We start from the raw sequence: 47,396 nt of genomic DNA, 5'->3' as shown, positions 1-47,396 counted from the left end.
GATCGATGCACGGGGCGTCTTCGTCCACTGCCAGGGTGGCATCGACCAGTGCCGTCAGCGCCTGCGCCAGGTGCGAATCGGCGATCTCATATCGTGTCCGACGACCCTCGGGCTCGAAGACGACGATCCCGCAATCGCGCAGGCATGCCAGGTGGTTGGACACGTTCGGGCGTGTCAGGTCCAGATCTCGGGCCAGTTCCGCCGGGTAAGCGGGATGGTCGAGCAGGGTCAAGATGATCCGGGATCGAGTGGGGTCGGCCAGTGCACGACCCAGGCGGTTCATCACGTCGAGACGCGAAGCAATAGTCAGCATGGACTGAACTATACAGCGCGCGCTGAACACTCGGTCACAGGCGTCAGCCCAGATCGCATGCCCGTAAGGGGAACCCCCACCGGACACACCCGCCACTGGCCAGGCCACACGCACTCACGGAGTGGGCAGCGTCCCGCATGACCCGCCCGGTGAACCGTTCCAGCGACGGGGGCCATACGGTCCGCCCTTAAGGAGCTCAGCGCCTACCCGAGTCGGGCCACGGTCTGCGTCAACGCACGTGGGGGTTCTGGACATTTCCGTCTACTCCACACGATGTCACCGAACAGATCTGACGGTGGGTATACCCGATTTCACACTTGAGGTCCTGACGTCAGATTGCCGTCAGAGCGGGTTGCGAATCGGTCATTGAACGGTCGTGTTGAACCGGGCTTAGAGGTGGTTTGTCAGGGTCGCGTCTCCGTGCAGTCGTATGTGTCGACACGATCCACAGTGTCTCTCAACCTATGGGTTACAAGACGTCTCGTGGTTCCCTCCGTGAACGCATGACGAGGGCGCGGATTTGCGGGCTTGCGCCCCACGAAAAAGTCTCGCAACTATGTATCGGAAGTCGGCGGCTGTAACCGTGTACTCAACGTTGGTTGCGAGTCACTCAGCCCGTCACCGGCGTGGCCACCCTCGATGGTGGCCTTCCCGATAGATGCGCTCATGCCCGGGCAGCATTTGACAGACTGTGAGTCTCCAAGGGACTTGTCAAATGTCAGCGCGCTGTGCGAGGAACTGGGCATCACCCGCCAGACCCTTTACCGCCACGTCTCGCCCACCGGTGAACTGCGCGAGGCCGGCAACAAGGTGTTGGCCCAGCGCCGATGACTACCGCGGAACGCAGGCCAGAGACCTGTCCAAGGCTGCCCCGTATGGCGCCCGTCGCGGTACGGGCCACCGGACGGCTCCTACGGGATCATGCCCGAGGCGTGCTTGAGTGTGCCCAGGTCAAACGAGAGTGCGTCCGGTGAGGGTTCCCCATGCGGGACCCTCGGAAGTGTGCCGTCGAGGGACCGTCGCGAGGTGATCGATGGTGATCGGGTCACCGGCGGCGCGCAGCCGCAGCAACGGGACCAGCAGGGCGGTCTCCTCGGACCGGACGAGCCGGTCTGCCAGGTCGGTGGTCTGTCAGGTCGGTGGTGAGGATCGTCTCATTGAGTGCGTCCAGTTCTATTGGGGTGAGTGCGCGGTCAGGCGCAGCAGGACAGCTTCGAGACGTCGGTGGTGAAGGCCTTGGCGACGATGCGGATGCCTTCGGCCATGGTCAGGTATGGGGCCCACGCGTCGGCGACTTCTGCGATGGTCTTGCCGAGGATGTGGACGCCGGCGGCGGCGAGCTCGCCGGCGTCCTTGGCGACAGCGGTGAGACCGAGGATCTCGCCGGTGTCGGCGTTGGCGACCATCTTGATGAACCCACGCATGTCCCGGTTCACCAGCGCACGGGGCACGTACTCCAGTGGCAGGACGCGGCAGTCGCAGCGGATCCCGGCCGCGATGACCTCCTTCTCGGTCATCCCGACCGCGCCGATGGCGGGACCGGTGAACGTCACCCGAGGCATCCGTGTGTAGTCGACCGAAGTGTTGGCGTCGGTGAAGGCGTTCTCGGCGACGATCGTGCCGTGCCGGGCCGCGACATAGACGAACTCGGGGTGCCCGGTGACATCCCCGCCCGCCCAGACGCGGGGGTTGGCGGTCTGCAACTGGTCGGTGACCATGATCTGTCCGGCCTCGCCGGTCTTCACCCCCACGGCCTCGAGGTTGAGCCCCTCGGTGACCGGGCGGCGTCCGAGCGCGACGAGGATCTCGTCGGCACGGAACTCCTGCTCGCCGCCCGAGACCTCGGCCATGACGACGACCTGCCCGGTGACGGTATCGCGGGCAACGCGGGAGGGAACAGCGCGGCGGACCACCCGGATGCCCTCGTCGGCGAAGACTTCCTGCAATGATCTGGAAACCTCCGGCTCCTCCTTCGACGCCAGCCGAGAACGCACCAGCAGGGTCACCTTCGAGCCGAGCCGGGCGAACATCTGGGCCAGCTCCAGCGCCACGTAGCCACCGCCGAGCACCAGCAGCGAGTCGGGGCGCTCGGACAGTTCCATCGCCGACGTCGAGGTCAGGTACTCGACGCCGTCCAGCCCCTGGATGAGCGGGACCCAGGGACGGGTGCCGGTAGCGATCAGGTAATGGGCGGACTCGATGGTTTCCACGGTGCCTTCAGCGGCGGTGACCTCCAGCACAGGCGCATCCGGGGTGCCGGCGAAGGCCGCCTGGCCCTGGCGGACCGGCCAGCCGTAGGCTTCGGCCACGTCGAAGTACTTCTCACCCCGCATCGCCTCGACCAGGTCCTGCTTGCCACCCACCAGCCCGGGCATGTCGACCGCGCCCGCGGTGGCGGCAATCCCCGGGAACCGGGAGCCCGCGTCCGCGGCCACGTGGCGGGCCTCGGCGGCCGCTATCAGCGCCTTGGACGGCACGCACCCGGTGTTCACGCAGGTGCCGCCGAACGTGCCGCGCTCGACCATCACCACCGACTTGCCCAGCGTGGTGGCGCGGATCGCTGCGGCGAACGCCGCGCCACCCGACCCGATAACGGCCAGATCAATCTTCGACTGCATCCCGAACCCTCCCCGGACTGTTGAGAAATCCTCCTGATGCGGCGATACTAAAGCTTCCAGTACAGGGGAAGGTCAAGGGTGAGACCTGTGACACACGAGGGGTGAGGATGCGGATCGGGGAGCTCGCTGAAGCGGCCGGCACGACCACGAAGACTTTGCGGTTCTATGAAGACCAGGGGCTCTTGCCCCCGGCCGAGCGCACGCCCGGCGGCTACCGCGACTACACGACCGAGAGCCTCACCCGGATCGACTTCATCCACCGCGGCCAAGCCGCCGGACTCTCCCTCGCCCAGATCCGGCAGGTCCTCGACATCCGCGACCACGGCCAAGCTCCCTGCGATCACGTACGCGACCTGCTCGACGCACGCCTGACCGACATTGACCTGAAACTCAGACAGCTCCACGACCTGCGCGACACCCTCGCCGGGCTACGCGACCAGGCCGAGCACGTTGAGCCCGACACGTGCAGCTCCGACCAGGTCTGCCGGTACCTGTAGCCAAGCCCGACGCCGCACGGACACGCCATCGAGGGGTGGTGGTCGACCGAGCCCCAGCCGCACAGCTGGAACGTTCCGCCTCGACCTACTGACACGAAAGTGTCAGCGGCGCAGTGGGCATCGGAACTGCGCCCGAGGGACTCACAGCACGTATCGATCCGGGTGGGTCGACAGGGGTGAGGGTCGCCAACCCCGGTAGTCGTATGGGGATGGCCTTACGGACACGCAGGGCATCGCTACCACCCCCTCGCGTGCGAGGGAGTGGAGGCCGCCACTGAGCGTCTGAAAAACCCCGCCAATTAGCGGACAAAGTCACATGCTTGGACTTCCTGCGTGAGGGGGACACGTTGGTGATCCGTGCCTTGGACCGGATCGCCGGCAGTGAGTTGGTGGCCTGGCCTCCCTCTGGCCCTCCGAGTCGCTGAGCGCTGTCCGTCTGCTGATCTTCGGCGGCGAGGCGTGTTCGATGTCCCTGGTTCAGCGCTTGGCGCATCCGGGCCGCGAGGGGTGGAACACGTACGGGCCCACTGAGACGACGGTGATCGCCTCGGGGCAGCTGCTCAGCGTGGAGCCGCCGATCCGGATCGGTCGGCCTGTTCCCGGGTGGCGACTGGCTGTGGTGGATCCGGACGGGGTCCCGGTGCGCTGGGGTGACACCGGAGAGCTGGTGATCGCCGGTGTGGGCCTGGGACGCTACCTGGACCAGGCCAAGGACGCTGAGAAGTTCGCTCCGCTGCCCCGGGAACCCGGTGCGCCATGTCACGCAGGATCAGCTGCGGGACGTGGACGTCAGGCATGCCCGGCATGCCCGGTATCCCCGGCATCGTGCTGGGAGTCGGGCATGAACGCCACGGAGCCGCGGATCCCGGCTCCCATCCCCACCCCCGCCCAGCAGGTTCCCGAGGGAGATCTGCCGCCGGGTGACCGTCCGCGGCCCGGCCGCCGGCCCCCACGCGTCGCGTGGACCGGAGAGGGAGAGCCCACCGGCTCAGAGCAGATCACGACGTCGGCTCCCTTGCGCAGGCGTCGGCGGGCCGGCTGGGGCGGTGGTGCAGTCCTGAACATTCCCACGCGCGATGGCAGCCGGACTCGACGTCGCATCACCGGTGTCGATGCGGCTCGGGGGGGGCTGCGCTGATCGGCATGGTGGCGGCCCACACTCTCCCCGAGGCTGACCCGGTGACCGGAGCTCCCACCTTGTCGTGGCTGCTCTTCGGCGGCCACGCCTCTGCCCTCTTCGCGGTGCTTGCCGGTGTGGCCGTGGCCTTCATGATGGGTGGCCGCCGTCCGAAGACGTGTCGGAGGCTGCTGCTGCGTGCGCGCGTCGGCCTGCTGGTGCGGGCGCTGCTGCTGCTGGTGTGGGGGCTGGGGCTGAACGCGCTTCCTCTGCCTGTCTACGACATCCTCCCGCACCTGGCGTTGCAGACCTTCGGGGCGGCGACGCTGTCGAATCCGACGCTGGTTGACCTCGTCCTGGATCCGGCGGGACTGCTGCTCTCGTTGCTGCTGACGGCCGTGTATCCGGCGGTGACCTGGATGGCCTTCATCCTGCTGGGGATGGCCCTGGGGCGGATGATGCTGCAACGTCGCTCTGTCCAGCTAGGTCTGTTGGGAACCGGCGGACTCCTGATGCTGCTCGGCAACGGGATCTCGTGGCTGGCTGTCCACGCGTGGGGCGGGTCGGGGCGGATCGTCTCGGAGAGTCACGGTGCCACAGCAGACAGTGTCCGGCGGGCCATGCTGTTCGGGGGAGACCCTGCTCTGCCGTCGGATTCCCCGTGGTGGCAGCTGGTGGTCGGACCCCACTCCAACACCACGCTGTCCTGGGCCGCCAGTGCGGGAATGGCGCTGGTGGTCGTGGGCGGGGCCCTGTGGGTCTCGCGCAGTGCAGGCCAGCTGCTCTGGCCCCTGGCCTCTCTGGGCAGCATGACCCTCACCGGCTACACCATCCACTTGGTGGTGCTGGCCTCCGTGCACGTGGACCACCACCCCTGGCTCTGGTTCTGGGGGCAGGTGGTGCTCGGCATCCTGCTGGCCATGGCCTGGCAGCGGGCGGTCGGCCGCGGACCGATCGAGGCTGCCGTCAGCAGGCTGTCTCGGCTGGGGGCAGCAGTACTGGTCCGGCCGGAAGGGCGGCGGTCGAGAAGCTGAGCAGTGGTAGTTTGGTCGTGCCTGTGTGTTCCGCACACGGGACCACACCCACACCGACCACCGAGGGAAGGCACGAACCGATGGCCCAGCAGGGTTCCCCAAGAGTCTCGGACCAGACTCGTTCGAGCTCGTTGACCGATCTCGCCGCAACCGGCGTGCGTCTCGTCCCCAAGCAGCTCAAGGACGAGTTCACCATGGCCAAGGGCCAGCTGACGAAGAAGGGCGTGAAGGTCGGCATCGGAGTCGGCATCGCCGTCGTCGGCCTGGTCTTCCTGTTCGTCATGGTCGTCTCACTGATCGTCGCGCTCATCGGCGGTCTGGCACAGCAGCAGCCGATCTGGTTCTGGGCCCTGATGGTCGCCGCGGCAGCCCTGGTCCTGGCCCTGATCTGCCTGCTCATCGGAGCACTGCGGATCAAGGGCGCGATGCCCCTGGTCCCCGCGGAGACCATCCGTGGCTTCAAGCACGACCTGGGCTACCTCAAGGAGGGCAACGCCTTCAACCCCGCCGAGTTCGACCGGCTGGAGGCCCAGCGCGCTGAGGACAAGAAGGCCGAGCAGGCCCGCCAGGCCGAGCGTCGCAAGCAGGCCGAGCAGGAGAACAAGGAGGCCGTCAAGCGGGGCGAAGCCCCCAAACATCACGAGTCCTCCGAGCCGTCCTATGACGAGCTGCGGCGCCGCACCCAGCTGCGCCGCCAGCACCTGGGTGACATCCGCTCCGGGGTGGAGGAGAAGACCGACGTGAAGGGCCAGCTCCACGCCTTCACCTCTCAGCTGGGACGTCCGCGTCGGTACGGTGCCGTCCAGGCCGGCGACCCCACTGCCCCCACTGCGCCCTACAGCACCGGCGCACGCGCTGGCGAGAAGGCCAACGAGGCCGGAGAGTACGTCAAGGACCGGTGGCAGCCGCTGGCCCTGCTGGGGGCCTCCACCACTGCCCTGGCGGTCTTCGTCCGCCAGCTGGGCAAGAAGTAAGCCAGCAGACGTGTGCGGCGCCTTGGTCACCTGACCAGGGCGCCGCCGTCGTACCTGGACCAGGACGCCGGACAGGAGCCGCAGGATGAGACTGATAGGGGCAGGGCGCCGCGACGACATCGACTATGTCGTCACGGACCGGTTCTGGACGGTCCCCAACATCCTCACGCTCCTTCGGTTCGGTCTGGTCCCGGTGTTCGTGGTGCTGGTGGCCACCCAGCAGCACCTGAGCGCCTTCATCGTGCTCGCCGTGCTCTCCAGCACCGACTGGGTGGACGGATACATCGCTCGACGCTTCAACCAGATCTCCACCACCGGTCAATGGCTGGATCCGCTGGCCGATCGGCTCTCCCTGATGGTGGTCGCCGTGACCCTGGTGGTCACGGGGATCGCCCCGTGGTGGCTGGCGGTCTCGATCATCGTCCCGGACCTGATCCTGGCCGGAACCGCGCTGGCCCTGTTCGGTGGCAGCCCGGAGCTTCAGGTCAGCGTGCTGGGCAAGGTCCGCACCGCCTTCCTGCTGGTCGGTGCCCCCGCCCTGCTGCTGGCCGAGGTCCCGGGATGGGATCGTGACCTGATCACGGTGATCGCCTACGTGCTGCTGGCCGTCGGATGCATCGGGCACCTCGGAGCGACGATCGACTACCTGCGTCAGTGCTTGCTCAAACATCGGACGATGCGCGCCGCCGGCCTGGACCCGCGGGATCGGCAGAGCTGGAGCAGGGAATGAAATGGATCTCCGTGGCCGCGGCCCTGGCCGGTGCGATCTGTCTGGCCCTGGGATCGGAACGGCAGTCGGTGGGCGTACGGGCCCATGCGGCGGAGATCCGCCTGCATCCGAGGGGCCATCTGCGGCTGCTGGGGTCCTGGCCGTGGCTGCTCGGCGGGCTGCTGATGCTGGCCGGAATCACCCTGAACGTCTACGCCCTGGCCACTGCTCCGCTGACCGTGGTGCAGCCGATCGGCGCGCTGGCCGTGGTCATCACCACGCTCCTGCACGCGCGCACCCAGCGGGTGCGTCCCAGCAGCACCACCGTCAAGGCCATCTCGGCCTGTGTGCTCGGATCGGCCGGTTTCGTCCTGGTGGCCATCCTCGCCACCCAGGAGAACCCGGCACCCACCCGGAGTCAAGAGGTGGTGACGGCCTGGATCGCGGCGGCGGCCACCGCCCTGTTCGCCCTGCTGGCTCTGGCGCTGCGGCGCCGTCCCAGTGCGTTCGTCTACATCCTCGGCGCCGGCGTGCTGTTCGGGTTCGTGGCGGTCTGCGTGCGCCTGGCCTCCATCCACATCCTGCGGGGGGACACCGGTGGCGTGCTGGGCCTGGGGGTTCCGTGGTTCGAAGTGGCGATCCTGGTCGCCTCGGGTGGCCTGGGCGTCTACTTCGTGCAGAGTGCCTACCAGCATGGTCCGCCGGATCTGGTGGTGGCCGGACTGACGGTGATCGACCCGATGGTGGGCGTGCTGGTGGGCATCCTGGTCCTGGGCGAGCTGGAGCCGGGGCTGCCGGTCTGGGTGGGTCTGTGCATGGTGGCGGCCGGTGCCGTTGCTACCCTGGGGGTGGTCGCGCTGTCTCGTCACCACCCGGATGTGGTGGCTCGCCGGGAGGCGGCGGCAGCGGCCGCGGGGGGAACCGCAGGAGCGTCTTGATCGATCGCGCAGAGCGATCCGGCGGACGGTCACGTGTGCCGAGCCGGTGTGGGCCGGCCTGACGCCCCCTGATGAACCTGACACGAACCCTGGACAGGAGTCGCCACCTCGTGCCGACACAGACGCAACGCCCGATGACCGTGCTGATCGCGGCCGACACCTACCCGCCGGACGTCAACGGAGCCGCGGTGTTCTGCCACCGTCTGGCTCGAGCGCTGCACCAGCGCGGTCATGACGTCCATGTGGTCGCCGCCCGGAACGACGCTGGTCCGGATTCGGTGGAGCGGACCGAGGAGGCCACCGTCCACCGTCTTCAATCGGTGCCGGCACCCACGCATGAGTACTACCGGCTGGTCTTCCCCTGGCACGCCAACCGCTCGATCGGACGGCTGCTGGATGAGCTGCGGCCGGACGTGGTGCATGTCCAGTGTCACTACATGATCGGCGAGGCCGCCATCAATGAGGCTGAACGGCGGCGCATCCGCACCATCGCCACCAACCACTTCATGCCGGAGAACCTGGAGCCCTTCCTGCCCTTCCCGCAGTGGTTCCGGGACATCGTCTCGAGGACCTCCTGGCGGGACATGGGGCGGCTGATGGGAAAGGCCGCCGCGGTGACCACTCCCACGGGCCTGGCTGCGCGCACCATGTCCGAGCACGCCGGCCTGGACCATGTGCTGCCGATCTCCAACGGCATCGACTCCTCCGCGTACGAACAGGCACCGGGGGAGACCGTGGAGAAGGCCGACCACCCGGTCGTGCTGTTCGTGGGTCGTCTGGCGGTGGAGAAGAACATCGACGTCCTCATCCGTGCGCTGGCGCTGATGGACCCGGCCCTGAACGCCCACCTGGAGATCGTGGGCGACGGCGAACAGCGCACCGTGCTGCGCGAGCTGGTCGCGGAGCTCGGAATGAGTGAGCGGGTAACCTTCCACGGTCACGTCACGGACGAACAGCTGCACCGCCTGTATCTGCACGCCGACCTGTTCTGCCAGCCGGGCACCGCCGAGTTGCAGTCGTTGGTCTCCCTAGAGGCGATGAGCGCGTCCAAGCCCGTGGTGCTGGCCGACGCGCTGGCTCTGCCCCACCTGGTGGAGGACGGGGAGAACGGCTACCTGTTCGCTCCCGGCGACGCACAGGATCTGGCGGAGAAGCTCAGCGCCGTTCTCAGCGCATCTCCAGCAGACCGCGATCGGATGGGCGAGGCCTCCCACGCCCGGGCCGTCCAGCACTCCCAGGAGAAGACGGTCTTCCTGTTCGAACAGCTCTACCGGGGTGCCTCGCCTGAGCAGATCCGTGCCCAGCTCTGACTGACCATCACGGCCATGTCCGTTCCCGACGGCGGCCGGACCAGTAGAGTGGTCAGGCGCAGGTGGGTGCCGGGTCGCCGGTTCCCCCGGCACCGAGATGGGGCGTTAGCTCAGTTGGTCAGAGCAGAGGACTCATAATCCTTGGGTCGCGGGTTCAAGTCCCGCACGCCCTACCCCTGGACGAGGCGAAGCCTCCACCACGACGACGGTCCCCGACCGGGCGAGATGCCTGGTCGGGGACCGTCGTCGTCTGCTTGTTCCCTGTGCGGGAAGGACTCAGTTGTAGCGTGCAGCGGTGCCCAACATGTTGTTGGGGCTGTAGTACAGGTCCGTGATGCGCACACCGGTGGTGGGGTTGCGGGCGTGGGCGATCTTGCCGTTGCCCACGTAGATCGCCACGTGGTGGATCCCGGAGGCGGAGCCGTTGTTGGACCAGAACACCAGGTCGCCGACCTGGATGTTGCTCAGGGAGACGATCTGATCGGCGGAGGTGTACTGGTAACGGCTGGTGCGGGGCAGGGTCTGGCCGCCGGCCTCGAAGGCGGCCTTGGTGAACCCGGAGCAGTCGTAGCCGGTGGGGCCGTTGCCGCCCCAGACGTAGCGAACGTTGGGGTCGTTGGCCTTGTTGATGGCCCAGCTCGCGGCGGTGGCCTTCCACGAGGACGAGGTGGATCCTGTGCGGATGATGGGCGCCGGTGCCGTCGCCGTGGATCCGGTGGTGAGGTAGGCGGTGCTCACCCAGCCGGTGCGGCCGTTGACGGTGATCTGCGTCCAGTAGGCGGTCTTGGTGCCAGTGGTGGACACGGTGGTGCCCTGTGCCAGGACCGAGATCACGGAGTAGGAGGTGCTCGGACCGGTGCGGAAGTTCAGGCCGCTGGTGGTCCGGGCCGTACCGGCCGTTCCCGTGCTCGGTGCGGGCGCGGTCGAGGTGGCGCTGGTCAGGTAGTAGGAGCTGACCCACCCGGTGCGACCGGCTGCGGTGACCTGGACCCAGGACCCGCTGGCGGAGCCGGTTCGAGTGACCGTGGTGCCGGGAGACAACACGGAGATCACCGAGTCGGACATGCTCGGTCCGCTGCGGAAGTTCAGGTAGGTGGTGGTGGAGGCGGTTCCAGTGGGGCTGGCCGTCACGGAGACCGGAGCTGCCACCGCTCCGGTGGAGGTGGCGACGGCACCACCGAAGAGGACTCCGGTGCTCAGGGCTCCGGCGGCCAGGCGCTGCTGCATACGCTTCTTGGCTGCGGTCCGTTCGGCGATACGGCGCTGACGGCGAGTGGTGTAAGACATGGGAAGGCTCTCAGGTGCGGGGACAAGGCGAGGCACACGTCGAGACGAGAACGTCCGGGGGAAGACGAGTGACGAGGTACTGCGAGGATGTGGTGAGGTGCGCGTGGAAGAGTCGTTGAACACTTTCACCGTTATGGAATGTACACCTTCGTTATCGAAACGTCATCTTTTTGTGTGAGTCAGGCCACACTGTGTCGCATGTCGTCAGGCGCGGGAGGGGTCAGAGGTGCTCGATCGAAAGATTGGGCCACCGTGACCGTCATGACCGTACTGTGACGTAGGTTGCCCGGTGTCACGCGGTGGCAACGCTCGACCCGGCCGGGGTGGATCTTGTTCGCGGGGAGGCTCAGGCGGTATGTTACTGAGCAGTAACTCTGGTGCCGATCCACCGCCGGAGCACCGATTCCAGAGTCCTGCCCAGGAGAGCACATGAGCGCACAGCGCACCGCACCCGATCCCGAGAACCCGCCCTACGCCGACGGTGACTTCTACGCCTTCGACCAGCTGCTCACCGACGCCGAGCGGACACGGCTGGAGGAGATCCGTGACTTCTTGGAGGCCGAGGTCCGTCCGGTGGCCACCGACTTCTGGAATCGCGATGAGTTCCCGCATGAACTGGTGCCCAAGCTGGCCCAGCTGGATGTGGTCTCGCCCGTCCGTCGCCAGGGGCACTCGAATCTGTTCGCCGGTCTGGCTCACGCCGCCTTCACGCGCGTGGACACCTCGATCGCCACCTTCATGGGCGTGCATGACGGCATGTTCACCGGAACCATCGAAGAGCTGGCCTCGGAGGAGCAGAAGGCCGAGTGGCTGCCGGACATCTACTCGTTGAAGAAGATCGGTGCGTTCGGCCTGACCGAGCCCCTGGGCGGTTCCGACGTGGCCGGCGGCACGCGCACCACGGCGGAGAAGCAGGGCGACACCTGGGTCCTGAACGGCGCCAAGCGGTGGATCGGCAACGCGACCTGGTCCGACTGGGTGGTCATCTTCGCCCGCGATGTGGCGGACAATCAGGTCAAGTCCTTCCTGGTGGACACCAGGACCCCGGGCTACTCCGCCACCAAGATCGAGAACAAAATCGCCCTGCGGTCCGTCCAGAACGCGGACATCACCCTGGACAACGTGGTCATCGACGACCATTTCCACCTGGCACACGGGAACTCCTTCAAGGACGTCAACAAGGTCCTGAAGGTCACTCGTCTGGCTGTCGCCTGGCAGGCCGTGGGTCAGCAGATGGGGGCCTTCGACGTCGCCCGTCGCTACGCGGTGGAGCGTCAGCAGTTCGGCAAGCCCTTGGCCTCCTTCCAGCTGGTCCAGGAGCAGCTGGTCAAGATGCTGGGCAATGCCGTGGCCAGCACCGGCATGATGGTCCGCCTGGCCCAACTCGAGGACGAGGGGCAGGCCCGGGACGAGCACTCCGCCCTGGCCAAGGCCTACACTACCGAACGCATGCGGGAGACCGTGGCCATGGGCAGGGCCCTGCTCGGCGGCAACGGGATCGTGGCCAGCTCCGACTATGAGGCCGCCAAGATCTTCGCCGACGCCGAAGCCGTCTACTCCTACGAAGGCACCTACGAGATCAACACGCTGGTGACCGGACGAGCCATCACCGGAATCTCCGCGATCGTCTGAGCCGCCCGTCCGCGAAACCGTCCCAGACAGAGCACGACGACGGCGCCGCACCTCCCAGCGCCCCTCGCCGGCCCGGCCGCGCAGTCATTGCCTGCGCAGGCGGGCCGGTAGCGTGTCTGGCATGTCCGATGCCGTTCCCGCCGCCCCTGCACGCCCTGACCGTTCGTCGGTGCAGCGCCGGTCGTCACTGCGGCTGTTCATGGACGCGCGGTACACGCGCACGGACTTCCACGACGGAATCTCACGGTACGGGGCCAGCCTGATCGGGGCAGTGGCCCCGCTGGCCGACGTGACCATGGTGATCTCCGATGAGGCACAGCTGCCGATGCTCCCGCCCGGGATCCCCTGGATCAAGGTCAGTGACCCGACCTCGGCGGCTGAACCGTTCCTGGCGCGGCAGCTCAATCCCCACCACCCGGACGTGGTCTTCAGCCCGATGCAGACCTTCGGCTCCGCGGGCCGGGAGTACGGGCTGATCCTGACCCTGCATGACCTGATCTACTACCAGCACCGCACTCCGCCGCGCGATCTGCCGGAGCCGGTCCGACTCCTCTGGCGGATGTTCCACCTGGCCTACTGGCCACAGCGGCTGGTCCTGGACCGGGCAGATGCCGTGGCCACCGTCTCCCGGACCAGTCAACGCCTGATGCGCCGGCACCGTCTCACCAGTCGCGAGATCCGCGTGGTCGGCAATGCGCCTCAGCCGGTGGACACTCCCCGGGATCCTCAGCAGTCCCCGGATCGCACGCTCGTCTACATGGGCTCGTTCATGGACTACAAGAACGTGGAGGACCTCGTCCGCGGCATGGCAGCCCTGCCGGAGTACACGCTGCACCTGCTCTCGCGGATCACTCCCGTCCGCGAGGCCGAGCTCAGGGACCTGGCCGAGTCCGCCGGGGTGAGGCAGGAGTCCATCGTCTTCCATCGCGGCGTGAGCGATGAGCGCTATGTGGAACTGCTGCGGCGGGCCACCGCACTGGTCACGCTCTCCCGATCTGAGGGTTATGGGCTGCCTGTGGCGGAGGCGATGTCCCAGGGGACGCCCGTGGTGCTGTCCGATCTGGAGATCTTCCGCGAGATCGGCGGGCAGGATGGAGAGGCGGCCCGCTTCGTGGCCCTGGACGGGCAGGCTGCGGTGGCCTGGCCGGCGCGGGTCCGAGAGCTGGAGGACCCGACCGTGTTCGAGGTCGCCTCCCGCGCTGCCGTGTCGCAGGCCGGCACCTTCAGCTGGGAGGCCTCTGCCCGTGCGCTGGTCCGGCTCGCCGAAGAGGTCGCCGCCCGCCGGTCACGCCGACGACGCCGCAGCGGCTGACTCAGCCACTGCCGGGAGGCGAGCCGTCCAGGGGCCAGAGCACTGAGGGGCCGGACCAGCCCAGCAGCAGGGCGGGGTCCACGTAGCGGTCCCGCACGGTCGCACCGACCTGCCAGCCATCGGGGACGCGGACGCCCCAGTGGACGCAGAGGACGTCGCAGTGTGCCACCGAGGGGTCCACGGTCCCCAGCGGTTCACCGGCCCGAATCTGATCGCCGACCTCCAGCTCGGTCTGGACCGGTTCCAGGGAGCTCAGCGTCCCGTCGGGATGGGCCAGGGTCAGGACCGGCCGGCCCACCACCGTGCCCACGAAGCGGACGATCCCCGATGCCGGCGCTCGGACCGTCCCGTCGGACGAGTGCAGGTCAAGGCCCCGGTGGCCGACGGACCATGGCCGCGGGGGAGGGGTGAACGGACGCAGGAGGTCTTCGGGCCCGGTCCCCGCAGGCGGCGCCCATCCGGTGGGAGGGGTTGCATCCTGTTGGGGTGACGCCGCTGCGTGCTCACCCTGCTCAACAGGCGGCCCGAGGGCTGGGGGCGACGGAGCCGTCAGCGGCCAGCCGAGCAGCAGGGCGGTCGCCGCGGAGCGGAGGAGGAGGGGCAGGGGCATGACTCCAGCGTCCGGCACCTGGGCCGCGGAAGGGAACCGGCCGTCGTCGTGATGTGGAACGGGATGGTGGTGCCGGCTCCTGTGCAGGAGTGCAGACCACCATGGGGTAAGATCTCTCCAGCAGGTGTGTGCCTTGAGTCCACGCCTGACTACGCGCATGACTGTGCCGGCTCGCCAGAGCGCGGCAGATCCCCTCCGTCGGTCCCGCTCCGGTCGATCTCTGATCCTGACCGGTCCGGGTTGTGGTGGGGAGGCCGGGTCCGCCCGCAGCCCATGCCAGGGGCCAGTCCGCAAGGACCAGGCCGTCAACCGCCAACCACCATCGGCAGTGGGACAGGGTCGAGCCCGCCACTGCCACAGAAGGAGAGTCATGCCTGTCGTGACCATGCGCCAGCTGCTGGACTCCGGTGTCCACTTCGGCCACCAGACCCGCCGCTGGAACCCCAAGATGAAGCGCTTCATCTTCACCGAGCGCAACGGCATCTACATCATCGATCTGCAGCAGTCGCTGTCGTTCATCGACCGCGCCTACGAGTTCGTCAAGGAGACCGTCGCCCACGGCGGAACCATCCTCTTCGTCGGCACCAAGAAGCAGGCCCAGGAGGCCATCGCCGAGCAGGCCACCCGCGTGGGCATGCCCTACGTGAACCACCGCTGGCTGGGCGGCATGCTGACCAACTTCTCGACCGTCGCCAAGCGCGTGCAGCGCATGAAGGAGCTCGAGGAGATCGACTTCGAGGACGTCGCCGGCTCCAGCCACACCAAGAAGGAGCTGCTGCTGCTGCGTCGCGAGCTGACCAAGCTCGAGTCCAACCTGGGCGGTATCCGCAACATGACCAAGACCCCCTCGGCGGTCTGGATCGTGGACACCAAGAAGGAGCACCTCGCCGTGGACGAGGCCCAGAAGCTGGGCATCCCCGTGGTGGCCATTCTGGACACCAACTGCGATCCCGATGAGGTCACCTACCCGATCCCGGGCAACGACGACGCCATCCGCTCCGTCAACCTGCTGACCCGCGTGGTCGCCGATGCCGTGGCCGAGGGCCTGATGGCACGCAACCAGGGCAAGTCCGGCGGCGCCGCCGCTGAGGAGCCCATGGCCGAGTGGGAGCGCGAGCTGCTCGAGCAGCACAACGCCCAGCAGGCCGAGAAGTCCGAGACCGCTGAGGCCCCCGCCGAGCAGGCCTCCGAGGCAGAGCAGACTGAGGCTCCCGCCGCAGAGGCACCTGCTGCTGAGGCTCCTGTCGCCGAGGCTGACGCCCAGTGACACACCGGTCGGCCGGCCCCCAGCGGGCCGGCCGACCGTCTCACCGGGCCTGAGGGCCCGGCCTGACTGCAACAAGACCACAGCACCACCCGGGACGAACTCCCCACAAGGTAAGGATGTGTACACGTATGGCGAACTACACCGCCGCTGACATCAAGGCCCTGCGCGAGCGCACCGGCGCCGGCATGATGGACGTCAAGAAGGCACTGGACGAGGCCAATGGCGATGCCGACAAGGCCATGGAGATCATCCGCGTCAAGGGCCTCAAGGGCGCCACCAAGCGCGAGGGCCGCTCGGCCGTCGAGGGCCTGGTCGCCGCCTCCGTCAAGGACGGCGTCGGCATCATGGTCGAGGTCAACTGCGAGACCGACTTCGTGGCCAAGGCCGACAAGTTCATCGAACTGGGCAACACCGTGCTCGAGGTCGCCGTGGCCAACGACGTGATCGATCTGGAGACCCTGCTGGCCGCTGAGTACAACGGCCGCACCCTGGGTGACCACGTCACCGAGGAGGGCGCTGTGCTGGGTGAGAAGGTCGTCGTGCGCCGTCTGGCCCGCGTTGAGGGCACCTACGTGGATGCCTACCTGCACCGCACCTCCAAGGACCTGCCCGCCCAGGTGGGCGTGCTGATGGCTGTGGGCTCCGACTCCGAGCAGGCCCAGACCGCCGCGCACGACGTCGCCGTCCACACCGCCGCCTACGCACCCTCCTACCTCACCCGTGACGAGGTGCCGGCCGAGACCGTCGAGAACGAGCGCCGCATCGCCGATGAGACCGCTCGCGCCGAGGGCAAGCCGGAGAAGGCCCTGGAGAAGATCGTCGAGGGACGCCTGACCGGCTTCTTCAAGGAGATCGTCCTCGTGGACCAGCCCTTCGCCAAGGACCCCAAGGTCACCGTGGGCAAGGTCCTCTCCGACGCCGGCACCGAGGTCGTGGGCTTCGCCCGCTTCCGCGTCGGTAACTGATCACACCCATCGGTCCCTCCGGCATCCGCGGGTGCCGGTGACCGGTAGGATCGGACCCGAATGAACCTCGAGTCCGACGAAGGGGGTGGCCACCATCACTGGTGACCACCCCCTTTGCTCTGTCTGCTCCCACTCATCTGCCCCAGGAGGCCGCCTTGTCCACCACTGACTCCACCCACACTCCGGACATCCGCGACGCCCGTTCCTTCCACGAGGCCCAGGACCTGCAGCAGTCGCAGGCCGGCGACACGCACGGCGACACCGGCCGCACCGGCAAGCGGCGCGTGCTCCTGAAGCTCTCCGGCGAGGTCTTCGGCGGCGGAAAGATCGGGGTGGACCCGGACACCGTCCGGGGGATCGGCCAGCAGATCGCCGATGCCCGTGGGCAGGTCGAGATCGCGATCGTGGTGGGCGGCGGCAACTTCTTCCGCGGTGCCGAGCTGTCGGAGAACGGCATGGATCGCCGCCGTGCGGACTACATGGGCATGCTGGGCACCGTGATGAACTGCCTGGCCCTGCAGGACTTCCTGGAGCAGGCCGGCGTCTCCACCCGCGTGCAGTCGGCCATCCACATGGAGCAGGTCGCCGAGCCCTACATCCCGTTGCGCGCCATCCGCCACATGCAGAAGGGGCGCGTGGTCATCTTCGGAGCCGGCACCGGACTGCCCTACTTCTCCACGGACACCGTGGCCGCCCAGCGCGCCCTGGAGATCGGAGCCGATGAGGTCCTGATGGCCAAGTCCGGCGTGGACGGCGTCTACACCGCCGACCCCAAGACCGACCCCACCGCGGAGAAGTACACCGACCTGACCTACGATGAGGCGCTGCTGCGCAACATCCGGGTGATGGACCTGACCGCCATGACCATGTGCAAGGACAACGACCTGCCCATGATGGTGTTCGGGATGGAGGGCGAGGGCAATGTCACGCGCGCCCTGCTCGGCGAACGGATCGGCACCACCGTCACCGCCTGATCGCGGCAGACGGACCGCCGAGGACACCGTCTAGGATTGACAGCAGACACGACCACACCGAGGAGACATTGTGATCCAGGAGACCCTGCAGGCTGCCAGCGAGCAGATGGAGAAGACGATCGAAGCCACCAGCGAGGACTTCGCCTCGGTGCGCACCGGGCGAGCCAACCCCGGACTGTACTCGAAGGTGATGGTGGACTACTACGGCTCGATGACTCCGCTGCAGCAGCTGGCCTCATTCACCACCACGGACGCCCGCACCCTGCTGATCACCCCGTTCGACGTCTCCGCGCTGCGGAACATCGAGAAGGCCCTGTCCGACTCGGAGATCGGTGCCAACCCGTCCAACGACGGCAAGGTCATCCGTGTGGTCACCCCGGAGCTGACCGCCGAGCGCCGCAAGGAGTACGTCAAGCTGGTCAAGTCCAAGGCCGAGGACCACAAGGTCTCCCTGCGCAACGCCCGCCGCAAGGCCAAGGAGGCCATCGACAAGATGGTCAAGGACGGCGAGACCGGTGAGGACGAGGGCATGCGCGCAGAGAAGGAACTGGACGCGATGACCCGCAAGCACAGCGAGACCATCGAGGAGATGGCCAAGCGCAAGGAAGCAGAGCTGCTCGAGGTCTGAGCCTTCGGATCGATGTCTGAACCCACTGACTTGACTGTCGGCCCGGCCGCGGCTCCCAGCCCGGCCGGGCCGTCGTCGTCCCCTCAGATGCCCTCCGACGCCAGCGAGGTCCCCGCCTCGCGCCGGGAACGGCAGGAGGCCGAAGCCACCACTGCCCGGGCATCCCGGGCCGGGCGCAACCTGCCGGCCGCCATCACGGTCGGCGTCCTGCTGCTCGGCGGAGCACTGGTGGGGCTTCTCTGGGCGCCGATCGTGCTCGCCGCCCTGGTGATCGCCCTGCTGTTGCTGGGCGTCTATGAGACCGCCCACGCGCTGTCCAGCCGCGGTGTGCTGGTCCCCGTGGTGCCCCTGTGGATCGGAGCCGTGCTGATGCCGCTCGGAGCGTACTTCGGGGGCATCGAGGCACTCGTGCTGGCCCTGGCCGTGACCATCCTGATCATCCTGGGGTGGGGAGTGAGCCGCGGAGCGGGCGGCCGAGGCGAGTCGGTCATGGGATCGGTGTTCGTGGCCGTCTGGGTCCCGTTCTTCCTCTCCTTCGCGGTCGCGCTGCTGCGCCTGGAGGACGGGAACCTGATGGTGGCCTGCATGCTGCTGATGGTCGTCTCCAACGACACCTTCGGCTACCTGGTGGGGGCACGCTTCGGACGGCACCCGATGGCCCCGAAGATCAGCCCGAAGAAGTCGTGGGAGGGGTTCCTGGGCTCCACCGTGGGCTCGGTGCTGGTCGGATCGGTCGCTGTGGCGCTGCTGCTGGACCACCCCTGGTGGATCGGTGCCCTGCTGGGGGCGTTGACCGTCGCCTCGGCCACCGCCGGTGACTTCTCCGAGTCCATGGTCAAACGTGAGCTCAACCTCAAGGACATGGGTTCGATGCTTCCCGGGCACGGGGGCGCGATGGACCGATTGGACTCCCTCGTCTTCTCGGCCCCCGTGGCCTACATGGTGTTCGCCCTGCCCTTCACCTGACTGGCTAGCATGGTCTCTGTCCGAGGCAGGGCCTCTGGACCCGTCAGCACCCTCATCTAGGAGCACTCGATGGCGTTCTCATCCCGGTCTCAGCCGGCCCCCTCCGGGGACAGCGCAGGCCCGTCCCAGGTTCCGGACCCCGTGGAACCCGGTAGTTCAGAGCTGCCGTTCGGCCGCGTCTCCGGCAAGGACTACGGGTACCACAGCGGCCAGGTCGAGGAGTTCATGGCCCGTGCCCGCCAGGCCTACGAGCAGGGGATCGGACTGACCGCGCGGGAGGTCCGTCATGCTGTGTTCGACGCCGTCCGGGGTGGGTACTCGGCTGAGGCCGTGGACGAGGCTCTGGATCGGCTCGAGGACACGCTGGCCCAGGCCGAGCGTGACGAGCGCATCGCCGCCGAGGGCATCCAAGCCTGGGCTGAGTCCCGACGCGCCGAACGCGAGGTGCTTCTGGGGCGGCTGAACCGGCCAGCCGGGGAGCGCTTCCGACGCCCGACTGCGGTCAGGGCCGCCAGCTACGACCAGCGAGAGGTCGATGCCCTGTGCGAGCGCATCGGCCTGACCCTGGGTGCCGACCCTGCGCCGGCCGTGGGCGGAGTCCAGCGTGGCCCGCGCCGCCCCGTGTCCGTGGATGATGTGCGCCGGTGCACCTTCGAGGCCGCGGAGGGCGAGCCCGGCTATGACGAGGCCCAGGTGGATGCGTTCCTGGATGCCGTGATCGAGTACCTCTCCGGTGAAGACCGCAGCCTGACCCGCTGAGCACCTCGGTCAGCGTCCGCCGCCAGATCCGTCCTCCAGGAGCGACTCCACCAGGGGCACCGTCCGCCAGGGGACCAGCTCGGCCATCGCCAGGGAGGTGTCCGCACGCTCCACACCCTCGATGTCCAGGATCCTGGTGTGGATGCGGAACAGGTCCTCGGCGTCACGGGCGGCCACACGAGCCAGCACATCGGCTGATCCGGTCAGCCCGTGTGCCTCCACGACCTCCGGGATGGTGGCGATCTCCTGGATGATCTGACCCAGGTGCTGCTGGCGCACATGCACCTGGACGAAGGCCGTCAACGGATGTCCCAGGCTGTGCAGACTGATCCGGCGTTCGAAGGGCAGGACGGCCCCGTCTCGGTCCAGGGCCGCCAGTCTGGCCTGCACGGTGTTGCGGGACAGGTTCAACCGAGTGGCCAGGGCCACCGTGGTGGCATCGGGGTCGGCTGCCAGAGCCGCCAGAATCCTCAGGGCGGTGGTGTCCAAGGTGCTCATGATGCCCTTCTTGTTCGGTGTGTCGTGCGCGGCGAGTGAGCAACATGCTGAATCTCGCTCCCACACATTGTGCATCACTCTCACTGTGACTAGCATCACAGGAACTGCGGACCAGACCCCGGACCGCGTGGACCCAGGACAGGACGCCGCACCCAGCGACCTGCCGGACCGAGGAGGATGCCATGGGCTCCGTCACCCTGAACACCCCGCCGACCGGACTTCCGCAGCTGCCGGAGCCGGACCTGTTGCAGCTGCTCTCCCCGGAGGGCACGCTGAGCACCGAGCATGACCTCGACCCGTGGGCGGTGGAGGTCACTCCAGAACTGCTGGCCGAGCTGCACCGTCATCTGACGGAGATCCGCCGGCTGGACACCGAGGCCACCCACCTGCAGCGTCAGGGCGAGCTGGCCCTGTGGCCGCCGCTGCTCGGACAGGAGGCGGCGCAGGTGGGTTCGGCGCTGGCCCTGCAGGAGAAGGACTACATCTTCCCCTCCTACCGGGAGAACGGTGCCCTGTATCTGCGCGGTGTGGACCCGCTGGGACTGATCCGGATGTGGCGCGGCTCCACCTTCTGCGGGTGGGCGCCCAGCGAGCATCGCGTGGGGGCCCAGCAGATCATCATCGGCGCCCAGTCCCTCCATGCCGTGGGATACGCCATGGGGGCGGCCATGGACGGTGAGGCCAGCGCCACGGTGGCCTACTTCGGCGACGGTGCCACCAGCCAGGGCGATGTCAACGAGGCCATGGTCTTCGCCGCCAGCTACCAGGCCCCGGTCGTCTTCTTCTGCCAGAACAACCACTGGGCCATCTCCGAGCCCGTGGGCCTGCAGGCGCGCCGACACATCGCCGACCGCCCCTGGGGCTTCGGCATCCCGTCCATGCGAGTGGACGGCAATGACGTGCTGGCGGTGCTGGCAGCCACCCGGCGTGCCACCGAGCGCGCCCGCAACGGCGGCGGCCCGACCTTCATCGAGGCGGTCACCTACCGGATGGGCCCGCACACCACCGCCGACGACCCCCAGCGCTACCGTCCCGAGGGCGAGCTGGAGGCCTGGCGCGCCAAGGACCCGATCGATCGGGTGGAGAAGCTGATCCAGCGTCGCGGTGAGGACCTCGACGCGGTCAAGAACGCCTCGCAGCAGGCCGCAGACGCATTGGCCGCCCGGATCCGCTCCGGACTGGCCCAGTCCGAGGAGCCCGGCCCGGCCGAGCTGTTCGACCACGTCTACGCCGAGCCGCACTCCGAGCTCGAGCGTCAGCGCGAGCACTACCGCCTCTACCTGGAGCAGTTCGGGGACCATTCCCTGCCGGCCCGTTCGGACGCCGCTGCCCTGTCCACCGCCTCCGGAACGGATCACTGACCCGATGACCGCCACCACCACCGACCGCTCCTCCGGACAGGGCCAGCCCGCCGGAGCGCAGACCGTGACCTTCAGCAGGGCCATCAACTCCGCCCTGCGCGATGCCCTCGAGGAGGACCCCCAGGTCGTGCTGATGGGTGAGGACATCGGCACCCTGGGCGGGGTCTTCCGCATCACGGACGGACTGCAGCAGCAGTTCGGTCCCGAGCGCGTGATCGACACCCCGCTGGCCGAGTCCGGCATCATGGGCACCGCCGTGGGCCTGGCCTATCGCGGCTACCGGCCGGTGGTGGAGATCCAGTTCGACGGGTTCGTCTATCCCTCCTTCGACCAGATCGTCTCGCAGGTGGCCAAGCTGCACTTCCGCACCCGCGGAGATGTGAAGATGCCGATCACCATCCGCATCCCCTACGGAGGAGGGATCGGCTCGCCGGAGCACCATTCGGAGTCGCCGGAGGCCTACTTCACGCACACCGCCGGTCTGCGCGTGGTCTCGCCCTCCACTCCCCAGGACGGCTACGACCTGCTGCGCGAGGCGATCGCCAGCGACGATCCGGTGGTCTACCTCGAGCCCAAGCGCCGCTACCACGCCAAGGGTCCGGTGGACCTGGAACGGGATCGCCCGTCCATGAATGCGGCGGTCGTGGCCGCGGCCGGAACGGACGTCACAGTCGTCAGCTACGGCTCGCCCATGACCACGTGTCTGCAGGCCGCCGAGGCCGCTGCGGATGAGGGCACCTCCCTGGAGGTGATCGACCTGCGCAGCATCTCCCCGGTGGACTACGGCGTGATCGAGTCCTCGGTCCGCCGAACCGGGCGGCTGCTGATCGTGCATGAGGCCGGGCTGACCGGCGGTGTGGGCGCGGAGATCGCCGCCCAGATCACCGAGCGCTGCTTCGAGTGGCTGGAGCACGCCCCCGTGCGGATCACCGGGTTCGACATCCCGTACCCGCCGGCCAAGCTCGAGCACCACCATCTGCCCGACCTGGATCGGATCCTGGACGGTGTGGACCGTGTGATGGACCGCCCCAACTCCCAGTCCGCCGCCGACACCCACGGAGCCTGACCCCATGCTGAAAGTCTTCAACCTGCCGGATCTCGGAGAGGGACTGACCGAGTCCGAGATCCTCACCTGGAAGGTCGCCGAGGGAGACCAGGTCACCGTGAACCAGGTGCTGGCCGACGTCGAGACCGCCAAGGCCGTCGTCGAACTCTCCAGCCCCTTCGAGGGCGCCATCGCCCGTCTGCATGCTGAGCCCGGCACGGTGGTGGAGGTCGGCGCCCCGATCATCTCCTTCGAGCTGCCCGGCGAGTCCGGCGGCGAGTCCCCGCCTGCAGGCGAGGCCTCGGCGCAGGACGGGCCCGACGGCGGCACTCAGGCGCTGCCTGACGGTCGGGTTCCGACCTTGGTCGGCTATGGGGCGGCGGCCGACACGGGCAAGCGACCAGCGCGGCGCGCCAAGGCCGGAGGGGCCGGCACGCAGGCTCCGCCTCAGCCCCAGGGCACGGCACCCAGCCAGCCCGCACTGCCCGTCAGCACACCGCCCTCGACTGACGGGACGGGGGAGCGGCCGCGCTCCACGCCCCCCGTGCGCAAGCTGGCCAAGGACCTCGGCGTGGACATGACGGCGCTGACCGGCACCGGACGGGATGGGCTCATCACGCGGGAGGATGTCCAGCGAGCAGCTGCCGGGGGAGCCTCTCCTGCAGCGCCCGGGTCACCCAGCCAGGCTGGGGCCGGCACGTCGCCTGCGGCAGGCCAGGGATCGTCGTCGGGCGGGGTGAGGACGCTGTGCGGACGCGAGCGTGAGGTGCGCACCGCGGTCCAGGGCGTGCGCAAGCACACTGCGGCCGCCATGGTCTCCAGCGCCTTCACGGCACCGCACGTCACCGAGTTCCTCACCGTGGACGTCACCGAGACCATGGAGCTGCTGGAGCGGATCCGGCGCCACCGGGAGTTCCGGGACGTGCGCGTGACGGTGCTGACCCTGGCCGCCAAGGCCGTCTGCCTGGCCATGGAACGGACACCGGAGATCAATGCCCGGTGGGACGAGCAGGCCCAGGAGATCGTGGGGCAGCACTTTGTGAACCTGGGGATCGCCGCAGCCACTCCGCGAGGTCTAATGGTCCCGAACGTCAAGGACGCTCAGGCCATGGACCTGAAGGAGCTGGCCGGGGAGCTGGCGGAGCTGACGGAGACGGCTCGCGCCGGCAGGACCGCTCCGGCGGCGATGTCCGGCGGCACGTTCACGATCACCAATGTGGGAGTGTTCGGCGTGGACGCCGGGACACCGATCCTCAATCCGGGCGAGGCCGGCATCCTGGCGCTGGGCCAGGTGCGCCGTCAGCCCTGGGAGCACCAGGGGCAGATCGCCCTGCGGCAGATGATGACGCTGAGCCTGTCCTTCGACCACCGCCTGGTGGATGGGGAGCAGGGCTCACGCTTCCTGGCCGATGTGGGGCAGCTGCTCAGCGACCCGGCGATGGCCATGCTCCGCTAGACCCCGGGCACCCAGACGGCCGTGCCGCCCGACTCCCGAGGGAGTGGGCGGCACGGCCGTGGTGTTTCGCCGGCTGGGCGTCAGTTCAGCTGCATCAGCAGTTCGGTGACGACCTCAGCACGGGCATTGGAGAAGGACTGCTCCTCGCCGGTCACGGCGAAGCCGCGGCGGGTGAGCACCTTCTGGGAGCCGATGTTGTCCGCCGGGACCCGCGCCGTGATGGGGCGCTGGGGGTACTCGGCCAGGAACGCGTCCACGGCGGCGGTGGTGATGCCCTGGCCCCAGAACGGACGTGCGGTCCAGAAGGAGAGCTCCGGGACGCCGTCCACCAACTGGCAGAGCACGGCGCCGGCCACTTCGCCGTCCTGGTCGATGGTGCGCACGATCGTGTCCTCGTCACGCAGCAGACGGGACCAGTGATAGTCGAAGACACCGCGATCACTGGGGTTGCGGGCGGCATAGGCGGCCATCAGGTTGGCCTCGGGATCCTGCTGATGCTCGAAAAAACAGTCGAGATCCTCGGTGCGGACTTCACGCAGCTGCACGGGTCGGTGACCTCCTCGTCACTACCGGGGGGTGGTCGATCAGGCCAAGCCGATCGGACACTGTGGTTGGTGCCACTCTACGGGGTGCCGGGGTGCACCAGCGCCGCCAGGGCCAGTTCGGCCAGCAGACGACGACGACCGGCCCGGTCGGTGTGGGAGCGGCGGACCGAGTGCGGGGTCGAGTTGATCAGTCCGAAGGCCGCCTGGGCGCGGAAGACGGCCGTGGCCTGATCCTCGTGGGGGTGCAGACGCAGCAGCTGACGGGCCCAGACGGCGATGTAGGTCCGCTGCAGGCGGGACACCTCGCGGGCGTCCGGAGGATCCAGGTGGCGGCGCTCGCGCCACTGGACCGTGATGATGTCCCGGTGGTCCAACGCGAAGTCGGTCTGGAAGGTGGTCAGCCGGGCCAGGACCTGCTCCGGCGGCAGATCCAGCCGCTCGGCCTCCTGCTCGATCTGCTCCCCGCCGTCCAGCAGGTCCTGGCTCACCCGCACCAGCAGGGTGCCCAGCACGGCGGACTTGCCGGAGAAATGACGGTAGATCCCCGGTCCGCTGATCCCACAGGCCGCTCCCAGGTCCTCCAGGCGCACCCCCTCATACCCGTGCTCGGCGAAGAGCCGCTCGGCGGCCGCGAGCAGGGCTTGGCGTCGGTCAGCCTTGGCGGCGGCACGCGGGGTGGAGGCGTCGGCGGGCAGGGCCTGGGGCACGGTGTCTCGTCTCGTCGGTGGGGCGGCGGAAGCGGGTCGGCCGGTCAGGTCTGACGCAGGAGCCGACGCTGGATCTTCCCGGTGGGCGTCATCGGCAGCTCGTCGCGGAACTCGATAACGCGAGGGTACTGGTAGAACGCCAGACGGTGCTTGACGTGCTGCCGCAGCTCCTCCCGCAGTTCGTCCGTGGGCTCGGTGTCCTCGCGCAGGACCAGGTAGGCGGCGACCACCTCGCCCCGGTCCGGATCGGGAAGGCCGATCACCGCGGCCTGGACCACGGCAGGGTGGGACATCAGGGACTCCTCGATCTCACCCGGTCCGATCCGATAGCCGGCCGAGGAGATGACATCGTCCACCCGCCCGTGGAAGGTGAGGTGGCCGTCGTCGTCCATGCTGCCCAGATCCCCGGTGCGCAGATGGCCGTTCAGGTACTTCTCGGCCGTCTTCTCCGGCTGGTTCCAGTAGCCGAGGAACTCGCCGGGATTCGGTGTCTGCACGCAGAGCTCGCCGACCTCGCCCGGCGGCTGGGGTTCGCCCAGGGGGTCCAGCACGGCCACCGTGAACCCGGGGACGGCCCGGCCCATGCTGCCGGGGGCCGGATCCCAGCTGGAGCGGTCCTGGCCGACGACCATGTTCATCTCCGTCTGGCCGTAGAACTCATTGACGTGCACGCCCAGGTGCTCCCGCGCCCAGGCCTGCAGCTCCTCTCCGAGGGCCTCACCGCCGGAGGTCACCGTCCGGGGACGCCGATCACCGAGGGAGAGTCCGTAGGCCCGCAGCTGCTTCAGGGCGGTGGGCGGCAGGAAGGCGTTGCGCACACCGAGCTCCTCGACCAGTCGCCGGACCAGTTCGGGGGAGAACTTCACGGTGGAGGCGACCACGGGGACGCCGCAGGCCAGGCTCGGGAAGAGCACATCCAGCAGTCCGCCGATCCAGGCCCACTCGGCCGGGGTCCACATGCGGTCATCAGGCTGGGGAAAGGCCTCGTGGGTCATCCGCACGCCGGGCAGATGGGCGGCGAGCACGCGGTGCGGGTGCAGAGCCCCCTTCGGGTTGCCGGTGGTCCCGGAGGTGTAGATGATCAGCGCCGGATCCTCGGCCGACGTCCGTCCGTAGTCGGTTGCCTCCTCATGCTCGGCCACGAGCTGGTCATAGCTGAGGTGTCCATGATGCGGGAGGTCGGTGCCGGTGAGCACCACCGTCTCCAGCTCGGGGCACGACCCCAGCGCATCCTGGAACCGGTCCAGGTCGGCGGCGCTGAGCACCACGGTCCGGCTGCCGGAGTCCTGGAGGCGGAAGCGCACCGCGTCGGGACCGAATTTCACGGTCAGGGGGACCACCACCAGGCCCACCGCGTAGGCGGCCAGATGCATGGTCACCAGTTCGCGGCATTGGGGCAGCAGCACGGCGACCCGATCTCCACGCTCCAGCCCGGCCTGCTGCATCCACCGGGCCAGCCTCAGCGTTTCAGTGCGCAGCTGGCCGAAGGTGGTCTCGCGGTGGCCGTCCTCGGTGGCCACCACCAGGGCGAGGTCCTCGGGGTCGGCGGTCTCCAGGCAGGCCGTGGCGATGTTGAACTGCTGGGGGATGCGCCAGTGGAAGGGTGTGGTGTCCAGGTCCTGCCACCAGGGCTGAGGCTGTGCGGGCATGGTGCGTCTCCGAGGTGGGGCGGGCGGGCTCAGTGGGCGAGGATCTTGAACTGGCCGACCATGACCGGTTCGTCCCGCTGGGTGAACACCGTGGCGGTGTAGGTCACGACGGCCGACTCGGGCTCCCCGCCGTCACGGGGACGCGGCTCGATGGAGACGACCTCAGTCTCGGCGTGGATGGTGTCCCCGGAGAAGGTCGGGCCGATGAAACGGAGCCGATCGATCCCGTAGAACGCCACGAAATGACGCGGATCCAGCTCGACCAGGCCCAGGAACGTGGAGATCAGCAGTGCCCCATGGGCGATCCGGCGGCCGAAGCGATGGTCGGCGGCATACTGCTCATCCAGGTGCAGGGGGTGGCGGTCTTCGCTGATCTCGGCGAAGGCCTCGATCACGTCCTGGGAGAGGACCTTGGACCGCGAGCCCTGGACCTGTCCGACCTGCAGGTCGCGGAAGGATCCGGTGAGCATGTCAAACCTCGTTCCTGTGGTTCCAGTTATCGACTGATAACTGGAACCACGGTAGTCCTCTGGGTGATGGGTGTCCATGATCGTCCGGGATCACGGGGCTGCGGTCTGTCTGGCGGGGCATTGCGTTGACACCTGTGATGTCACACACCTACGCTGGCGGCGTGACTTCGGTTAAGAATCATTCACTGAATCAGGACGGGCGGAACCAGGCATGACGACCACGCTGACGGTGCTGTCCTCCACGGTGGACCCGTCCTCGGACCAGTACCGGTCCAACGACCGAGCTCAGCGGGAGCTGGCCGAGGACCTGCACCGGCGTCTGGAGACCGCCGCGCTCGGAGGCCCCGAGTCCTCCCGCGACCGGCATGTCCAGCGCGGCAAGCTGCTGCCCCGGGACCGGGTGCGCCGCGTGCTGGATGAGGGCTCGCCGTTCCTGGAGATCGGTGCGCTGGCCGCCCACGGCATGTACGACGACGCCGCACCCGCCGCCGGCGTGATCGCGGGCATCGGCGTGGTGCGCAGTCGGCTGGTGATGGTGGTCTGCAACGACGCCACGGTCAAGGGCGGCACCTACTTCCCGATGACGGTCAAGAAGCACCTGCGCGCCCAGGAGATCGCCCTGGAGAACCGGCTGCCCTGCCTGTACCTGGTGGACTCCGGCGGGGCGTTCCTGCCGCAGCAGGACGAGGTGTTCCCGGACCGCGAGCACTTCGGCCGCATCTTCTTCAACCAGGCCCAGATGTCCGCGGCGAAGATCCCTCAGATCGCCTGCGTCATGGGTTCGTGCACCGCCGGTGGCGCCTACGTCCCCGCGATGAGCGACGAGACGGTGATCGTGCGGAACCAGGGCACCATCTTCCTGGGCGGGCCGCCGCTGGTGAAGGCCGCGATCGGTGAGGTCGTCACTGCCGAGGAGCTGGGTGGCGGTCAGCTGCACGCCGAGGTCTCAGGCGTGGTGGACCACCTGGCCGAGGACGACGACCACGCACTGGAGATCGTCCGGGACATCGTGGACACGCTCCCGCCCACCCCGGAGGCCGCATGGGCGGTGGCCCAGCAGTACGCCGAACCGGCGGTGGACCCCGAGCACCTCTACGGGGCGGTCCCCACGGATGTGAACGCCTCCTATGACGTCCATGAGGTCATCGCCCGACTGGTGGACGGCAGCGACTTCCATGAGTTCAAGGCCTCCTACGGGGACACTCTGGTCACCGGCTTCGCCTCGATCCACGGCCACCCGGTGGGGATCGTGGCCAACAACGGCGTGCTGTTCTCTGAGTCGGCTCAGAAGGGGGCTCACTTCATCGAGCTCTGCGACCAGCGCGGGATCCCGCTGCTGTTCCTGCAGAACATCTCCGGATTCATGGTCGGTCGGGACGCCGAGGCCGGCGGCATCGCCCGGCACGGGGCCAAGATGGTCACCGCCGTGGCCACCTGCCGGGTGCCCAAGCTGACCGTGGTGATCGGAGGATCCTTCGGGGCCGGCAACTACTCGATGTGCGGGCGGGCGTACTCGCCCCGGTTCCTGTGGATGTGGCCGGCCGCGCGCATCTCCGTGATGGGCGGCAACCAGGCGTCCTCTGTGCTGGCCACGGTCAAGCGCGACCAGTACGACGGGCGTGGGCAGTCCTGGAGTGCCGAGGACGAGGAGCAGTTCAAGGCGCCCATCCGTGAGCAGTACGAGCACCAGGGCAACCCCTACTACTCCACGGCGCGTCTCTGGGACGACGGCATCATCGACCCCGCGGACACGCGCCGCGTGCTCGGCATGGCCCTGGATGTGGTGTCCCGGGCACCGCTGCCGGACACCTCCTTCGGCCTGTTCCGCATGTGACCGGTGCAGCTCCGATGACCCAGACCCCCAACAGCCCTGCCGACCTTGTGAGTGATGTGAGCCCTGTGAGCGCCGACGTCCAGCCCCTCTTCGACACCGTCCTGGTGGCCAATCGCGGCGAGATCGCCGTGCGCATCATCCGCACCCTGCGCCGCCTGGGGATCCGCTCGGTGGCCATCCACTCGGATGCGGACACCGAGGCACTCCACGTCCGTGAGGCCGATCACGCCGAGCGGGTGGGGCCGGCCCCGGCCGCCCAGAGCTACCTGGACATCGACGCGGTCATCGAGGCCTGCCGCCGTTCCGGGGCCCAGGCCGTCCATCCCGGCTACGGCTTCCTCTCGGAGAACGTGGACTTCGCGCGCGCCCTGGACCAGGCCGGGATCACCTTCATCGGCCCCAGCGTGGACTCTCTGCACGCCATGGGGGACAAGATCCGCTCCAAGCAGCACGTCACCGCCCACGGCGTCCCGGTGGTCCCCGGCATCGCCGAGCCGGGACTGAGCGATCAGCAGCTGCTGGACGCCGCCCAGGACGTGGGGTTCCCGCTGCTGATCAAGCCCTCGGCCGGAGGCGGCGGCAAGGGCATGTTCGCCGTCGAGAGCGCCGAGCAGCTCCCGGAGGCCCTGGCCAGCGCCCGACGCACCGCCCGCAGCGCCTTCGGCGACGACACCCTGTTCCTGGAACGTCTGGTCCGGCGGCCACGGCACATCGAGGTCCAGGTCCTGGCCGACTCCCCGGGGCACGCGGTGCACCTGGCCGAACGCGAGTGCTCCCTGCAGCGCCGCCACCAGAAGGTGATCGAAGAGGCCCCCGCGCCGCTGTTCGAGAACCTTCCGGACGGTCCGGAGCTGCGCGAGCGCATGGGGCAGGCCGCCGTGGACGCCGCGCGGTCGGTGCAGTATCTGGGAGCGGGGACGGTGGAGTTCCTGGTCTCAGATGAGAACCCTCAGGAGTTCTTCTTCATGGAGATGAACACCCGCCTGCAGGTCGAGCACCCCGTGACCGAGGAGGTCATCCGCTGGAACGGAGACCCGCTGGACCTGGTGGAATGGCAGGTGCGCATCGCCGCCGGCCAGGCCCTGCCCTTCGCCTCCGCTGATCTGACCCTGGAGGGCCATGCGATCGAGGCCCGTGTCTATGCCGAGGACCCTGCCCAGGGATTCCTGCCCGCGGTCGGTGACGTGGCCGACGTCGTGCTTCCCTCCGGCCCGGGCGTGCGCGTGGACAGCTCGCTGGACGGACCGGGCGAGGTCAGCTCACACTATGACCCCATGATCGCCAAGGTGATCACCCATGGCGCCGATCGTGCCGAGGCACTGGCTCGGCTGGACCAGGCCCTGGCCCACACCGCCGTGCTGGGGCTGACCACCAACATCCCGTACCTGCGTGAGCTGATCGCGGACCCGGACGTGTCCGCCGGTCGCCTGCACACCACCTTCCTGGACGAGCGCGACCCGTTCATCACCCCGCAGCCCACCGGTCCAGCCCTGCAGTCCGCGGCACGGTCCCTCGGCGGAGCCGTCCAGGACGCAGCTCCCGACGACGGCCACGCACCGGCGCAGGCCCGGCTCGGCTCGGCCTCGGGTCACCTGAGCGGGGCGTGGCGACTGGACGGCTGGCGGGCCACCGGCCGGGTCTCCGCGGAGCGCTGGCTGGAGATCGACGGCGAGGCCGTGCAGGTCCCTGCCGAGGGTGTGCCGGGCGGCCAGGACGGTGCAGGCACAGCGACTGAACCCGAGGTCCGCCTGGGGACCGTCGACGGCAGACCGGCCGCCCACGTCTCGCACGGCGGGCACAGCTTCACCGCCACGGCACTGACCCGTCAGGACCGAGTGCGCCGAGCACTGGGCACCGCCGGGGGAGGGGCCGGTCCGGGCGGTCCCGAGGCCACCTCCCCGATGCCGGGCACCGTCGTCTCCCTGGCCGTGGCGGACGGAGACACCGTCACCGCCGGCCAGACCCTGGTGGGGGTGGAGGCCATGAAGATGGAGTACCCCGTGACCGCCAGTGTGGACGGCACCGTCAGCGTCCATGTCAGCGTGGGCGAGCAGGTCAGCAAGGGACAGGTCCTGGCCACCGTCCAGCCCGCGGACGGCTCGGTCTGACACCGAGCCCCGCACCTCTCTGCACCACCCCACTGCACACCCCGCATTCGCCCTGAGAACCACCGCCCAGGAGGCACCCATGAATCTGGAACTGGACGAGGACTACCAGGCCCTCTCGGACACCGTCCGCGAGTTCGCCGACGAGGTGGTGGCCCCGGTCTCCGCCCACCACGACGAGACCCACACCTTCCCCTACGAGGTGATCCGCCAGATGGGGGAGATGGGCCTGTTCGGCCTGCCCTTCCCCGAGGAGCACGGCGGCATGGGCGGGGACTACTTCGCCCTGGCCCTGGCTCTGGAGCAGCTGGGCCGGGTGGACCAGTCCGTGGCCATCACCCTGGAGGCCGGTGTCTCCCTCGGGGCCATGCCCGTCTACCGCTTCGGCACGCAGGCCCAGAAGGAGCAGTGGCTGCCCCAGCTCACCTCCGGCCAGGCGCTCGCCGCCTTCGGCCTGACCGAGCCCGGTGCCGGATCCGACGCCGGGGGCACCCGCACCACCGCCCGGCTGGAGGACGGTCACTGGGTGATCAACGGCTCCAAGGAGTTCATCACCAACTCCGGCACGGACATCACCCGGTTGGTCACCGTCACCGCGGTCACCGGCCAGCGGGAGGGCCGCGACGGTCAGATGAAGCCGGAGATCTCCACCATCCTGGTCCCCACGGACACCCCCGGCTTCCGTGCCGAGAAGGCCTACAACAAGGTCGGCTGGAACGCCTCGGACACCCACCCGCTCTCCTTCCAGGACGCCCGGGTGCCGGAGGAGAACCTGCTGGGCGAGCGGGGCCGCGGCTACGCCAACTTCCTGTCCATCCTGGACGAGGGCCGGATCGCGATCGCCGCCCTGGCCACCGGTGCCGCGCAGGGCTGCGTGGAGGCCTCGGTGCGGTATGCGAAGGAGCGTCAGGCCTTCGGCCGGAACATCGGGTCCTACCAGGCCATCCAGTTCAAGATCGCCCGCATGCAGACCCGCGTGCACACCGCCCGCCTGGCGTACTACGCGGCGGCGGCGAAGATGCTGGCCGGCCAGCCGTTCAAGACCGAGGCGGCGATCGCCAAGCTGGTGGCCGGCGAGGCCGCCATGGACAACGCCCGCGACGCCACCCAGGTGTTCGGCGGGTACGGCTTCGTCAACGAGTCGCTGGTGGCCCGCCACTACCGTGACTCCAAGATCCTGGAGATCGGCGAGGGCACCACTGAGGTGCAGCTGATGCTGATCGCCCGCGACCTGGGACTCTGAGGGAGACACACCGATGGCACGGATCGAGCAGCGCGGCCTGTATGCGCAGGAGATGACCGAGGGCGATGTCTACGCCCACCGTCCCGGGCGCACCCTGACCGAGGCGGACAACGTCCTGTTCACCACGCTGACCATGAACACCCAGGCCCTGCACCTGGACGAGGCCGAGGCCGCGCGGCAGCCCTTCGGCCGGCGGCTGATGAACTCCATGCACACCCTGGCCACCATGGTCGGCCAGTCCGTGGGCCAGCTGACCCAGGGCACCCTGGTGGCCCAGCTGGGCTTGGGGGACATCCGCTTCCCGGCGCCGGTCTTCGCCGGGGACACCCTCTACACCGAGACGCAGATCGTGCAGATCCGGCCCTCCTCCTCCCGGCCCGGCCAGTCGATCGTCACCCTGGCCCACACCGGCCGCAACCAGGACGGGACCGTCGTGGCCGAGGCCAGCCGCACCTGCCTGATGTGGACCAGCGCCGAGTCGCACCGCAAGCACGGTCAGCAGAGCTCCCAGGAGTCCGGCCCGACGACGGAGCGCACCTGATGAGCGCCCCTCACCCGAGCTTCGAGCTGGGCCCGGCGATCATGTTCGTCCCGGCCGACCGTCCGGACCGCTACGCCAAGGCCGCAGAACGAGCCGATGCGGTGATCATCGACCTCGAGGACGCCGTGCTGCCGGCGGACCGCCCGGCCGCCCGCCAGGCGCTGGTGGAGACCCCGCTGGACCCGGCGCGGACGATCGTGCGGGTGAACCCGGTGGGGACCGAGGACTTCGCCGAGGACCTGGAGGCCCTGACCCGCACCGAGTACACCACCGTGATGCTGGCCAAGGCCGAGTCCGCGCAGCAGCTGGACTCCCTCCACGGGTACCGCGTGATCGCCCTGTGTGAGACCGCACTGGGAGTGCGCGAGGCCGCGGACATCGCCCAGACCGAGCCCGTGGTGGCCCTGATGTGGGGCGCCGAGGACCTGATCGCCTCCCTCGGCGGACTCTCCAGCCGGTTCCCGCACGAGCATGACCGGGCCGGTCAGTACCGGGATGTGACCCGTGCCGCGCGTGCCCAGATCCTGCTGGCCGCCGGTGCCGCCGGCAAGGCCGCCGTGGACGCCGTCCACCTGGACTTGGCCGACCACGACGGGCTGCGCGCCGAGGCCGAGGACGCCGTGGCCTGCGGGTTCTCCGCCACCGCCTGTCTCCACCCGGCTCAGGTGCCGGTGATCCGCCAGGCCTACCGGCCGTCGTCGGGCCAGGTGGACTGGGCCACCCGGGTCCTGGAGGCGGCCGCCTCCCAGGGCGCAGTGGGGGCGTTCTCGCTGGACGGGCGGATGGTGGACGAGGTGGTCCTGCAGCAGGCCCGGATCATCCAGCGTCGGCACGCGGCCGCCGCTGAGGAGCCGACACGGGAGTGAGGCGCCGATGTGCCGGGACTGAGGCACATCGCGTGAGAGTATGATCTGCGTCACATCACCGAACGCCTGGGAGTCCCCGGGTTCCAGGAGGGAAGCCATGACATCCACCCACTCTGCCCAGACCGGCCCGCCGCCGGGGATCGACTTCCAGCAGGTCCAGGCCTCGCCGGAGTTCAGCCAGCTGCGCCGGACCCAGCGCAGCTTCGCCTTCCCGATGGCCGTGGTCTTCCTGGTCTGGTACTTCGTCTACGTCCTGCTGGCCGCCTACGCGCCGGAGTTCATGGCGATCAAGGTCTGGGGAAACATCAACGTCGGGATCGTGTTGGGGCTGCTCCAGTTCGTCTCCACCTTCGCCATCACCGCCGCCTACGTCTCCTTCAGCAACCGCCGCCTGGACCCCCAGGCCGTGGCCATCCGGGAGGACCTCGAGGACCGTCTGGCCCAGGGCGCGAGCAGCCGAGAGGGGGAGGTCCGGTGAGCACCACGACCCTCCTGACCGCCGCCGCCGGGACCAATGTGGGCGAGCCGTGGCTGAACATGCTGATCTTCGGGCTGTTCGTGGCCGTCACCCTGGTGATCGTGCTGCGGGCCTCGAAGAACACCAAGACCGCTGCGGACTACTACGCCGGCGGACGGTCCTTCTCCGGCACCCAGAATGGCACCGCGATCGCCGGCGACTACCTCTCCGCGGCGTCCTTCCTGGGGATTGTGGGCGCGATCGCGATCAACGGCTACGACGGCTTCCTGTACTCGATCGGGTTCCTGGTGGCCTGGCTCGTGGCCCTGCTGCTCGTGGCCGAGCTGCTGCGCAACACCGGCAAGTTCACCATGGCGGACGTGCTCTCCTTCCGCCTGCGGCAGCGTCCGGTCCGGATCGCCGCGGCGATCGCCACCCTGGCCGTCTGCCTGTTCTACCTGCTGGCCCAGATGGCCGGCGCTGGCGCCCTGGTCTCGCTGCTGCTGGGCATCGACGAGCGCCTGGGACAGTCGATCGTGATCGCGATCGTCGGCGCCCTGATGATCCTCTACGTGCTGGTCGGCGGCATGAAGGGCACCACCTGGGTGCAGATCATCAAGGCCATCCTGCTGATCGCCGGGGCCGCCGTCATGACCGTCTGGGTGCTGGCCCTCTACGGGTTCAACTTCTCCGCCCTGCTCGGGGACGCCGTGGCGACCGCCGGCGGCAACGAGGCCCTGCTGAACCCGGGCCTGCAGTACGGCATCAACGCCACCACCAAGCTGGATTTCCTCTCCCTGGGCCTGGCCCTGGTGCTGGGGACCGCCGGCCTGCCGCACGTGCTGATGCGGTTCTACACGGTGCCCACCGCGAAGGAGGCGCGCCGGTCCGTGGTGTGGGCGATCTGGCTGATCGGTGCGTTCTACCTGTTCACCCTGGTGCTCGGCTACGGCGCCGGCGCCCTGATCGGTCCCGAACGGATCCAGGCCGCCCCGGGCGGGGTGAACTCGGCTGCGCCGTTGCTGGCCTTCGAGCTCGGCGGCTCGTTGCTGCTGGGACTGATCTCCGCTGTGGCGTTCGCCACCATCCTGGCGGTGGTGGCCGGACTGACCATCACGGCGGCGGCCTCGTTCGCGCACGACGTCTACGCCTCCGTGCTGGCCAAGGAGAAGCCTTCCCCGGAGAAGGAGGTGAAGATCGCCCGCCGCACCGTGGTGGTGATCGGCATCCTGGCGATCCTGGGCGGTATCGGCGCGCAGGGCCAGAACGTGGCGTTCCTGGTGGCCCTGGCCTTCGCCGTGGCGGCCTCGGCCAACCTGCCCACCATCCTCTACTCCCTGTTCTGGCGCGGCTTCACCACCCAGGGCGCGCTGTGGTCCATGTACGGGGGCCTGGCCTCCGCGCTGATCCTCATCGTGTTCTCCCCGGTGATGTCCGGCACAGAGACCTCCATGATCCCGGGGGCGGACTTCGCCCTGTTCCCGTTGAAGAACCCGGGGCTGATCTCCATCCCGTTGGCGTTCTTCCTCGGCTGGCTAGGCTCCGTGCTGGACCGGCGCCGGGAGGACCCCGCCAAGCAGGCCGAGATGGAGGTGCGCTCGCTGACCGGCGTGGGCGCCGAGAAGGCTGTGGAGCACTGACCGGCTGACCCGGTCCTCAGGCGGAGGCTGGAGGTCGACGCCGCGCCCGTCCGGGCCGTCGACCTCCAGCCGCCGCCATGTCTGGCACGGTGGCGCGAGCGCCGAGGGCGCCCCCAGGGACCGTCGAGGAGGCTCCGACATAATGGTCCGGTGAGCTTCTCTGCCCCCTCTGCACCGCACCATCAGCCCGACGACGGCTCCGGCACCTCCCCACGCCGCGTCACCCTGATCGGCTCCACCGGGTCGATCGGCACCCAGGGGCTAGACGTGATCGCCGGTGTGCCGGACCGATTCACGGTGGCCGCCCTGGCCGGAGGGTCGAACCTGGAGCTGTTGGCCCGCCAGGCTGTGGCGACCGGAGCCCAGGCGGTGGGAGCTGCCGTCGGCACACGGGAGGAGCTGCAGGCGGCCATCGTGCACGCCGCCGACCAGGCCGGTGTCCCCGCGCCACGCCCCGAGGTCGTCACCGGACCGGACGCCGCGGCGAGGATCGCCGCCTGGGAGGACGCCGACGTCGTGCTCAACGGGATCACCGGGTCGATCGGCCTGGAGCCCACCCTGGCCGCCCTGAACGCCGGACACGTGCTCGCGCTGGCCAACAAGGAGTCGCTGATCGTGGGCGGCGCCCTGGTCAAGGATGCCGCTGCGCCCGGACAGCTGGTGCCCGTGGACTCCGAGCACTCCGCCCTGGCCCAGGCGCTGGCCGGCGGAACCCACGCCGAGGTCGCCCGGCTGATCGTCACCGCCTCCGGAGGGCCCTTCCGCGGGCGCTCGCGGTCCGAGCTGGCCGAGGTCACTCCCGAGCAGGCGCTGGCCCACCCCACCTGGGACATGGGCAAGGTGGTCACCACCAACTCGGCCACCCTGGTCAACAAGGCCCTGGAGGTGATCGAGGCGCATCTGCTCTTCGACATCCCGCTGGAGCGGATCATTCCCGTGGTGCACCCGCAGTCGGTGGTGCACTCCATGGTGGAGTTCGTGGACGGCTCCACCCTGGCCCAGGCCTCCCCGCCGGACATGCGCCTGCCGATCGCGCTGGGCATCGGCTGGCCGCACCGGGTGCCCGGGGCCACCGCGCCGTGCGACTGGACCCAGGCCGCCACCTGGACCTTCGAGCCGCTGGATGAGGAGGCGTTCCCCGCCGTCCGGCTGGCCAAGGCGGCCAGTGCGGCCTCGGACACCCACATGGCCGTGTTCAACGCGGCCAATGAGGAGGCGGTGGAGGCGTTCCATGACGGGCGGATCGGATTCCTGCAGATCGTGGACACTGTGGCCGCCGTGGTGGAGGACTACGAGCCCGCGCACGTGCTGGCCGAGGTGATGGACCGCTCCGGTGAGCTGACCGTGGAGGCGGTGCTGGCCGCTGAGGACTGGGCACGGCAGGCCGCCCGTGCCCGGTGGACCGGGGGAGCAGCCTGATGGAGATCCTGCTCTTCGTCCTGGGGGTGATCGTGGTGGCGGTGGGGATCGCCGTCTCGATCGCCCTGCACGAGGTCGGCCACCTGGTGCCGGCCAAGCTGTTCGGTGTGCGCGTGCCGCAGTACATGATCGGCTTCGGACCCACCATCTGGTCTCGGCGCCGTGGCGAGACCGAGTACGGGTTCAAGGCCGTCCCCCTGGGCGGCTACATCTCGATGATCGGGATGTACCCGCCGGCCGAGGACGGCTCCGTCCGCTCCAACCGCACCGGCATGTTCCAGCAGCTGGCCGATGAGGCCAAGGCCGCGGAGGCCGAACGGCTCCAGCCCGGCGACGAGGACCGGCTGTTCTATCGGTTGCCCGTGTGGAAGCGGATCACCATCATGCTCGGCGGCCCGCTGATGAACCTGATCCTGGGCACGCTGCTGATCGGGGTGGTGCTGACGATGTTCGGCACCACCCAGGCCACCACCACCGTGGCCAGCGTGAACCAGTGCGTGATCTCGGCGGCCGAGGAGCAGCAGCGGGCCGGCTCGGCCGAGCAGCAGGACTGCGAACCCGAGGACCCGCAGGCCCCGGCCTACGCCGCCGGTCTGCGCCCCGGGGACGTGGTGACCTCCTTCAACGGCACCGACCTGGCCGAACGGGACTGGCTGAAGCTGACCGGCCTGATCCGGGCCACCGCCGGCCAGGAGTCCACGCTCACCTTCGTGCGGGACGGTCAGGAGCAGACCACCCAGATCACCCCGCTGCTGACCCAACGACCTGAGGTGGACGAGCTGGGGCTGCCGGTGCGGGACATCTCCGGGCAGCTGAAGATGACCGAGGTCGGGTTCATCGGCATGGGCTCCCAGCAGAGGTTCATGACCCTGCCCGTCACCGAGGTCCCCGGTCAGGTCGGCCAGCAGGTCGGGGCCGTGGCCCGCGTGGTCCTGGATCTGCCCGCCCGCATGGTGGCGGTGGTCAACGCGGCGTTCTCGGATGCGCCGCGCGATCCCAACGGACCCATCTCCGTGGTGGGTGTGGGACGGCTGGCCGGAGAGATCTCGGTGCACGAGGAGATCCCGTTCCAGTCCAAGGTCGCCTCGCTGATCAGCCTGGTGGGCGGACTGAACATCGCCCTGTTCGTCTTCAACCTCATCCCGCTGCTGCCGCTGGACGGAGGGCACGTGGTCGGCGCCCTGTGGGACGGGCTCAAGCGGGCCTGGGCCACGGCCCGGGGCCGGCCGACGCCCCGTCCTGCGGACATCTCCAAGGCGCTGCCGTTGACCTACGTGGTGGCCGGACTGCTGCTGGTGATGGGCGTGCTGCTGATCTTCGCGGACATCGTCAAGCCGGTCAGCCTGTTCTGATCGGTGCAGTGGTGCAGCAACCGATTGTCGCCATGCTGTCGCTTTGAGCTGCGCCCGACGCCCGCAGACCGACACGACGGCGACAATCGGCGGGATGGCTGCGAGCTGAGGTCTACGGTGGAGGCATGAGCCAGCAGCCTGCCCAGAAGATCTACTCCGTCCTCTACGTCTACGGTCCGGACACCGCCGCGGCGCGTGACGAGCACCGTCCGGCCCATCGCGAGTTCCTGCTGGGGCTCGGTGCGGACATGGTGGCCGCCGGTGCCTACGTGGACGACCCCGAGCAGGCCCTGCTGCTGGTGCGCGGCACCTCCGCTGAGGACGTGCGCACGCGACTGGCCCAGGATCCCTTCGCCGTCCACGGCATCCTCACCGAGGCGCACATCCACGAATGGAGCTGCGCCATCGGCACCGCTGCGGCCGCCCTGCGTGGTGAGCAGTCCTGACCGGCGGCCGCGAACCCTCGTCCTCCTCCCGCACCGACCGCCGCACCCTGCTCGGCGGGCTCGGCGCCACCTCGGTGGCCGCCCTGCTGGCCGCCTGCACCCCTGGCCCCACCTCCAGTGAGGGGGCCGGCTCGGGTGAGGGGCCGTCGTCGGGAAGCGCCTCTCCCACACCGAGCCCCAGCCCCACTCCTGAACCCGTTCCGGAGCTGCCCGGGGGAGGGACCACCCTGTTCCCCGGGCGCCGGATGATCGCGCTCTACGGCTCGCCGGGGACCTCCTCCCTGGGTCTGCTCGGGGAGCAGGACATCGACGCCGCGTTGGAGCGGGCCGCCGATCTGGCCGCCGAGTACCAGCCGTTCAGCGAGGAGCCGGTGATTCCGGCCTTCGAGATCATCTCCACCATCGCCACCGCAGCCCCCGGACCCACGGGGGACTACACCACGCCGGTGGAGCGAGAACGGCTCACCGAGTGGGTGGTCAAGGCCGGAGAGGCGGACACCTACGTGGTGCTGGACCTGCAGCCGGGCACCCAGGACTTCCTCACCCAGGCGCAGATGTTCGAAGACCTGCTGGTGATGCCGCATGTGGGACTGGCCCTGGACCCGGAGTGGCGGTTGAAGCCCGGGCAACGGCACATGCGCCAGATCGGCTCGGTCAGCGCCGCCGAGGTCAACCAGGTCACCGCGTGGCTGGCCGAGCTGGTGGAGGAGCACCGCCTTCCGGAGAAGCTGGTCATCCTGCACCAGTTCAAGCTGATGATGCTGCCGGACCGAGAGGAGATCACCTCCCCGGACGGACTGGTGGTCATGGTGCACGCGGACGGCAACGGCACGCCGGAGCAGAAGCAGGACACCTGGCGCGTGCTCAAGCAGGACCTGCCGCGCGGGTGGCGGCTGGGCTGGAAGAACTTCATCGACGAGGACAGCCCCACCTTCACCCCGGAGCAGACCATGACCGAGGTCACCCCGACGCCCTGGTTCGTGTCCTACCAGTGAGCCGAGGGCGAACCGAAGCCCCACCACCCCCACTCCGGTCCGCCGTCCACGCGTAGGATGGACGGCGACCCAGTCCCGATCAGGTCAGGAGATCTCTGTGCCCGTCAGCCTCGGCATGCCCGCCGCCCCGCCGCCCGTGTTGGCCCCGCGCCGCAAGACCCGGCAGATCAAGGTGGGAAGTGTCGGCGTGGGCTCGGACCACCAGGTCTCGGTGCAGTCCATGACCACCACGCAGACCACGGACATCAATTCCACGCTGCAGCAGATCGCCGAGCTCACCGCCGCCGGCTGTGACATCGTGCGCGTGGCCTGCCCCACCCAGGACGATGCCGACGCACTGCCGATCATCGCCAAGAAGTCCCAGATCCCGGTGATCGCCGACATCCACTTCCAGCCCAAGTACGTCTTCGCGGCCATCGACGCCGGCTGTGCCGCCGTGCGCGTGAACCCGGGCAACATCAAGAAGTTCGACGACAAGGTCGCCGAGATCGCCCGCGCCGCCAACGACGCCGGCACCTCCATCCGGATCGGCGTCAACGCCGGCTCGCTGGACCGCCGCCTGCTGGAGAAGTACGGCAAGGCCACCCCGGAGGCCCTGGTGGAGTCCGCGGTCTGGGAGGCCTCCCTGTTCGAGGAGCACGGCTTCCGGGACTTCAAGATCTCCGTCAAGCACAACGACCCCGTGGTCATGGTCCGCGCCTACGAGCTGCTGGCCGAACGCGGCGACTGGCCCCTGCACCTGGGCGTCACCGAGGCCGGACCGGCGTTCCAGGGCACCATCAAGTCCGCCACGGCCTTCGGCGCCCTGCTCTCCCAGGGGATCGGGGACACCATCCGGGTCTCCCTGTCCGCGCCCCCCGTGGAGGAAGTCAAGGTCGGCCTGCAGATCCTGCAGTCGCTGAACCTGCGTGAGCGCAAGCTCGAGATCGTCTCCTGCCCCTCCTGTGGCCGCGCCCAGGTGGACGTGTACACCCTGGCCGAGGAGGTCACCGAGGGGCTCAAGGACCTGACCGTGCCGCTGCGCGTGGCCGTGATGGGCTGTGTGGTCAACGGGCCCGGCGAGGCCCGCGAGGCCGACCTCGGGGTGGCCTCCGGCAACGGCAAGGGTCAGATCTTCGTGAAGGGCGAGGTCATCAAGACGGTCCCCGAGGACCAGATCGTGGAGACTCTCCTGCAGGAGGCACGGCGGATCGCCGCCGAGTCCGGCATCGAGGAGGGCGCTGATGGACAGGATCCTGCCCAGGGGTCTCCCGTGGTCACGGTCAGCTGACGACTCCGTCCGCCGCGCCACGGGCGGCCTCGTCCGCATCCTGACAGACGAGGACACCCCCGCGCTCCAGGCGCTCGCCGCGCAGGACCCGGTGGCCAACTGCTTCGTCGAGTCCCTGCTGCAGGGCGGTCGCCTGGCCGGGACCCGGCAGTCCGGTTCTCTCTTCCTGGGTGTGGACGCGCCCCACGGACAGGCGGGCCCGACGACGGCCGGAGGCTCCGGCGGGAGCCTCACCGCGGCCTGTTGGGCCGGCTCCAATGTGGTGCCGGTCGAAGCGGACCGGGGGATCGGGGCCCTGTTCGGACAGGCCCTGCTGCCGCTGCGACGCCGCTTCGCCTCCGTCTATGGTCCGCAGGAGGCCGTGCGGGGGATCTGGTCGGAGCTGTCCACCGGGATCCAGCGGGCCCGGGACGTGCGGGACGAGCAGCCCCTGATGGTGATCGAGGGCGAGCCCCAGGTCCCACCCCACCCGGAGGTGCGTCCCACCCGTCCGGAGGAGTTCACCGCCCTGCTGCCGGCCGCCGCGGCCATGTTCGAGGAGGAGCTGGGGTTCTCGCCCCTGCTCAACGGGGCGGTCCAGTACCGGCTGCGGCTCGAGGAGCTGATCCAGCGCGGTCACTCCGTGGTGCTCACCGCCCCGGACGGACGGATCCGCTTCAAGGCGGACCTGGGCGTGGTCTCCCGGGACTGCACCCAGATCCAGGGGGTCTGGGTCCACCCGTCCGAACGAGGACGGGGGCTGGCCGCCCCGGCGATGGCCGCCGTCGTGCATCATGCCCGGACCGTGGCACCCCGGGTGAGCCTGTATGTCAACGCCTACAACACGCCCGCAGTGCGGACCTACGAGCGAGTGGGCTTCACCCGCGTCGGCACCTTCTCCACGATCCTGATGTAGCTGGCACGGATCCGGATCGGCCGCACCTGCGCCGGAGCGAGGTCCACGCCACTATGCTCGTGGTAGTCACCGGAGGGGCGGCACCCCGCCACTGTCCGGTGCCAGCGTCGATTCCCGCCACGAGAAAGAACGGCACCATGCCTCGCACCTTCACTCGGTCCCTGTCCGCCGCAGCCTCGATCGGCGTGCTCACCCTTGGACTGACCGCCTGCGGCGGGAACGGGGACGGAGGCGAGTCTGCCTCGCCCACCCCGGAGCAGACCTCGCCGGCCGCCACCTCCGCCGCTCCGTCGGCCACCGAGAGCGCCAGCCCCACGGAATCGACATCGGAGTCCGCACCGGCGTCGCAGTCGGCATCGGCATCCGGTGCCGAGGAGATCGAGCAGGCCATCCAGACGGTGATGGGTGAGGACGCCGACATCCTCACGTCCGCGCAGCTGCGCCAGGCCAACGAGCAGATGCAGGGCCTCACGGAGAACGTGACCATCACCCCTGCCGAATGCGGCACCGACCAGTCCGGGATGTCCTTCCCGGAGGACGCGGAGATGATCGGCGGGGTGGTCACCGACACCACGGATCCCGCGGCCCCGTCCAGCCAGATCCTCTCCACGGTCACCTTCACTGACGCCGCCCAGGGGCAGGAGCTGCTGGACCAGGCCCGTGACTTCGCCCAGACCTGCTCCACCTTCACCGTGGAGATGGGCCAGGGCCTCAAGGCCACCTCGGAGGTCACCCTCGAGGAGGTCACTGCGGAGGACGCCGACGACGCGCTGGCCCACACCAGCACGATCGAGGTGGAGATGGAGGAGGCCACGCTGCCGCCGGGCGCCACCCAGAGCACCACCACCACGGTCTACGTCCTGAAGGACGACACCCTGTACCAGTACGTGCACGCCGGCCAGGCCGACAGCGCCGAGGTCCTGACCGAGGGGCAGACCACCATCGCGGAGCTGCGCGCCGAACTGGGACGCTGACCTGCAGCCGTCGGCCCAGGCGGCACCTCTCATCTCCCTCCACCCCAGTACCAGAACCACCCGAAACGGAGTCCCCGTGCCCCTGCGCATGTCCACCCTCTTCCTCCGCACCCTGCGAGACGACCCCGCCGAGGCCGAAGTCGCCAGCCACCGGCTCCTGCTGCGCGCCGGATACATCCGCCGGGCCGCGCCGGGCATCTACACCTGGCTGCCGCTGGGCCTGCGGGTGAAGACCAAGGTCGAGCAGATCGTGCGTGAGGAGATGGCCCGGATCGGCGGCCAGGAGGTCTACTTCCCGGCACTGCTGCCGCGTGAGCCCTACGAGGCCACCGGCCGCTGGGAGGAGTACGGAGACACCCTCTTCACCCTTCAGGACCGCAAGGAGGCCGACTACCTGCTGGCCCCCACCCACGAGGAGATGTTCACCCTGCTGGTCAAGGAGCACTACACCTCCTACAAGGACCTGCCCACCACGCTCTACCAGATCCAGACCAAGTACCGGGACGAGGCACGGCCCCGGGCCGGCCTGCTGCGCGGGCGCGAGTTCGTGATGAAGGACTCCTACTCCTTCTCGGTCGACGACGCCGGACTGGACCAGGCCTATGCCGACCACCGAGAGGCCTATCTGCGCATCTTCGAGCGGCTCAGCCTGGAGGTCGTGCCGGTGCAGGCCCAGGCCGGTGCCATGGGCGGGTCGAAGTCCGAGGAGTTCCTGCACCCCTCACCGATCGGTGAGGACACCTTCGTGGAGTCCGACGGCGGCTTCCGCGCCAATGTGGAGGCCGTCACCACGGTGCCCCCGGCCGCCCTGGACGAGGCGGCCATGGCCGCTCTGCCGGCAGCCGAGGTCAAGGACACCCCGGACTCCACCACGATCGCCACTCTGGTGGAGGTGGCGAACTCGCTGGCCCCACGGACCGAGGGGGAGTGGACGGCCGCCGACACGCTCAAGTGCGTGGTGCTCACCGCGGTGCTCGACGGCGACGAGCGGCAGCAGTTCGTGGTGGCCGTGCCGGGCGACCGGGACGTGGACCTCAAGCGCCTGGAGGCCTCGATCGGAGAGGCACTGGGCGTGGTCGGCGAGCCGACGGTGGAGCAGGCCACCGAGGCGGACCTGAAGCGTCACCCGGGCCTGGTCAAGGGCTACATCGGCCCCGGAGAGCTGGACGGCCAGCCGGTGCTCGGCACGGAGTCGGCCACCGGGCTCCCCTTCTTCGTGGACCCCCGCATCGCCCCCGGCACGGCCTGGATCACCGGGGCGAACGAGCCCCAGCGTCACGTCTTCGGACTGGTGGCCGGACGCGACTTCAGCTGGGACGGCGTGGTCGAGGCCACCGTGGTGCGCGAGGGCGACCCCGCACCGGACGGTTCCGGTCCGCTGCATGCCCGCCGCGGCATCGAGATGGGCCACATCTTCCAGTTGGGCCGCAAGTACGCTCAAGCGCTGGACCTGAAGGTGCTGGACGAGAACGGCAAGCAGGTCGTGGTGACCATGGGCTCCTATGGCATCGGCGTCACGCGTGCGGTGGCCGCCGTGGCTGAGGCCTACCACGACGACCGTGGCCTGGTCTGGCCGCGGGCCCTGGCACCGGTGGACCTCCACCTGGTCGCCACCGGCAAGGGCGAGGAGATCCTGGCCGCAGCCGCCCAGCTGGCTGAGGACCTCGAGGCCCGCGGCCTGAGCGTGCTCCTGGACGACCGTCCCAAGGTCTCGGCCGGAGTGAAGTTCTCCGATGCGGAGCTGATCGGCGCACCCACCATCGTGGTGGTCGGTCGAGGGCTTGCGGAGGGGAAGATCGAGGTCAAGGACCGGGCCACCGGCCAGGCCGAAGAGATCGCCCTGAACGAGGCCGTGGACCACCTGCTCACCGTGGTGCGCGGCTGAGGTGACCGGCCTCGAGGACATCGCCGTCGCGACCATCGTCATGGTCGTGCTGGCGGGCCTGGCGGCCGGCTGGGTGGATGCCGTGGTCGGCGGCGGGGGACTGCTGCAGCTGCCGGTGCTGCTCATGGTGCCCGGCATCACCCCGGTGCAGGCGCTGGCCACCAACAAGATGGGATCCGTCTTCGGCACGGCCACCAGCACCATCACGTACTACCGGCGGGTCGGTCCGGATCTGAGGACGGCCATCCCCATGGCGGTGGTGGCTCTCTGCGGCAGCTTCGGCGGGGCGATCGTGGCCACGCTGCTGCCCGCCGCCGTGATCAAGCCCGTGATCGTGCTGGCACTGATCGGGGTGGCTGTGTTCACTGCCGCGCGGCCCCAGCTCGGCCGTGCGGCGGCCCTGCGCTTCACCGGTCAGCGGCACCTGCTCACGGCCCTGGCGATCGGTCTGATCATCGGCTTCTATGACGGTGTGCTGGGACCGGGCACGGGCACGTTCCTGGTGATCAGCCTGGTGGCCATGCTCGGCTACGACTTCCTGCAGGCCTCGGCCAAGGCCAAGATCGTCAACCTGGCCACGAACCTGGGAGCCATCGCCTTCTTCCTGCCCTCCGGACACATCCTCGTGGGGCTGGGGCTCATCCTGGGCCTGTCCAACATGGTCGGCGGGTACCTGGGAGCCCGGATGGCGGTCCGGCAGGGAGCCGGGTTCATCCGGATCGTGTTCCTCTGCGTGGTCTCGGTGCTGATCGCCAAGCTGGGCTGGGACCTGTTCGTCGAGTGGACCGCCTGAGTCAGGCCCTGACCCACTAGGCTGGATCAGCCTGATCGCCCACCCGTCTCGGAGGACCACGATGACCACCACCCCGTCCAGCCTGCAGGAGATCATCGCGCCCGCGGTCGAGAGCTCGGGCCTGGTGCTCGAGGAGTGTGGACTGACCGGCGAGGGCGACCATCGGACCCTGCACGTGGTGGTGGACCGGTCGGAGGGGACCGAGGGGCTGGACCTGGACACGGTCTCCGCCGTGGCCACAGCGGTCTCGTCCGCGCTCGATGCGGCCGGCGACGACCTGCCGGAGCTGGGCAGGTCTCCCTACCAGCTGGAGGTCTCGTCCCCGGGCGTCTCGCGTCCGCTCACCGATCCGCGCCACTGGCGGCGCAACGTGGGCCGGACGGTGAGTGTCTCCGTGGACGGAGCGGACCCGATCACTGCACGGGTGGTCGAGGCCGATGCGGACTCCGTGGTGCTGGCTCCGGTGCGCCCCGGCGCCAAGAAGGGCATGCCGGCCAAGGAGGGCGCCCCCGAGCGCCTGCCCTTCTCCCGACTGGGGGCAGGGACGATCCAGGTAGAGTTGACCCACGGCGCGCCCGCCCACCAGGACGGGGACGCGCAGCATGGGCGGCATCCGCAGGATGCCGCTGACGACGTTTCGGACACGGAGGCCTGAGTTGGACATCGACATGAGCGCCCTGCGGATGCTGGAGAAGGAGCGCGAGATCCCTCTCGAGAAGCTCATCCCCACCATCGAGCAGGCCCTGGTGGTGGCCTACCACAAGTCTCCGGGCGCCCTGCCCCAGGCGCGCGCCGAGCTGGACCGCAAGAGTGGACACGTGACCATCTGGGCCACGGAGACCGATGAGGACGGCCAGGCCATCGGTGAGTTCGACGACACGCCCAACGGCTTCGGCCGGATCGCGGCCTCGACCGCGCGTCAGATCATCCTCCAGCGCCTGCGCGACGCCGAGGACGACCAGATCCTGGGCGAGTTCAAGGGCAAGGAGGGCGAGCTGATCTCCGGCATCATCCAGCAGGGCACCAACCCGTACATGATC

Annotated in this window: 45 protein-coding genes, 1 tRNA gene and 1 pseudogene (1 of these 47 running past the window's edge); 38 read left to right on the top strand and 9 right to left on the bottom strand. The window is 69.1% G+C overall.

Translation table 11 applies throughout. The features are described 5' to 3' along the window. A partial coding sequence (gene cmtR, locus BM355_RS04440) for a Cd(II)/Pb(II)-sensing metalloregulatory transcriptional regulator CmtR (RefSeq protein WP_091695440.1) occupies window positions 1–313 on the bottom strand: 313 nt, incomplete at its 3' end. Between the two features lie 708 nt (window positions 314–1,021). Here cmtR and BM355_RS04435 point away from each other — a divergent pair. Beyond that, entirely contained in the window at window positions 1,022–1,144 is a 123-nt protein-coding gene (locus BM355_RS04435; protein WP_425435588.1) for a hypothetical protein, read from the top strand. 362 nt (window positions 1,145–1,506) lie between these two features. On the opposite strand, the gene merA is transcribed toward BM355_RS04435, so the two are convergent. Next, complete coding sequence (merA, locus tag BM355_RS04430) at window positions 1,507–2,931, bottom strand: mercury(II) reductase (RefSeq protein WP_091695185.1); 1,425 nt, start codon at window positions 2,929–2,931, stop codon at window positions 1,507–1,509. Between the two features lie 107 nt (window positions 2,932–3,038). Here merA and BM355_RS04425 point away from each other — a divergent pair, with 107 nt between their 5' ends. From BM355_RS04425 to BM355_RS04390, 8 genes and pseudogenes are all read left to right on the top strand, one after another. After that, window positions 3,039–3,428, top strand: coding sequence for a heavy metal-responsive transcriptional regulator (locus tag BM355_RS04425; protein ID WP_019157843.1), 390 nt, complete (start codon window positions 3,039–3,041; stop codon window positions 3,426–3,428). A 394-nt stretch (window positions 3,429–3,822) separates the two neighbouring features. Beyond that, window positions 3,823–4,167, top strand: a pseudogene (locus tag BM355_RS14540) (AMP-binding protein); the annotation flags it as partial. Window positions 4,168–4,607: 440 nt separating this feature from the next. Continuing rightward, window positions 4,608–5,579 (top strand): hypothetical protein, encoded by a 972-nt coding sequence (locus BM355_RS04415; protein ID WP_143109411.1) that lies wholly within the window; start codon window positions 4,608–4,610, stop codon window positions 5,577–5,579. 131 nt (window positions 5,580–5,710) lie between these two features. Next, window positions 5,711–6,553, top strand: coding sequence for a phage holin family protein (locus tag BM355_RS04410; RefSeq protein WP_245760584.1), 843 nt, complete (start codon window positions 5,711–5,713; stop codon window positions 6,551–6,553). A gap of 85 nt (window positions 6,554–6,638) precedes the next feature. Continuing rightward, the gene (locus tag BM355_RS04405; RefSeq protein WP_091695169.1) at window positions 6,639–7,283 is read left to right on the top strand and encodes a CDP-alcohol phosphatidyltransferase family protein; all 645 of its coding nucleotides are present in this window, start codon (window positions 6,639–6,641) and stop codon (window positions 7,281–7,283) included. Then, on the top strand, window positions 7,280–8,200 hold the full coding sequence (locus BM355_RS04400) for a DMT family transporter (RefSeq protein WP_091695166.1): 921 nt from the start codon (window positions 7,280–7,282) through the stop codon (window positions 8,198–8,200). Before BM355_RS04405 ends, BM355_RS04400 begins: the two co-directional genes overlap by 4 nt. Before the next feature lie 71 nt (window positions 8,201–8,271). Beyond that, window positions 8,272–9,510: a glycosyltransferase gene (locus BM355_RS04395; protein ID WP_091695163.1), complete on the top strand. Its 1,239-nt coding sequence runs from the start codon at window positions 8,272–8,274 to the stop codon at window positions 9,508–9,510. Between the two features lie 99 nt (window positions 9,511–9,609). Then, a tRNA-Ile gene (locus BM355_RS04390) sits at window positions 9,610–9,683 on the top strand. A 103-nt stretch (window positions 9,684–9,786) separates the two neighbouring features. Here BM355_RS04390 and BM355_RS04385 read toward each other — a convergent pair. Continuing rightward, complete coding sequence (locus BM355_RS04385) at window positions 9,787–10,797, bottom strand: C40 family peptidase (protein ID WP_091695161.1); 1,011 nt, start codon at window positions 10,795–10,797, stop codon at window positions 9,787–9,789. A 429-nt stretch (window positions 10,798–11,226) separates the two neighbouring features. On the opposite strand from BM355_RS04385, the gene BM355_RS04380 reads away from it, so the two are divergent. Together BM355_RS04380 and BM355_RS04375 are read left to right on the top strand one after the other, a co-directional pair. Then, window positions 11,227–12,429: an acyl-CoA dehydrogenase family protein gene (locus tag BM355_RS04380; protein ID WP_091695158.1), complete on the top strand. Its 1,203-nt coding sequence runs from the start codon at window positions 11,227–11,229 to the stop codon at window positions 12,427–12,429. A 199-nt stretch (window positions 12,430–12,628) separates the two neighbouring features. After that, entirely contained in the window at window positions 12,629–13,741 is a 1,113-nt protein-coding gene (locus BM355_RS04375) for a glycosyltransferase (protein WP_091695436.1), read from the top strand. A 1-nt stretch (window position 13,742) separates the two neighbouring features. Here the strand turns inward: BM355_RS04375 and BM355_RS14315 are convergent, their stop codons facing one another. Continuing rightward, window positions 13,743–14,351: a M23 family metallopeptidase gene (locus BM355_RS14315; RefSeq protein ID WP_177227830.1), complete on the bottom strand. Its 609-nt coding sequence runs from the start codon at window positions 14,349–14,351 to the stop codon at window positions 13,743–13,745. Window positions 14,352–14,721: 370 nt separating this feature from the next. Here BM355_RS14315 and rpsB point away from each other — a divergent pair, with 370 nt between their 5' ends. The 6 genes from rpsB (at window position 14,722) to BM355_RS04340 (ending at window position 19,910) form a co-directional block, all read left to right on the top strand. Then, window positions 14,722–15,618: a 30S ribosomal protein S2 gene (gene rpsB, locus BM355_RS04365; protein ID WP_091695152.1), complete on the top strand. Its 897-nt coding sequence runs from the start codon at window positions 14,722–14,724 to the stop codon at window positions 15,616–15,618. A 128-nt stretch (window positions 15,619–15,746) separates the two neighbouring features. Next, on the top strand, window positions 15,747–16,583 hold the full coding sequence (gene tsf, locus BM355_RS04360; RefSeq protein ID WP_091695149.1) for a translation elongation factor Ts: 837 nt from the start codon (window positions 15,747–15,749) through the stop codon (window positions 16,581–16,583). 224 nt (window positions 16,584–16,807) lie between these two features. Then, on the top strand, window positions 16,808–17,557 hold the full coding sequence (gene pyrH / locus BM355_RS04355; RefSeq protein WP_091695432.1) for a UMP kinase: 750 nt from the start codon (window positions 16,808–16,810) through the stop codon (window positions 17,555–17,557). A 70-nt stretch (window positions 17,558–17,627) separates the two neighbouring features. Next, entirely contained in the window at window positions 17,628–18,185 is a 558-nt protein-coding gene (gene frr / locus BM355_RS04350; RefSeq protein ID WP_091695147.1) for a ribosome recycling factor, read from the top strand. A 12-nt stretch (window positions 18,186–18,197) separates the two neighbouring features. Continuing rightward, window positions 18,198–19,151, top strand: coding sequence for a phosphatidate cytidylyltransferase (locus tag BM355_RS04345; RefSeq protein WP_091695142.1), 954 nt, complete (start codon window positions 18,198–18,200; stop codon window positions 19,149–19,151). Between the two features lie 69 nt (window positions 19,152–19,220). Further along, window positions 19,221–19,910, top strand: a complete 690-nt coding sequence (locus BM355_RS04340) for a DivIVA domain-containing protein (protein ID WP_091695138.1) — start codon at window positions 19,221–19,223, stop codon at window positions 19,908–19,910. Window positions 19,911–19,919: 9 nt separating this feature from the next. Here BM355_RS04340 and BM355_RS04335 read toward each other — a convergent pair whose 3' ends face one another. Beyond that, window positions 19,920–20,408 carry an Lrp/AsnC family transcriptional regulator gene (locus BM355_RS04335; RefSeq protein WP_091695134.1) on the bottom strand — a complete coding sequence of 163 codons (489 nt, stop codon included), beginning with the start codon at window positions 20,406–20,408 and terminating at the stop codon, window positions 19,920–19,922. Between the two features lie 182 nt (window positions 20,409–20,590). On the opposite strand from BM355_RS04335, the gene pdhA reads away from it, so the two are divergent. The 3 genes from pdhA to BM355_RS04320 are packed head-to-tail and all read left to right on the top strand — an operon-like array spanning window position 20,591 to window position 24,270. Then, a complete protein-coding gene (pdhA, locus tag BM355_RS04330; RefSeq protein WP_091695131.1) occupies window positions 20,591–21,769 on the top strand; it encodes a pyruvate dehydrogenase (acetyl-transferring) E1 component subunit alpha in 1,179 nt (392 codons plus the stop codon). Between the two features lie 4 nt (window positions 21,770–21,773). After that, on the top strand, window positions 21,774–22,835 hold the full coding sequence (locus BM355_RS04325) for an alpha-ketoacid dehydrogenase subunit beta (protein ID WP_091695128.1): 1,062 nt from the start codon (window positions 21,774–21,776) through the stop codon (window positions 22,833–22,835). Between the two features lie 4 nt (window positions 22,836–22,839). Further along, on the top strand, window positions 22,840–24,270 hold the full coding sequence (locus BM355_RS04320) for a dihydrolipoamide acetyltransferase family protein (protein WP_091695125.1): 1,431 nt from the start codon (window positions 22,840–22,842) through the stop codon (window positions 24,268–24,270). Window positions 24,271–24,350: 80 nt separating this feature from the next. Here BM355_RS04320 and BM355_RS04315 read toward each other — a convergent pair whose 3' ends face one another. The 4 genes from BM355_RS04315 to BM355_RS04300 all read right to left on the bottom strand — a co-directional run bounded on the left by BM355_RS04315 (window position 24,351) and on the right by BM355_RS04300 (window position 27,641). Beyond that, a complete protein-coding gene (locus BM355_RS04315) occupies window positions 24,351–24,815 on the bottom strand; it encodes a GNAT family N-acetyltransferase (RefSeq protein ID WP_091695120.1) in 465 nt (154 codons plus the stop codon). A gap of 77 nt (window positions 24,816–24,892) precedes the next feature. Continuing rightward, window positions 24,893–25,522, bottom strand: coding sequence for a TetR/AcrR family transcriptional regulator (locus tag BM355_RS04310; RefSeq protein WP_091695117.1), 630 nt, complete (start codon window positions 25,520–25,522; stop codon window positions 24,893–24,895). Window positions 25,523–25,566: 44 nt separating this feature from the next. Further along, window positions 25,567–27,171, bottom strand: coding sequence for an acetate--CoA ligase (locus tag BM355_RS04305; protein ID WP_091695113.1), 1,605 nt, complete (start codon window positions 27,169–27,171; stop codon window positions 25,567–25,569). A 29-nt stretch (window positions 27,172–27,200) separates the two neighbouring features. Beyond that, a complete protein-coding gene (locus tag BM355_RS04300) occupies window positions 27,201–27,641 on the bottom strand; it encodes a MaoC family dehydratase (RefSeq protein WP_177227829.1) in 441 nt (146 codons plus the stop codon). 211 nt (window positions 27,642–27,852) lie between these two features. Between BM355_RS04300 and BM355_RS04295 the strand changes: the two genes are divergently transcribed. The 18 genes from BM355_RS04295 to nusA all read left to right on the top strand — a co-directional run. Continuing rightward, entirely contained in the window at window positions 27,853–29,475 is a 1,623-nt protein-coding gene (locus BM355_RS04295) for a carboxyl transferase domain-containing protein (protein WP_218154301.1), read from the top strand. Window positions 29,476–29,489: 14 nt separating this feature from the next. Continuing rightward, the gene (locus tag BM355_RS04290) at window positions 29,490–31,583 is read left to right on the top strand and encodes an ATP-binding protein (RefSeq protein WP_091695105.1); all 2,094 of its coding nucleotides are present in this window, start codon (window positions 29,490–29,492) and stop codon (window positions 31,581–31,583) included. A 79-nt stretch (window positions 31,584–31,662) separates the two neighbouring features. Next, window positions 31,663–32,823, top strand: a complete 1,161-nt coding sequence (locus tag BM355_RS04285) for an acyl-CoA dehydrogenase family protein (protein ID WP_091695102.1) — start codon at window positions 31,663–31,665, stop codon at window positions 32,821–32,823. Between the two features lie 13 nt (window positions 32,824–32,836). Further along, complete coding sequence (locus BM355_RS04280) at window positions 32,837–33,364, top strand: MaoC family dehydratase (protein WP_091695098.1); 528 nt, start codon at window positions 32,837–32,839, stop codon at window positions 33,362–33,364. Then, the gene (locus BM355_RS04275) at window positions 33,364–34,230 is read left to right on the top strand and encodes an HpcH/HpaI aldolase/citrate lyase family protein (RefSeq protein ID WP_091695094.1); all 867 of its coding nucleotides are present in this window, start codon (window positions 33,364–33,366) and stop codon (window positions 34,228–34,230) included. Before BM355_RS04280 ends, BM355_RS04275 begins: the two co-directional genes overlap by 1 nt. Before the next feature lie 97 nt (window positions 34,231–34,327). After that, complete coding sequence (locus tag BM355_RS04270; protein WP_091695089.1) at window positions 34,328–34,708, top strand: DUF485 domain-containing protein; 381 nt, start codon at window positions 34,328–34,330, stop codon at window positions 34,706–34,708. 59 nt (window positions 34,709–34,767) lie between these two features. After that, window positions 34,768–36,327: a solute symporter family protein gene (locus BM355_RS04265; RefSeq protein WP_425435590.1), complete on the top strand. Its 1,560-nt coding sequence runs from the start codon at window positions 34,768–34,770 to the stop codon at window positions 36,325–36,327. A gap of 150 nt (window positions 36,328–36,477) precedes the next feature. Beyond that, window positions 36,478–37,746 carry a 1-deoxy-D-xylulose-5-phosphate reductoisomerase gene (gene dxr / locus BM355_RS04260; protein WP_091695083.1) on the top strand — a complete coding sequence of 423 codons (1,269 nt, stop codon included), beginning with the start codon at window positions 36,478–36,480 and terminating at the stop codon, window positions 37,744–37,746. Beyond that, on the top strand, window positions 37,743–39,098 hold the full coding sequence (locus tag BM355_RS04255) for a M50 family metallopeptidase (protein WP_091695424.1): 1,356 nt from the start codon (window positions 37,743–37,745) through the stop codon (window positions 39,096–39,098). Before dxr ends, BM355_RS04255 begins: the two co-directional genes overlap by 4 nt. 125 nt (window positions 39,099–39,223) lie before the next feature. Next, window positions 39,224–39,544, top strand: a complete 321-nt coding sequence (locus tag BM355_RS04250; protein WP_177227828.1) for a YciI family protein — start codon at window positions 39,224–39,226, stop codon at window positions 39,542–39,544. 74 nt (window positions 39,545–39,618) lie between these two features. Continuing rightward, a complete protein-coding gene (locus tag BM355_RS04245) occupies window positions 39,619–40,539 on the top strand; it encodes a hypothetical protein (protein ID WP_218154300.1) in 921 nt (306 codons plus the stop codon). A 115-nt stretch (window positions 40,540–40,654) separates the two neighbouring features. Further along, entirely contained in the window at window positions 40,655–41,809 is a 1,155-nt protein-coding gene (ispG, locus tag BM355_RS04240; protein WP_091695417.1) for a flavodoxin-dependent (E)-4-hydroxy-3-methylbut-2-enyl-diphosphate synthase, read from the top strand. After that, entirely contained in the window at window positions 41,763–42,704 is a 942-nt protein-coding gene (locus BM355_RS04235; protein WP_245760583.1) for a GNAT family N-acetyltransferase, read from the top strand. Before ispG ends, BM355_RS04235 begins: the two co-directional genes overlap by 47 nt. 137 nt (window positions 42,705–42,841) lie before the next feature. Beyond that, on the top strand, window positions 42,842–43,678 hold the full coding sequence (locus BM355_RS04230; RefSeq protein ID WP_091695077.1) for a hypothetical protein: 837 nt from the start codon (window positions 42,842–42,844) through the stop codon (window positions 43,676–43,678). A gap of 76 nt (window positions 43,679–43,754) precedes the next feature. Continuing rightward, the gene (locus BM355_RS04225; protein WP_091695074.1) at window positions 43,755–45,563 is read left to right on the top strand and encodes a proline--tRNA ligase; all 1,809 of its coding nucleotides are present in this window, start codon (window positions 43,755–43,757) and stop codon (window positions 45,561–45,563) included. A gap of 40 nt (window positions 45,564–45,603) precedes the next feature. Beyond that, complete coding sequence (locus BM355_RS04220) at window positions 45,604–46,356, top strand: sulfite exporter TauE/SafE family protein (protein WP_091695413.1); 753 nt, start codon at window positions 45,604–45,606, stop codon at window positions 46,354–46,356. A 61-nt stretch (window positions 46,357–46,417) separates the two neighbouring features. After that, window positions 46,418–47,011, top strand: coding sequence for a ribosome maturation factor RimP (locus BM355_RS04215; RefSeq protein ID WP_091695071.1), 594 nt, complete (start codon window positions 46,418–46,420; stop codon window positions 47,009–47,011). 1 nt (window position 47,012) lies between these two features. Further along, window positions 47,013–47,396: the start of a transcription termination factor NusA gene (gene nusA, locus BM355_RS04210; RefSeq protein WP_091695068.1), read on the top strand. The gene runs 591 nt beyond the window's last position; 384 of the gene's 975 nt are visible here — the first part of the coding sequence; its start codon is at window positions 47,013–47,015; the stop codon falls past the right edge of the window.

Origin of the sequence: Micrococcus terreus, from assembly GCF_900116905.1 — a bacterium.
Taxonomy (GTDB): domain Bacteria; phylum Actinomycetota; class Actinomycetes; order Actinomycetales; family Micrococcaceae; genus Citricoccus; species Citricoccus terreus.
This window is presented reverse-complemented; position numbering and strand designations above follow the sequence as displayed.

Excerpts from the sequence above, each read along its gene's own strand:
- merA (WP_091695185.1), bottom strand. The coding sequence starts at position 2,931 with ATGCAGTCGAAGATTGATCTGGCCGTTATCGGGTCGGGTGGCGCGGCG.
- BM355_RS04425 (WP_019157843.1), top strand. The coding sequence starts at position 3,039 with ATGCGGATCGGGGAGCTCGCTGAAGCGGCCGGCACGACCACGAAGACT.
- BM355_RS04405 (WP_091695169.1), top strand. The coding sequence starts at position 6,639 with ATGAGACTGATAGGGGCAGGGCGCCGCGACGACATCGACTATGTCGTC.
- BM355_RS04400 (WP_091695166.1), top strand. The coding sequence starts at position 7,280 with ATGAAATGGATCTCCGTGGCCGCGGCCCTGGCCGGTGCGATCTGTCTG.
- BM355_RS04395 (WP_091695163.1), top strand. The coding sequence starts at position 8,272 with ATGAACCTGACACGAACCCTGGACAGGAGTCGCCACCTCGTGCCGACA.
- BM355_RS04385 (WP_091695161.1), bottom strand. The coding sequence starts at position 10,797 with ATGTCTTACACCACTCGCCGTCAGCGCCGTATCGCCGAACGGACCGCA.
- BM355_RS04380 (WP_091695158.1), top strand. The coding sequence starts at position 11,227 with ATGAGCGCACAGCGCACCGCACCCGATCCCGAGAACCCGCCCTACGCC.
- BM355_RS04375 (WP_091695436.1), top strand. The coding sequence starts at position 12,629 with ATGGACGCGCGGTACACGCGCACGGACTTCCACGACGGAATCTCACGG.
- BM355_RS14315 (WP_177227830.1), bottom strand. The coding sequence starts at position 14,351 with ATGCCCCTGCCCCTCCTCCTCCGCTCCGCGGCGACCGCCCTGCTGCTC.
- rpsB (WP_091695152.1), top strand. The coding sequence starts at position 14,722 with ATGCCTGTCGTGACCATGCGCCAGCTGCTGGACTCCGGTGTCCACTTC.
- tsf (WP_091695149.1), top strand. The coding sequence starts at position 15,747 with ATGGCGAACTACACCGCCGCTGACATCAAGGCCCTGCGCGAGCGCACC.
- BM355_RS04345 (WP_091695142.1), top strand. The coding sequence starts at position 18,198 with ATGTCTGAACCCACTGACTTGACTGTCGGCCCGGCCGCGGCTCCCAGC.
- BM355_RS04340 (WP_091695138.1), top strand. The coding sequence starts at position 19,221 with ATGGCGTTCTCATCCCGGTCTCAGCCGGCCCCCTCCGGGGACAGCGCA.
- BM355_RS04335 (WP_091695134.1), bottom strand. The coding sequence starts at position 20,408 with ATGAGCACCTTGGACACCACCGCCCTGAGGATTCTGGCGGCTCTGGCA.
- pdhA (WP_091695131.1), top strand. The coding sequence starts at position 20,591 with ATGGGCTCCGTCACCCTGAACACCCCGCCGACCGGACTTCCGCAGCTG.
- BM355_RS04325 (WP_091695128.1), top strand. The coding sequence starts at position 21,774 with ATGACCGCCACCACCACCGACCGCTCCTCCGGACAGGGCCAGCCCGCC.
- BM355_RS04320 (WP_091695125.1), top strand. The coding sequence starts at position 22,840 with ATGCTGAAAGTCTTCAACCTGCCGGATCTCGGAGAGGGACTGACCGAG.
- BM355_RS04305 (WP_091695113.1), bottom strand. The coding sequence starts at position 27,171 with ATGCCCGCACAGCCTCAGCCCTGGTGGCAGGACCTGGACACCACACCC.
- BM355_RS04300 (WP_177227829.1), bottom strand. The coding sequence starts at position 27,641 with ATGCTCACCGGATCCTTCCGCGACCTGCAGGTCGGACAGGTCCAGGGC.
- BM355_RS04295 (WP_218154301.1), top strand. The coding sequence starts at position 27,853 with ATGACGACCACGCTGACGGTGCTGTCCTCCACGGTGGACCCGTCCTCG.
- BM355_RS04290 (WP_091695105.1), top strand. The coding sequence starts at position 29,490 with ATGACCCAGACCCCCAACAGCCCTGCCGACCTTGTGAGTGATGTGAGC.
- BM355_RS04285 (WP_091695102.1), top strand. The coding sequence starts at position 31,663 with ATGAATCTGGAACTGGACGAGGACTACCAGGCCCTCTCGGACACCGTC.
- BM355_RS04280 (WP_091695098.1), top strand. The coding sequence starts at position 32,837 with ATGGCACGGATCGAGCAGCGCGGCCTGTATGCGCAGGAGATGACCGAG.
- BM355_RS04275 (WP_091695094.1), top strand. The coding sequence starts at position 33,364 with ATGAGCGCCCCTCACCCGAGCTTCGAGCTGGGCCCGGCGATCATGTTC.
- BM355_RS04270 (WP_091695089.1), top strand. The coding sequence starts at position 34,328 with ATGACATCCACCCACTCTGCCCAGACCGGCCCGCCGCCGGGGATCGAC.
- BM355_RS04265 (WP_425435590.1), top strand. The coding sequence starts at position 34,768 with ATGCTGATCTTCGGGCTGTTCGTGGCCGTCACCCTGGTGATCGTGCTG.
- BM355_RS04250 (WP_177227828.1), top strand. The coding sequence starts at position 39,224 with ATGAGCCAGCAGCCTGCCCAGAAGATCTACTCCGTCCTCTACGTCTAC.
- ispG (WP_091695417.1), top strand. The coding sequence starts at position 40,655 with ATGCCCGCCGCCCCGCCGCCCGTGTTGGCCCCGCGCCGCAAGACCCGG.
- BM355_RS04235 (WP_245760583.1), top strand. The coding sequence starts at position 41,763 with ATGGACAGGATCCTGCCCAGGGGTCTCCCGTGGTCACGGTCAGCTGAC.
- BM355_RS04230 (WP_091695077.1), top strand. The coding sequence starts at position 42,842 with ATGCCTCGCACCTTCACTCGGTCCCTGTCCGCCGCAGCCTCGATCGGC.
- BM355_RS04220 (WP_091695413.1), top strand. The coding sequence starts at position 45,604 with ATGGTCGTGCTGGCGGGCCTGGCGGCCGGCTGGGTGGATGCCGTGGTC.
- BM355_RS04215 (WP_091695071.1), top strand. The coding sequence starts at position 46,418 with ATGACCACCACCCCGTCCAGCCTGCAGGAGATCATCGCGCCCGCGGTC.